The organism is Paraburkholderia guartelaensis, from assembly GCF_004353905.1.
GTDB classification, from domain to species: domain Bacteria; phylum Pseudomonadota; class Gammaproteobacteria; order Burkholderiales; family Burkholderiaceae; genus Paraburkholderia; species Paraburkholderia guartelaensis.
In genome coordinates, this window is record NZ_SMOD01000010.1 from 1 (window position 1) to 57,671 (window position 57,671).

At 65.3% G+C, this 57,671-nt stretch carries 43 protein-coding genes and 2 pseudogenes (1 of these 45 running past the window's edge); 10 read left to right on the plus strand and 35 right to left on the minus strand.

Annotated elements, in window-relative coordinates:
* Together E1N52_RS14655 and E1N52_RS14660 are read left to right on the plus strand one after the other, a co-directional pair.
* A partial coding sequence (locus tag E1N52_RS14655) for a PRC-barrel domain-containing protein (protein ID WP_133183486.1) occupies positions 1-743 on the plus strand: 743 nt, incomplete at its 5' end.
* An 11-nt stretch (positions 744-754) separates the two neighbouring features.
* Positions 755-2,005, plus strand: coding sequence for an MFS transporter (locus E1N52_RS14660; protein WP_133183487.1), 1,251 nt, complete (start codon positions 755-757; stop codon positions 2,003-2,005).
* 214 nt (positions 2,006-2,219) lie between these two features.
* Here the strand turns inward: E1N52_RS14660 and E1N52_RS14665 are convergent, their stop codons facing one another.
* The gene (locus E1N52_RS14665) at positions 2,220-2,693 is read right to left on the minus strand and encodes a DUF3331 domain-containing protein (protein ID WP_051482004.1); all 474 of its coding nucleotides are present in this window, start codon (positions 2,691-2,693) and stop codon (positions 2,220-2,222) included.
* A 792-nt stretch (positions 2,694-3,485) separates the two neighbouring features.
* Entirely contained in the window at positions 3,486-4,394 is a 909-nt protein-coding gene (locus tag E1N52_RS14670) for a LysR family transcriptional regulator ArgP (RefSeq protein WP_133183488.1), read from the minus strand.
* A 143-nt stretch (positions 4,395-4,537) separates the two neighbouring features.
* Between E1N52_RS14670 and E1N52_RS14675 the strand changes: the two genes are divergently transcribed.
* Entirely contained in the window at positions 4,538-5,155 is a 618-nt protein-coding gene (locus E1N52_RS14675; RefSeq protein WP_133183489.1) for a LysE/ArgO family amino acid transporter, read from the plus strand.
* Positions 5,156-5,248: 93 nt separating this feature from the next.
* On the opposite strand, the gene E1N52_RS14680 is transcribed toward E1N52_RS14675, so the two are convergent.
* From E1N52_RS14680 to wecB, 5 genes are all read right to left on the minus strand, one after another.
* The gene (locus E1N52_RS14680; RefSeq protein ID WP_246089070.1) at positions 5,249-6,181 is read right to left on the minus strand and encodes an alpha-amylase family protein; all 933 of its coding nucleotides are present in this window, start codon (positions 6,179-6,181) and stop codon (positions 5,249-5,251) included.
* A 9-nt stretch (positions 6,182-6,190) separates the two neighbouring features.
* Entirely contained in the window at positions 6,191-8,749 is a 2,559-nt protein-coding gene (locus E1N52_RS14685; RefSeq protein WP_133183490.1) for an NfrA family protein, read from the minus strand.
* The gene (locus tag E1N52_RS14690; RefSeq protein ID WP_281282667.1) at positions 8,746-10,926 is read right to left on the minus strand and encodes a glycosyl transferase family protein; all 2,181 of its coding nucleotides are present in this window, start codon (positions 10,924-10,926) and stop codon (positions 8,746-8,748) included. Before E1N52_RS14690 ends, E1N52_RS14685 begins: the two co-directional genes overlap by 4 nt.
* Positions 10,923-13,226 (minus strand): cellulose biosynthesis cyclic di-GMP-binding regulatory protein BcsB, encoded by a 2,304-nt coding sequence (locus E1N52_RS14695; RefSeq protein ID WP_246089071.1) that lies wholly within the window; start codon positions 13,224-13,226, stop codon positions 10,923-10,925. Before E1N52_RS14695 ends, E1N52_RS14690 begins: the two co-directional genes overlap by 4 nt.
* Positions 13,227-13,352: 126 nt before the next feature.
* The gene (gene wecB / locus E1N52_RS14700; RefSeq protein ID WP_165979387.1) at positions 13,353-14,576 is read right to left on the minus strand and encodes a non-hydrolyzing UDP-N-acetylglucosamine 2-epimerase; all 1,224 of its coding nucleotides are present in this window, start codon (positions 14,574-14,576) and stop codon (positions 13,353-13,355) included.
* A gap of 456 nt (positions 14,577-15,032) precedes the next feature.
* On the opposite strand from wecB, the gene E1N52_RS14705 reads away from it, so the two are divergent.
* From E1N52_RS14705 to E1N52_RS14715, 3 genes are all read left to right on the plus strand, one after another.
* Positions 15,033-16,025, plus strand: coding sequence for a ferritin-like domain-containing protein (locus tag E1N52_RS14705; RefSeq protein ID WP_133183716.1), 993 nt, complete (start codon positions 15,033-15,035; stop codon positions 16,023-16,025).
* Positions 16,026-16,249: 224 nt separating this feature from the next.
* Entirely contained in the window at positions 16,250-16,999 is a 750-nt protein-coding gene (locus E1N52_RS14710) for an electron transfer flavoprotein subunit beta/FixA family protein (protein ID WP_133183492.1), read from the plus strand.
* 15 nt (positions 17,000-17,014) lie between these two features.
* On the plus strand, positions 17,015-17,950 hold the full coding sequence (locus E1N52_RS14715) for an electron transfer flavoprotein subunit alpha/FixB family protein (RefSeq protein ID WP_133183493.1): 936 nt from the start codon (positions 17,015-17,017) through the stop codon (positions 17,948-17,950).
* An 82-nt stretch (positions 17,951-18,032) separates the two neighbouring features.
* Here E1N52_RS14715 and E1N52_RS14720 read toward each other — a convergent pair whose 3' ends face one another.
* The 13 genes from E1N52_RS14720 to E1N52_RS14780 all read right to left on the minus strand — a co-directional run bounded on the left by E1N52_RS14720 (position 18,033) and on the right by E1N52_RS14780 (position 31,975).
* Positions 18,033-18,836: an HpcH/HpaI aldolase/citrate lyase family protein gene (locus E1N52_RS14720; protein WP_133183494.1), complete on the minus strand. Its 804-nt coding sequence runs from the start codon at positions 18,834-18,836 to the stop codon at positions 18,033-18,035.
* Complete coding sequence (locus tag E1N52_RS14725) at positions 18,833-20,212, minus strand: MmgE/PrpD family protein (RefSeq protein WP_133183495.1); 1,380 nt, start codon at positions 20,210-20,212, stop codon at positions 18,833-18,835. The genes E1N52_RS14720 and E1N52_RS14725 overlap by 4 nt, the downstream gene beginning before the upstream one ends.
* Before the next feature lie 45 nt (positions 20,213-20,257).
* Positions 20,258-21,436, minus strand: a complete 1,179-nt coding sequence (locus E1N52_RS14730; RefSeq protein ID WP_133183496.1) for a CaiB/BaiF CoA transferase family protein — start codon at positions 21,434-21,436, stop codon at positions 20,258-20,260.
* Positions 21,437-21,451: 15 nt separating this feature from the next.
* A complete protein-coding gene (locus E1N52_RS14735) occupies positions 21,452-22,615 on the minus strand; it encodes an acyl-CoA dehydrogenase family protein (RefSeq protein ID WP_028208315.1) in 1,164 nt (387 codons plus the stop codon).
* Positions 22,616-22,653: 38 nt separating this feature from the next.
* Positions 22,654-23,499, minus strand: coding sequence for an HTD2 family dehydratase (locus tag E1N52_RS14740; protein WP_133183497.1), 846 nt, complete (start codon positions 23,497-23,499; stop codon positions 22,654-22,656).
* A 165-nt stretch (positions 23,500-23,664) separates the two neighbouring features.
* Positions 23,665-24,453 (minus strand): citryl-CoA lyase, encoded by a 789-nt coding sequence (locus E1N52_RS14745; protein ID WP_133183498.1) that lies wholly within the window; start codon positions 24,451-24,453, stop codon positions 23,665-23,667.
* A 32-nt stretch (positions 24,454-24,485) separates the two neighbouring features.
* Positions 24,486-25,355: a MaoC/PaaZ C-terminal domain-containing protein gene (locus E1N52_RS14750; RefSeq protein ID WP_133183499.1), complete on the minus strand. Its 870-nt coding sequence runs from the start codon at positions 25,353-25,355 to the stop codon at positions 24,486-24,488.
* Between the two features lie 21 nt (positions 25,356-25,376).
* Entirely contained in the window at positions 25,377-26,168 is a 792-nt protein-coding gene (locus E1N52_RS14755) for an enoyl-CoA hydratase/isomerase family protein (RefSeq protein ID WP_133183500.1), read from the minus strand.
* A complete protein-coding gene (locus E1N52_RS14760) occupies positions 26,165-27,301 on the minus strand; it encodes a lipoate--protein ligase family protein (protein ID WP_133183501.1) in 1,137 nt (378 codons plus the stop codon). The genes E1N52_RS14755 and E1N52_RS14760 overlap by 4 nt, the downstream gene beginning before the upstream one ends.
* Complete coding sequence (locus tag E1N52_RS14765; protein WP_133183502.1) at positions 27,298-28,503, minus strand: phenylacetate--CoA ligase family protein; 1,206 nt, start codon at positions 28,501-28,503, stop codon at positions 27,298-27,300. The genes E1N52_RS14760 and E1N52_RS14765 overlap by 4 nt, the downstream gene beginning before the upstream one ends.
* Positions 28,504-28,518: 15 nt before the next feature.
* Positions 28,519-29,718: an acetyl-CoA C-acetyltransferase gene (locus E1N52_RS14770; RefSeq protein WP_133183503.1), complete on the minus strand. Its 1,200-nt coding sequence runs from the start codon at positions 29,716-29,718 to the stop codon at positions 28,519-28,521.
* A 59-nt stretch (positions 29,719-29,777) separates the two neighbouring features.
* The gene (locus E1N52_RS14775; protein WP_133183504.1) at positions 29,778-31,070 is read right to left on the minus strand and encodes an acetyl-CoA hydrolase/transferase family protein; all 1,293 of its coding nucleotides are present in this window, start codon (positions 31,068-31,070) and stop codon (positions 29,778-29,780) included.
* Positions 31,070-31,975: an SDR family NAD(P)-dependent oxidoreductase gene (locus tag E1N52_RS14780; protein WP_028208307.1), complete on the minus strand. Its 906-nt coding sequence runs from the start codon at positions 31,973-31,975 to the stop codon at positions 31,070-31,072. The genes E1N52_RS14775 and E1N52_RS14780 overlap by 1 nt, the downstream gene beginning before the upstream one ends.
* 293 nt (positions 31,976-32,268) lie before the next feature.
* On the opposite strand from E1N52_RS14780, the gene E1N52_RS14785 reads away from it, so the two are divergent.
* Entirely contained in the window at positions 32,269-33,171 is a 903-nt protein-coding gene (locus tag E1N52_RS14785) for a LysR family transcriptional regulator (protein ID WP_133183505.1), read from the plus strand.
* 42 nt (positions 33,172-33,213) lie between these two features.
* On the opposite strand, the gene E1N52_RS14790 is transcribed toward E1N52_RS14785, so the two are convergent.
* From E1N52_RS14790 to E1N52_RS14810, 4 genes are all read right to left on the minus strand, one after another.
* Positions 33,214-34,371 carry an acyl-CoA dehydrogenase family protein gene (locus tag E1N52_RS14790; RefSeq protein ID WP_133183506.1) on the minus strand — a complete coding sequence of 386 codons (1,158 nt, stop codon included), beginning with the start codon at positions 34,369-34,371 and terminating at the stop codon, positions 33,214-33,216.
* Between the two features lie 69 nt (positions 34,372-34,440).
* On the minus strand, positions 34,441-35,973 hold the full coding sequence (locus E1N52_RS14795; protein ID WP_165979388.1) for a class I adenylate-forming enzyme family protein: 1,533 nt from the start codon (positions 35,971-35,973) through the stop codon (positions 34,441-34,443).
* A 365-nt stretch (positions 35,974-36,338) separates the two neighbouring features.
* A complete protein-coding gene (locus tag E1N52_RS14800; protein WP_133183508.1) occupies positions 36,339-37,712 on the minus strand; it encodes an MFS transporter in 1,374 nt (457 codons plus the stop codon).
* Positions 37,713-38,047: 335 nt separating this feature from the next.
* Positions 38,048-40,387: a cytochrome P450/oxidoreductase gene (locus E1N52_RS14810; RefSeq protein ID WP_133183510.1), complete on the minus strand. Its 2,340-nt coding sequence runs from the start codon at positions 40,385-40,387 to the stop codon at positions 38,048-38,050.
* 164 nt (positions 40,388-40,551) lie between these two features.
* On the opposite strand from E1N52_RS14810, the gene E1N52_RS14815 reads away from it, so the two are divergent.
* Positions 40,552-41,436 (plus strand): IclR family transcriptional regulator, encoded by an 885-nt coding sequence (locus tag E1N52_RS14815; protein ID WP_133183511.1) that lies wholly within the window; start codon positions 40,552-40,554, stop codon positions 41,434-41,436.
* A gap of 66 nt (positions 41,437-41,502) precedes the next feature.
* On the opposite strand, the gene E1N52_RS14820 is transcribed toward E1N52_RS14815, so the two are convergent.
* Positions 41,503-42,744, minus strand: a complete 1,242-nt coding sequence (locus tag E1N52_RS14820) for a cytochrome-c peroxidase (protein WP_165979389.1) — start codon at positions 42,742-42,744, stop codon at positions 41,503-41,505.
* A gap of 76 nt (positions 42,745-42,820) precedes the next feature.
* The gene (locus E1N52_RS14825) at positions 42,821-44,698 is read right to left on the minus strand and encodes an alkaline phosphatase family protein (protein ID WP_133183512.1); all 1,878 of its coding nucleotides are present in this window, start codon (positions 44,696-44,698) and stop codon (positions 42,821-42,823) included.
* Positions 44,699-44,971: 273 nt separating this feature from the next.
* Here E1N52_RS14825 and E1N52_RS14830 point away from each other — a divergent pair, with 273 nt between their 5' ends.
* Positions 44,972-46,330, plus strand: a complete 1,359-nt coding sequence (locus E1N52_RS14830; protein WP_133183513.1) for an NYN domain-containing protein — start codon at positions 44,972-44,974, stop codon at positions 46,328-46,330.
* Between the two features lie 284 nt (positions 46,331-46,614).
* Here E1N52_RS14830 and E1N52_RS14835 read toward each other — a convergent pair.
* The 9 genes and pseudogenes from E1N52_RS14835 to E1N52_RS14875 all read right to left on the minus strand — a co-directional run.
* A pseudogene (locus E1N52_RS14835) lies at positions 46,615-46,860 on the minus strand (hypothetical protein); the annotation flags it as partial.
* A gap of 64 nt (positions 46,861-46,924) precedes the next feature.
* A pseudogene (locus tag E1N52_RS14840) lies at positions 46,925-47,730 on the minus strand (bestrophin-like domain).
* Positions 47,727-49,967: a cation:proton antiporter gene (locus E1N52_RS14845; protein WP_133183514.1), complete on the minus strand. Its 2,241-nt coding sequence runs from the start codon at positions 49,965-49,967 to the stop codon at positions 47,727-47,729. Before E1N52_RS14845 ends, E1N52_RS14840 begins: the two are co-directional and overlap by 4 nt.
* A 12-nt stretch (positions 49,968-49,979) precedes the next feature.
* Entirely contained in the window at positions 49,980-50,567 is a 588-nt protein-coding gene (locus tag E1N52_RS14850) for a LutC/YkgG family protein (RefSeq protein WP_133183515.1), read from the minus strand.
* On the minus strand, positions 50,554-51,948 hold the full coding sequence (locus E1N52_RS14855) for a lactate utilization protein B (RefSeq protein WP_133183516.1): 1,395 nt from the start codon (positions 51,946-51,948) through the stop codon (positions 50,554-50,556). The genes E1N52_RS14850 and E1N52_RS14855 overlap by 14 nt, the downstream gene beginning before the upstream one ends.
* On the minus strand, positions 51,945-52,688 hold the full coding sequence (locus E1N52_RS14860; RefSeq protein WP_133183517.1) for a (Fe-S)-binding protein: 744 nt from the start codon (positions 52,686-52,688) through the stop codon (positions 51,945-51,947). The genes E1N52_RS14855 and E1N52_RS14860 overlap by 4 nt, the downstream gene beginning before the upstream one ends.
* A 121-nt stretch (positions 52,689-52,809) precedes the next feature.
* Positions 52,810-54,021, minus strand: coding sequence for a porin (locus E1N52_RS14865; RefSeq protein ID WP_133183518.1), 1,212 nt, complete (start codon positions 54,019-54,021; stop codon positions 52,810-52,812).
* A 140-nt stretch (positions 54,022-54,161) separates the two neighbouring features.
* Entirely contained in the window at positions 54,162-55,616 is a 1,455-nt protein-coding gene (locus E1N52_RS14870) for an APC family permease (protein WP_133183519.1), read from the minus strand.
* Positions 55,617-55,930: 314 nt separating this feature from the next.
* Complete coding sequence (locus E1N52_RS14875) at positions 55,931-56,947, minus strand: AraC family transcriptional regulator (protein WP_133183520.1); 1,017 nt, start codon at positions 56,945-56,947, stop codon at positions 55,931-55,933.
* A gap of 207 nt (positions 56,948-57,154) precedes the next feature.
* Between E1N52_RS14875 and E1N52_RS14880 the strand changes: the two genes are divergently transcribed.
* A protein-coding gene (locus E1N52_RS14880) for a primary-amine oxidase (RefSeq protein WP_133183521.1) crosses the window boundary here: on the plus strand, positions 57,155-57,671 show its beginning. 1,466 nt of this gene lie beyond the right edge of the window; 517 of the gene's 1,983 nt are visible here — the first part of the coding sequence; the start codon lies at positions 57,155-57,157; its stop codon lies off the right edge, out of view.

Consider the following 57,671-nt stretch of genomic DNA (forward strand, 5'->3'; position numbering starts at 1 on the left):
GTGCCGCGCCCGCAAGCGCTCCGCCGGCGCCGCCCCCCGCGCCCATCGTGCAGGTGCGCACGCTCGAGCGCGGCACCTTCCGCACGCTGCTCGACAGCGAAGTGCAAAAGACGGACGGCAAGGTCGTGGGCCGCGCCGTCGACATGGTCACCGGCCCCGGCGGGAAACCCGTCGACGTCGTGGTGAACCTGCAAGGCTTCATGGGCATTGGCGACCGCAAGGCCAACTTCCCGTGGAGCGGCGTGCGCGTGAATACCCAGCCGAAGACGCCGGCCATCACGCTCGCGCTGCCGGCAAGCCAGCTGCAGGTGCCCGACCGGCCCAAGGCCGGTGCGCCGCAGCCCGGCAACCCCGAGGCGAGCGCGACGCGCCTGCCCATGCTTGACGCGGACGTGGAACGCGCCAACGGCGGCAAGGTGGGCCGCGTGGTGGACGTGCTGCTCGACGGCAGCGCCGCCCCGCAGGCCGTTGTGCTCGACGTGAGCGGCACGCTCGAGAAACGTCATACGATCGCGGCCGACTGGTCGGCGCTGCGCTTCGTCACGAAGAACAATACGCTCGAAGCGCAGCTCGAAATGAGCGATCAGCAGGTGGATGCCTCGCCGCCCTACACGCCCGACCAGCCGGTGCGCGCCGTGACACCCGCCGCCCCGCCGCCTCCGGCCCCGGCCGCTTCGGCTGCGCAAGCAGCGCCCGCTGCATCGCCCGTCGCCTCGGCGGCCAATGCCCACGGTGCCAAATGACGGACGGCACCATGCAACAACCCAATCCAGGCCAGCGCAGCGTGCGCGCGCTCGACTGGCTGAACTTCTTCGTGGCGAACGTGCAGACGGGCTTCGGGCCGTTCATTGCCTCGTATCTGGCGTCGCACAAATGGACCCAGGGCGAGATCGGCCTGGCGCTTTCGGTGGGCACGATCAGCGCGATGGTGAGCCAGGTGCCGGGCGGCGCGGCTGTGGACGCCCTGCGCAACAAGAAGGCCGCCGCCGCGTGGGCGATCATCGCGATCATCATCTCGGCCGTCCTGCTCGCCGCGAGCCCGACCGTCGTGGCGGTGATGGCCGCCGAGGTCTTCCACGGCTTCGCCAGCTGCATGCTCGTGCCGGCCATGGCAGCGCTCGCGCTCGCGCTGGTGGGCCGCCAGAACCTGGGCGACCGGCTCGGCCGCAACGCGCGCTGGGCCTCGATCGGCAGCGCCGTGGCCGCCGGGCTGATGGGCTTGTGTGGCGAGTACTGGTCGCCGCGCTCCGTGTTCTGGTTGACGGCCGCGCTCGCGTTGCCCGCGCTCGTCGCACTCGCGATGATCGAGTACGACCAGAACGCGGCCTACGCCAAACCCGCGGCCAAGCCCGGCAAGGCCAGCGCGGCAGTCGCCGGCGAGCCTCGCGAAACGATCTTCGACCTGCTGCGCGACCGGCGCATGCTGACCTTCGCGGCCTGTGTGGTGCTGTTCCACCTCTCGAACGCCGCGATGCTCAACCTCGCCGCCGGCGAAGTGACGGCAGGCATGGGCGACAACGTTCAGCTCGTGATTGCGGCATGCATCATCGTGCCTCAAGCCATCGTCGCGCTGATGTCGCCCTGGGTCGGCCGCACCGCGCAGGCCTGGGGGCGCCGCCCCGTGCTGATTCTGGGCTTTTGCGCGCTGCCGCTGCGGGCGCTGCTGTTCGCCGCCGTCGGCAACCCGTACTTCCTCGTGCCGGTGCAGATGCTCGACGGCCTTTCGGCCGCCGTGTTCGGCGTGATGCTGCCGCTCATCGCCGCCGACGTGGCGGGCGGCAAGGGCCGCTACAACCTCTGTATCGGGCTCTTCGGACTCTCGGCGGGGATTGGGGCGACGCTTTCGACGGCGCTTGCCGGCTTTATCGCCGATCACCTGGGCAATACGGTGAGCTTCCTCGCGCTCGCGAGTGCAGGCGCCGCCGCGGTGCTGCTGGTTTGGCTTGCGATGCCCGAGACGCGCGACGCGCTCGAAGAGGAAAACGCCCGCGACGCCACCGTTTGAGGGCTGCACTGCCGGAGCGGGCGCCGGTTGCGCCTGTTCCGGCGGGCGGTGGCGACCCGCCTTTCTCGCTCCATAAAAAAGCCGGCGCCCCTCGGGGCGCCGGCTTTTTTACGCAGCTTCATGACGTTGGCATGACGAGGTATGACGAGCCTCGTGGCACGAGAGCGCCGGGTGGCATACCCGCGCGGGCGACCGGTACGCCCGGGCAAGCCGCTCAGGCGGCCAGCGCCTCGTCCAGACGCGCCGCGACCACGGCGTTGGGAAGGTTGTCGAGCTTGCTCGCGAGGATCATCGCGTCGGCATTGGCCGGGCGGTGACGGCGATTGGGGCTCGGGCGGAACACCGCGTCGCCGCGGCGGATCTTCTCGCCGGTCAGCGCACAAACGGCGCTGCGGCGCGCCGTGCAGACCCGCCATAACTGGTCGGAGTAGCGGCCATACGTGGCATCGCTCCAGCAAACCGTGATGCTGTCCGGATCGTGCCGCCGGATCAAGGTGATGCCCTGCGCATCCCACGACCGGACGGTGGCGCGCCGCCGGTTGGCCGCCTCCGACGCGCCGCGTGTGATGGGTACCGGTTTGCAGCTTCTGCCGCCTTCGAATTCGCTGTCCAGGCTTAGCGGCTCGGAAGCCGCGGACAGAAGGTCAATGGTTTGTTGCCAAACGCTGCCGGTATCTAATTTCGTCATAATGCACCTCGTGCACGTGGAAACGATTCAAATATGCCGGTCGAATAAGCACTCTGCCACGTCCGGATTATAGCGTGTCCAACTCGCAATCCACAGGAAAAACGCAATTTTCACACGATAATGCCAAACGCAAAAACCGGGATGGCGGAGCTTTCAGTTCCGACTGTAAGCCTCCAATGTTGGTTTCTTTACATCCGTGAACTTTTTTGCCGATTTGATGATACTTAACAATCTCAGTGTGGAAAAAATAACCGGTTTCAGGCTGGATGTCACTACTGGCGTGAGATTTCAACATAACTGAATTGTTACAGCGCCCGCTGCGTCCGGTGGACGCACAATGCCCGGAATGCCCGTCCATAGCCAGTCTTACGGCCTTGACCGGCATCACGCCGACTCCACTCTTACACACGTGACGTGACCGATCAATGAAACGCAATACACCTATTCGACATAGGTGCATCAGACATATCACATACTAAACGTCAGTCTATTGGCAGCGAGATTCTCGCACGAAGCTTGCGTTCTCCACATGTCTAGAATATCGAGACATTCCACTATTCGAAAAGCAATTAATGGATTTTGGATATTGCTTTAGGCGCATTGCCGGCCGTCAATGCGGACATTGTGCAACTCGCAGGAGACGAATAGCAACAATACGGTGATGTTACAAGCGCCATCATACGCACCGAAAGTATGCACACTAAACCACTATTGAATCCGCGGATAAAGACAAACGAATGAAGATATCGCGCGGCTCGCCTGTTCTCGCCTCTTCTCGCGGCTTCCCGTCTGTTACGCGCCGCGGCCCTGATCGAGAAATTCGCCGGCGCGCACCTTGAGCATCGCGCCGAAGTCGTCGAGCCAGCCAATGGAAAGCCGCCAGCTCTGCCAGTAGAGTTCGACGTCGAGCGCGCGGCCGGGCGTAAGTTCGACGAGTTCGCCGCGCGCGAGGTGCGGCGCGATCATGCGCTCGGGGCACATGCCCCAGCCTAGTCCATTCAGGCAGCAGCGCAGAAACCCAGCCACGTGCGGAATCCAGTGCAGCGGCGCGTCGATCTGCGCGCGCGTGATGCGGCGAATAAAGCGCTTTTGCAGTTGATCCTTGGGATTGAACTCGACGCATGGCGCGTGGCGCAGCGTGTCGCGCGTCACGCCCTGCGCGAAATGCCGCTCGAAGAACGCCGGCGAGCACACCGCGAGATAGCGCATGCGGCCGAGGCGTGTCGAGCGGCAGCCCTGCACGGGCTCGGCCTGCGTCGTGACGGCGCCCTGCACGCTGCCGTCGCGCATGCGTTGCGCGGTGTGATCCTGGTCGTCGATCACGAGATCGAGCAGAATGCCGCGCTCGACGCAGAACGCCGCCACGGCGTCGATGAACCAGGTGCCCACGCTGTCGTCGTTGACGGCCACCCGCAGCGTCGGCCGCGCTGCCCCCAGCGCGCTCGTGAAGGTCGGCATCGCCCCACCGAGCTCCGCCTCGAGCAATTGCACGCGCTCCGTGTGACGGCATAGCAGCGCGCCGGAAGCCGTCGCGACACAAGGCTGGCCGCGCTTCACGAGCACGGTGCCCACGCGCTCCTCCAGCAGCTTCACGCGCTGCGAAACCGCCGACGGCGTGACGTTGAGCGCGCCCGCGGCGCGATCGAACGAGCCATGCCGCACGACGGCGGCGAGCGCATCGAGCAAGGCATAGTCGAGCATTAGCGTTCCTTAATCCAGTTAATGAAAATGAGCTTTTCTTATGCGGCTCCTGGCGGCAGACTAGCGCCATTCCCTGTCGATGTCCATTGACCGCAGGCGCCGCGCATCGCGCCGCCCGCGCTCCTACTTTGTCCGCAACCATCATGAACTGGCTCGCTTTTACTCACGGCGCGGCGCTGTGCGCCTCGCTCATCGTCACGATCGGCGCACAGAATGCGTTCGTGCTGCGTCAGGGCATCCTGCGCTCGCACGTCGGCAAGATCGTCCTGCTCTGCGCACTGTCCGACTTCATTCTGATCGGCGCGGGGGTGGGCGGCGCCTCGGCGCTCGTCGAGCGCTATCCGACCTTCGTGCACATCGTGCTGTACGTGGGTCTCGCCTGGCTCGTGTGGTTCGGCATCGGCGCGCTGCGCCGAGCGGTGCGCCCTTCGCATGCGGTACTGGAGAGCAATGCCGCCGTGGATGCGCCCGAGCAGCGCGCCTGGCCGATCATCCTCATGACGCTCGCGTTCACGTGGCTCAATCCGCACGTGTATCTCGACACCTTCCTGCTGATCGGCACGGCCGGCGCGCGAGAACCGCTAGGCAGCCGCCTCGCCTTCGCGATCGGCGCGATGTCCGTGAGCGCAGTGTGGTTCGTCGCGCTGGGCTACGGCGCGCGCGTGCTCGCGCCGCTGTTCCGGCGTGCGGGTGCGTGGCGCGTGCTCGACGGCGCCATCGGCGGCATGGTGCTGTTGATCGCCTTCGCGCAATTGCGCTGAAGTCCGCGAGAATGCTGCGCGCGGGCCGCGCGTTTGCCGCGTTTGCCGCGTTTGCCGCGTTTGCCGCGTTTGCCGCGTTTGCCGAATGCGCCGCTACTGCGCGGCGTTCTTCGCTTTGCGCTGCAGCAGCAGGCCCTCGACGAGTTCCGGTGACATATAGTGAGGCCCGTCGAAGAGATACACGCGATAGCCGTGATACGCCTCGAGCTGCGGGGCCAGCTCGGCGGCCGTGGCCGCGCGAAAGCCCCCGCCCTGTTTGGGACGGAACGCCTCCGCGATGATGCGCACGCGCTTGTGGCCCAAATGCGCAGATAACGCATCCGCATATTCGCGCGCCGCGGCCGGACCGCGCGCATAGACTCCGCAACCGTCCTGCAGCAACACGCCGACATCGCGCGGGAGCCACGAGTCGAGCCATTTCGCGAGCGCCTCGCCGCCGATGTTGCTGGTGTCGTACACGCTGATCCACAGCGGATGCGGCAGCTTCTCCAGCAGCGGCGCCATGCGGGGCGCGTCGGCCCAGGTGGGATCGACTTCGACCGGAAAATACCAGCCCGTGATGTGCACCGGTGGGCGCACAGCGGCGAGCTTGAGCGAACGATCGACGAGCGTTTCGACGTTCTCGCGTGCTTTCTTCTCGTCCGAATAGCCCGCAAGCCCGACGATCACGCCGCGCGCCCAGGGCTCGTTGGCGATGCGAACCCAGTCGGGCACGCGCGGCGCGGGAATACCGGCGCCCGCCATGAACGCGACGTCGTCGACGGCGATCCATTGCACCAGCAGCTCGTTGACGCCCAGCCTGTCCCAGTCGCCGCGCAAGTCGAGATGGTCGTTATCGGGCTGCCAGACGATGCCTTGCGCGAGCGCATCCGCGTGTGCAGGCACCTGCAGCGTGCAACCGGCGGCAGCGAGCACGCACAGCACGGCGCACGCGAGGCGCGCGCAGCGCGGCAAACCGCGCAAACGCGTTCGCCCGGCCGCATCTTGCTGGTCCGCGACGCCCTGAGCAATTCTCCGCACGATCATCAGGTTTCCTCAATAAGAGAGCACGGCGCCGAAGAACACACCGCCCGCCCGGTCGTCGCCCGTGACGTGCCAGCGGTACTGCACCGTCACGTCGACATAGGAGCGCGGCGCATCGTAGAAGCTGTCGCGGAACCAGTAGCGCGTCGAGACGCCCACGCCTATCCCGACCGGCACACTGCGGTTGATGCTCGAATCGTAATCCACGCCGGCCACCGCGTACGGAAAGACCGTGAGCTTCGGGCTGATGGTGTCGAGCCGCCACGTACGGCCCGCCTCGATATAGCCCGTGCCGTAGTTCCAGCCGTTACTCACGTAATGGCCGACTTCGCCATAGTCCTGCACCGTCCACCACGAAGGCACGTCGAGGCGCCGCTCGGTGCCGATGCCGCCCGAGTAGGCAAGGCGCAGCAGCCAGTCGGAAGGCGCGCGCGAGCCGATGGGGATGAGCCGCTCGAACGCCACCACGGCGTTGATCGATTCGAACGGCTTCGCGCGCGCGCCGATGGCCCCGAGCGCCGTGGAGATGCCGCTCGGCGCGTCGCCCTTCGCGCCGACGTCCTGATAGACGCGCGCGTAGACCTCGAAGTTGCGGTCGCCGAGCGTGCCGAACGGCCGCCAGTATCCCTCGACGCCCATCTGCCAGTTGTTGTACGAGCCGGGCACCTCGCCTGTCGACACGCCGGGCTGCAAACCTGAGCCGCGATAGTTGACAGAGGCGATCGCGCCCCAGTCGCGCGTGACGTCGGCGTGTGCGTTGCGCAGGTCTTGCAGTTGCAGCAGCGTGGCAGGCGCGACGCCTGGCGGCGGCGAGGTGCCGTAATCGATCGCGCGTTTGAAATAGCCTGCGGCCAGCGCGTCGAAGGTTGCGCGGTAAGCGCTATAGCCCGCATCGCCAGTGGCTTGTGGCGGCAACTGGCCCGCTTCGTCCGCCTGCGCGAAGTACATCGAAGCGCGGCGGTCGTCTCCCGCACGCTGCGCGATGTACGCGGCGGAAAGCGGCGGCAGCGCGTCGAGCAGGCCCGCCTCAAGCATGGCGCGCGCTTCGCGTTTCGCGCCTTCGGTGTCGCCCGCCGCGGTGAGCGCGTCGATCAGTTCGAGCCGATGCTGCGGATTGCGCGGGTCCGCGGCTACGGCCCGGCGCTGTGCGTCGAGCGCGGCCGCCCGATCGCCGCGCTGCGCAGCGACGATCGCGGCGCGCCGGTCCGCGAAGCCGGGATCAGCCGCGTAGACGTCGCAGGCGCTCCCGTACTGGTCCACCGTGCAGTCGAGTACCGGGCGCGCCGTCGTGGCCACGCGCTCGCCGGACGCAGCAGCCGTGATCGGCGCGGCGGTCTGCGCGAGCGCCGCGCGCGCATAGTAGCGGCGCATGGCGATCAGCGCGTCGGTATCGTCGCCAACGGGCGGCAGCGTGGCAAGCAGGTCGAGCGCGCGCTGCGGCTGGCCTTGGGCCGTCCAGACATCGGCGATGATCGCGTGCGCCACCCGCTCGTCGCGCACCGAGGCGCCTTCGCTCAGCAGCGCCTGTGCGAAGTCTTCGTTCGCCTGCGCCGACCTGCTCTGCGCCGCGCGTGCATAGCCGCGCAACACGTACGGCATGAGCGTCGGCGTGGCGCCCGACGCAATCGCATCGCCTGCCGCGGCTTCGAGGCCCGCCATGTCGTTCTGTTCGAGCAGCATCTCGCAAAGCAGCAGCCGATTGCCGAGTTGCAACGGCGCGTAGCCGATCGCCTCGTGCAAAAGCGCGATCGCCTGCGCGGTGTCGCCGCGCGTGCGCGCCGCCTCAGCCGCTTGCACCGCTGCGGGCGCGAGCCGCGCGCCGATCTGCGTGCGGCGCTCGCGCAGCGCCTGGCTGTCGCCGAAACGCCGCTGCGCCTCCTGCGCAGCCTGCCAGGCTTCGCGATCGTGGCCGCCCGCCGCGGCGGCGTCGATGGCGAGCAGCCGCAGACGCAAGATGTCGGGTCGCAACGCGATTACGGCGTTCGCCTCGCGCCAGGCGGCGTCGTATTGCTTCGCGCCATAGGATTTGTAGGCATCCTGAGCAAGCTGCCACGCCCTCCCGGTCAGGTAGTCGGGCGGACCGGAACCCGGCGGCGGCACGGCGCGCGCCGTGCGCCCGCCACCGGTTGGCGCGCCCGGCCGCGCCAGCGCCGCCACCTGCACATCGATCTCGCGCCGCCGTGCGGTGAGCGCCGCGTCGGGACCGATCTGCGCGATCGCGTCGGAGAGCGTGCGGCTCGCCTCACGCCATTGCCCGCGCGCCGCCTGGGAGTTCGCGAGCAGCAAGCGTAGCGAGGCAAGATCGGGCCGCTGCCGGATCGCCTCGCGCGCATAGCGCTCGGCCGCCGCGTAGTCGCGGTGCGCATAAGCGTCGTAGCCTTGCTGGGCGACGCGATAGGCCGCACCGCTCAACGGCAACGGCTGCGCGCCCTGCGGCAGCGCCTGGGCCTGGACGCGCCCCGCGCCCGCGAGCGCAGTCCACAACGCGGCGAGCAGGAGCGCACGCGGCGCGCCTCCACTCCAACCGGATGAAGATCGGATCGTCGGAAAACGCTTCGGAGTCCGTCTCATGTCGCGGATGCACCTTCGGCGCGCAGACGATCCTGCTCCGCGATCGCCGCGGCCAGCGCGTCGCGTGTGATCACGCCCTGCTCCACCATGAAATCGCCGATCCGTCCGTGCTCGGCGGGCCGATAGCGTTGCAATGCGCCTTCGAACGCGGCGCGCTTCACCGCGCCGCGTTCGATCAGCAGATCGCCCAGCAGCGGTATGCCAGACGTGGCGGCGCCCTGCGCTTCGGCGTTTGCCTTCGCTTCATGCGCTTCGCGCACTTGCACCGGCGGCACGCCGCGCAACAGACGCAGGCCGTCCGCAACCTCGCCCTCGCGTACGATGCGCAGCACGATCGGCAACGCGCATTGCGCCTGCAACTCCGCGATCGCCGCATCCGCGAGCGGGCTCGCGCAAAGCACCACTTCATGCCCCTTGCCGTCGTTGCCTTGCGGCAGCACGCGATAACGCACCGTGAGTTCGATCGGCAGATCGCTCGCGTAACGCGTGAGCCGTTCGCGATCGAGCCGGCCGCGCGGCAGGTCCGCCTGGAACGCGATGGCCTCCGCGAGCGTTTCCTCGTCGAGCCAGCCGTGCGCCATCAGCACACGTCCGAGCGGCGCCTCTTGCGCGTGCTCCTCGGCCAGCGCCTGCTCCAGTTCCTTCGGTCCGATCGCCTGCCACGAAAGCAGCAGTTCGCCGAGGCGCTGCCGGCGGTCCGTGAAGCCGTCCGACGAGGGGAAGTCGTGCATGGTCTTGTCCCACACGAGCCGCTTGCCGGTGACCAGATACGCGAGATACATCTTCCACGCGCGCGAGACCGCCATGAAGTTCACGAAGTTGCCGATCACCATGCGCGGCACCGAAAGCACGCCATGCTCCCAGCCGTAAAGCCGGGAGACGAAGTAGACGCGCTGGACCACGCGCAGCAGCAACGCGATACCGTTGGCCCATAGCACGATGGTGAGAAAGCGGGAACCCGCGAACGGCGAGGCGACCAGTTCAGGCCGAATGCCGAGAAACTCGGCGTACGCAAAGAGCAGGAACTGTGCAAGCAGCACATAAGCAATGATGCCGACGAACGCCGTGACGATGCCCTTGCGGTCGCGCGCAAGCAGATACCGGTTGGCGATCGTGCCGGCCCAGCCCGTCTGCTCCCATCCTTGCAGGCCAATGCCGAGCGTCCAGCGCGCGCGCTGACGATAAGCGGTCCGAAACGTATCGGGAAAGAACTCGCGCACGCACAGCGGCATCGTCAGCGTGACGTCGCGCTCGGGCCCGAAGCCGAACCATGACTTGCGCCGCGTGGCGAACTCCACAGGAAAGCGCGCAAAAATCGAATGCATGCCCATGCGACCGAGGCGTTCGCCCACGTCGTAGTCTTCGGTCAGCGTTTCCGTGTTGAAAGGCTGGTTCTGCGTCTGCTCCGCGAGCCCGGCAAGCGCGCGGCGCGAAAAGCACGTGCCTACGCCGGCAGACGGCACCGTGCCGGCAAGGCTCTCGCGCACCACGAGATCCTTCGCATGCCATTCGGCGAACTCGTCCATATAGGTGCCCGCAACGAGTTCGTACCATTCGCGCTCGAGCGACGCCACCGGCAACTGGATCATGTCCTTGCGCGGCAACAGGTAGTTGAAGAAGCGCAACTCGAGCGGATGCAGCACGTCCTCGCTGTCGTGCAGGATCACGCCCGCGAATTCGATGCCGGTTTCCTTCTCCATGCGAAAGATCGCCTGCACGATCCAGTTCAGGCAATCGGCCTTGCAGGTGGGGCCGTCGTGCGGCACCTCCACGCGGTGGAGCTGCTTGTAGCGCCGCCGCATACGCTCGACTTCGGCAATGGTCGCCGCATCGTTCTGGTAGGTGCCGGCGAACACGACATAGTTCTTGTAGTCGAGCACGCGCACGAGGTCGGTGACCATCGAGGCGATCACATCTTCCTCGCGCCACGCGGGCACCATGATCGCCAGCGGCTGCTGTTCGCGCGTGTAGAGCTGCTCGGCACGCAACGGCTCGTAGCGGCGCTCGATCGTGAAGTAGCGGATGATCCGGCGGACCCAGTACCAGGCGTCGATAAAGAGATCGTCGATGCTCGATAGCAGGATCACCACCGCCACCACCGCCGCGAGATACTCCATGCCCTCGTAGTAGCGGCCGGCGTAGTAGTTGAGCCACCAGTCGATGGCGTGCGTGCTCACGATCCGCTCTGCTTGTTATCCGGGTTTTCGGCGCTCTCCTGCGCCGCGCGCGCCGCGGCGGCGGCCGCCGTTCTCGCCCGGGCCCGCTTGCGCGCAAAGCCCGCTGCGAGCAGCAGCAACACCATCACCGCGATGGCGATGCTCGGAACGCCCCAGCCCGCCCAATGACGCGTGAGCCACGCACGCTGATCGTCCATTGGCGGCACGCCGCCGGGATACTGCGTATCGAAGGTCTTGAGCACGCCGCTCGCATCGACGATGGCCACGTCGCCCTGCTGGAACTGCATGCCGGGCGGCAAAACGGGGGCCTCGCCCACGCTGCGGTAGACGATGCCGGGCGTCGTGCCCGAGCGCACCACCTGGATCAGGCCGAGATTCGCGAGACCCGACATGTCGACGAGCATCGAGCCGCCGCGCCCCTTGAGCGTGAGGCGGCCACTCGCGAAGCTCGCGTGGGCCGCCTCGCTGTCGAGCGCGACATCGGCGGCGAGGAACGCGTCTTTCGGCTGCGCGCTCTGGCCGTTCGGCACCACCTGAAGCGTCGCGCGCGTGGGCGCCACGCCCGCCGCGTTGGCGAGCCGCGCCACGCGCGGCAGCGTCGTCACCGGGTCGGCCAGATAGGCATCGGGCACGAGTACGTCCGCCGTGCGCGAGAAACGCGCCACCATGCCCGTGAAGTTTTCGCCGAGCGGTCCCTTGCCGATGACCAGATGGCTGCCCGGCAGCACGGCCGCGGGATAGCCCTGCTCGCGCGGGCGGCAGCCGCCCGCCGGCTGGCGCTGGAACAGCACGCGCAGCGTATTGGTGGTGCCGAGCGCGTAGACGGGGATGTCCGCGCTCACGCGTTGCGTGTGGCCGTCGGTGTCGAGCAGGCGCGAGCCGATCAGCACGCCGTTGAAAAAGACCGACGCGGTCTGGCCATTGCGGTCCGCAGCGGGCGCCGCAGCCAGATCGAGCACCACGCGGCGCGGAATGCGGCCATCGCCCGAAACGGCCGCGAGATCGAAGTTGGCCTCCCATGCCGCACTCGTCAGCACCTCTAATGTTCTCGGCGTGCCACCGATCAATGAAAGTGCGATCCGGTCGCTCGAGCCGCCCGCGCTCAGGTTCGGCGACGCGGCCAGCTCATGCACGACGAGGCGGCGCGACACGTCGATGCCGCTCCACGTGCGCGAAAGCGCGCTCACGCCGGTGTCGTCGCCGACTACCACGGTGGGCAGACCGCCCAGATGCGCGAGGCGCAATTCGCCCTTTTCGAACGGTGCGGCGAGCACGCCGCCGGAATGCGTGCGCCACGCATCGAAGGCGGTCGCGGCATCGGCGGAAACGGCCAGCACTTCGCCGCGCAACGCATCGAGCGCTGCGCCCGCTTGTGCGCGCAACGCGTCGTCGGCGACCACGACGTTGGGTGCGAAGGCGCCTGCCGGCGCGAGTGCGATCAGCGCACCGAGTTCGGCGGGATTCGCGATCTTGTGCGAACCGCCCGCTGCCAGCGCCGCGAAAGCGGGCACCGCCTGCAACGCGGCCGGCACCTGGACGGTGCCGAGATTCACCGTGTCGCCCACCGCGGGCATGCGCGTCGTCACGGGCGTCGCACCGCCGCGCATCAACAGGGCTTCGAGCCGCCAAGCCACATCGTAAGCCGCGGCATCGAGCTTGCCGCCGCTCACGAGGACCACGGGTTTCGCGGGCAGCGCGCTCCACGCGGTGCGCACGTCGTTCACCGCCGAGGTGTCGAACTGATATGTGAGGCGCGTGGTGGGCGCGACCTTCCAGACGTTGCCGATCGCCGTCTGGTCCGTGCACACGTTTTCGTTGAGCACCGACGACCATTGCAGCCCCACGCGCACGAAGCCCGAGGGACGCGGCGCGCCGTCCACGCCGATGCTGAGCGACCCGTCACCCTGCGCGTCAGTGACGTTGCGCGCCTGCACGGGCGACCCGTCGAGCGAGAGCAGGAAGGTCGTGCGCCCGCCGTTGCCGCGCAGGTAGTTCGCGTCGAGCTGCAGCGTGGCGTTGCTGATCGGCAAGCCCGCGGGCACCGGCAGATAGAGCTCCTGAGCCGCGTCGGGCGCGCGCAGCACGATCGGATCGCGCACGCCGAGATCGGCCAGCGACACGGTCCGCGATTCCATGCGCCCAGCGCCGAGCTGCGCGAACGCACCGGCCAGGTCGCCCGGCGCCGCATACGCGCAACGGCTCAGCGCCGCGAGAAGCACTGCGGCCACATACGCGCAATACGGCGCACCCACGCCCTTGCGCCCCGCTGCGCGCACCTGCCCGATCGGATCGAATCTCACGTGTCATGCCTCATGGTGTCGGCGCGGCGGCGCATCCGCCGCGTGGCGGTCCTTGCCATCCCGCCTGTGGAATGCACTGATTGCCTGGCACTGCGATGCAACTGATACGTAGACAACGAGCCGCCGTCAATGCGCCGCGTCGGCCTCGTCCGCCTCGCCGGGCTCCGGCCGCATGGCGACCACCGGATGCCGGTAGCCAGGCAATTCGCGGCTCGGGAACGGCTCGAACGGCTTGCCGGCGAGCGCCGCGACGATGCGCTCCGAAGCGTGCCCGTCGCCATACGGATTGACGCGCCTCGCGTAGGCGCGCCGCTCGTCTTCGTTCTCGACGAGTTCGAGCACGGCGCGCACGATCGCCGTACGGTCGGTGCCGATGAGCTTCACAGTGCCTGCGGCAAGCGCTTCGGGGCGCTCGGTCACGTCGCGCATCACGAGCACCGGCTTGCCGAGCGCGGGCGCCTCCTCCTGCACGCCGCCCGAATCGGTCAGCACGATCGCCGCGCGCTGCATGAGGCGCACGAACTCGGGGTAGTCGAGCGGATCGGTGAGATGAACGTTCGGCGCATTGCCGAGCGTGGCGAGCACGGGGCCGCGCACGTTCGGATTCAGATGCACGGGATAGACGATCTGCATCTTGCCGGAATGCGCGAGCGTGGCGAGCGCCGCGCAGATATGCTGGAAGCCCTCGCCGAAACTCTCGCGCCGATGTCCGGTGACGAGGAGCAACGGGCGGCCGGTGTCCGCGGGTTCGAGAAACGGAAATTGCGCGTCGAGGCGCTCGCGCAGCGCTGCGTCGTTGTCGAGCCGCTCGCACATGAGATGGAGCGCATCGATCACGGTATTGCCCGTCACGACCACGCGCCCGGCGAGCGCCTCCGCTTCGAGATTCGCGCGCGAGCTTGCCGTCGGCGCGAAGAGCAGATCGCTCACGACATCCACCACGCGCCGGTTCATTTCCTCAGGCCACGGCTCGAACAGATTGCCGGTGCGCAGCCCGGCCTCCACGTGCCCAACCGGTATGCGGCGATGAAAGGCGGCGATGGCACCCGCCATGCTCGTCAGGGTGTCGCCATGCACGAGCACGCGCTCGGGCTGCTCGGCGGAGAGCACGTCGTCGAGCCCGGCGAACAGGCGCCCGGCGAGCCCATTGAGCGTCTGGTTCGCGGTCATCGCACCGAGGTTGTGCGCGGGCACGATGCCGAACAGGTCGAGGACCTGCTGCAGCATGGTCTGATGCTGCCCCGTCACGCAGACGACGGACTGCACGCCGGGTTCCGCTTCGAGACGTTTGACGAGCGGCGCCATCTTGATGGCTTCGGGCCGCGTACCGAATATCGACAGGATTCGCACAGGCAGGTTTCCGGTGAGCTGGAGTGTCCAGGCGCCGCGGCGTTGCCCGCGTGCGACGCCCCCCTTTACCGACTGTCTTCATGCCGTTGCCGCCAGCGCCCTGCCGCGCCGCCTGATTCAAGGCGGCGCGGCTGCGCGCCAGTCAGCAGTACTCTACCTGCTTAATTAGACCATTGCGCGCATGGGTGCCGCTCCGCAATGCTCGTGCACGACCGTTCGCGCCGCGATTGTTGCGATTGTTCAGCGCATTGACATGGATCGGATCATTGTTGCGTCGAGCGAGACGGATTGGATCTTGAAGCCGCGTTCGTCGTTGCGCAGCGAATAGACGATAGCTAACGAGATTCGATGAACCATCAGGCTCGTCGCGCGTTGCGCGAGTTCGAAGTAAGCTCTTGCGACGACTGCAATCTCTTCTGCACTGCGTGCCTTGGCCACCAGCAAAAGAACAGCGAGATGGACGACCTCATTCTCGACGCCTTCGATGCGTCGCAACTGATTCCCGGCTTCAGCGCACCGGCGCTGCCCGTCGAGCGCCCGGACCGCGAGACGCTCGACGCAGCCGAGCACAACACGCGCCACTGGACGAGCCGTGTCACCGGTGCGCTCACGCCCGGTTCCGACGTGCATCGCGACGAGATGTGCCGCATGTTCCGCGAGACCTTCAATCCTTACCGGCCCTCGGTACTCGATTGGCCACCGCTCGAAGCCGCGGCGCTCAAACGCATTACCGATCTGCCCATCTGGGACATCGCCGTGCAAACGGAAGGCCGCGCGCGCCTGCGCATGGCCGCCTATGCCGCCTCGCTCGACGACGCCGTGATGCGCGATGCGCTCGCACTCAACGCGTGGGAGGAGAACCGCCACAAGGAAGTGCTCTCGCGCATGGTGGCGGCGTACGGCATCAAGCTCGCGAGCGAGCCGCCCTACGTGTACCCCAAAGACGCAGAATGGGCTTACCTCGTGACGGGCTATAGCGAATGCGTGGACAGCTTCTTCGCGTTCGGGCTCTTCGAAGTAGCGCATCGCTCGGGCCTCTTTCCGCCCGAACTCATCGACACGTTCGAGCCCGTCATGCAGGAAGAATGCCGCCATATCCTGCTGTTCGCGAACTGGGTGGCCTGGCACCGCGTCCGGCTCAACTGGTGGCAACGCATTCGCTTCGAGTTGAAAGTGGCCGGCGTATGGGCCTTTCTGGTGTGGGAGCGCATTGGCCTCGCGCGCGCCATGGATGCTGACGGCAACGAACACAGGCACGACAACAACTTCACGATGAACGGCGCACAGCAGGTGACGGACGTGGACATCAGCGTGCCGGAACTCATGCACCTGTGTCTCGCCGAAAACGAGCGGCGCTTTTCGGGCTACGACAAGCGTCTGCTGCGCCCGGAGACCATGCCGCGGCTCGTGCGCTTCGCACTGCGCTTCGTGCGCGACAAGAAAAACTGACGCCCCTCTCCCGCTTGCACGCGCGCCGCTTCGTTCGAATGGACGATTGCGGCGCGCGCTGCTTTCGTGCGACGCTTCGCGCCCATGCAGATTGCGCGGCGCCGCTTTAGCGCGCTCGAAGCGCGCCTTCCGCAAAGCTGAATTCCGCGCAGCTCACGCGTCTGTCACAGTGACGAAGGTCTTCGTCAGCGACGAAAACATTGCCCCTATCGAGGAGAGAGAGCTTGAAAATTCTGGTGCCCGTCAAGCGCGTGGTCGATTACAACGTGAAGGTTCGTGTGAAGTCGGACGGCACGGGCGTCGACATCGCCAACGTGAAGTTTTCGATGAACCCATTCGATGAAATTGCCGTTGAAGAAGCGGTGCGTCTGAAGGAAGCGGGCGTGGCGACCGAGGTCATTGCTGTTTCCTGCGGTGTTTCGCAGGCCCAGGAAACGCTGCGCACGGCCCTCGCTATCGGTGCGGATCGTGCCGTGCTGGTCGAGTCGAATGACGATCTGCAGCCGCTCGCCGTGGCGAAGCTTTTGAAAGCGCTCGTCGACAAGGAACAACCGTCGCTCGTGATTCTCGGCAAGCAGGCTATCGACGACGATTCGAACCAGACCGGCCAGATGCTCGCCGCGCTGGCGAACCTGCCGCAAGCGACCTTCGCCTCGAAGGTGGTCGTGGCCGACGGCAAGGCGACCGTGTCGCGCGAAGTGGACGGCGGTTCTGAAACGCTGTCGCTGACGCTGCCCGCAGTCGTTACGACGGACCTGCGCCTGAACGAGCCGCGCTACGTCACGCTGCCGAACATCATGAAGGCGAAGAAGAAACCGCTGGAAACGATTCAGCCTTCCGATCTTGGTGTCGACGTCACGCCGCGTCTGAAGACGCTGAAGGTTGCCGAGCCGCCAAAGCGTTCGGCAGGCGTAAAGGTGCCGGACGTTGCGGCGCTGATCGAGAAGCTGAAAACCGAAGCCAAGGTGCTGTAAGGGAGCGATTTGAAAATGACGAATCTGGTTATTGCCGAACACGACAATCAGTCGATCAAGGCCGCGACGCTGAATACGGTCGCAGCAGCACAGAAGATTGGCGGCGACGTGCACGTGCTGGTCGCCGGCCACAATGCACAAGCCGCTGCCGACGCAGCCGCGAAGATCGCAGGCGTTGCGAAGGTGCTGCTGGCCGATGCGCCGCAACTCGAGCAGGGTCTCGCCGAGAACGTCGAAGCGACGGTCCTCGCCATTACGAAGAACTACTCGCACATCCTGGCGCCGGCAACGGCAGCGGGCAAGAACGTCACGCCGCGTATCGCCGCGAAGCTCGACGTCGCCCAGATCAGCGACATCACCGCGGTGCACAGCGCCGATACGTTCGAGCGTCCGATCTACGCGGGCAATGCGATCGCGACGGTGCAATCGGTCGGCCCGATCAAGGTCATCACCGTGCGTACGACGGCATTCGATGCAGTCGCGGCCGAAGGCGGCAGCGCAGCAGTCGAGAAGCTTGAAGCGGCAGCGGATAGCGGTCTCACGCAGTTCGTCGGCCGTGAAGTCACGAAGCTCGACCGCCCGGAACTCACGAGCGCGAAGATCATCGTCTCGGGTGGCCGGGGTCTCGGCAGCGGCGAGAACTACACGAAGGTTCTCGAACCGCTCGCGGACAAGCTCAACGCCGCGCTCGGCGCATCGCGCGCAGCCGTGGACGCGGGCTACGTGCCGAACGACTATCAGGTCGGTCAGACCGGCAAAATCGTCGCGCCGCAACTGTACGTGGCGGTCGGCATCTCGGGTGCAATCCAGCACCTTGCAGGCATGAAGGACTCGAAGGTCATCGTTGCGATCAACAAGGACGAAGAGGCACCGATCTTCAGCGTGGCCGACTATGGCCTCGTGGGCGACCTGTTCACGGTCGTGCCGGAACTCGCTGGCGCAATCGGCTAATACCGTACCTGCTTGCGAAAAGATAAAGGCGCCTTTGTGAAAACAAAGGCGCCTCTTTTATCGACTTCATTGCAGCAAGCGTTCAAACACCCAATATCCGCCGCGCCTTGAGGATCACGGGCATGTCGACCATCTTGCCATCGAGCGCCACTGCCGCCCCGCCACTCGCCTCCACCGCATCGAGCACGCGCTGCGCCCATGCACGCTCCGCCTCGCTCCATGCGTACGCGCGATGCACGGGCGCGATCTGCTTCGGATGAATGCAAAGCTTGCCACCGTAGCCAAAGCGCCGTCCGCGCCGTGCTTCACGCTCGAGGAGATCGGCATCGTCGAATACGGTCGACACACCATCCACGGGCGCGGCAATGCCCGCAAGCCGCGAGGCCAGCACGATCTGTGAACGGAATGCGTCGAGTTCCTCGCCGTCGCCGTCGATGCCCATATCCACCTGAAAATCGAGCGTGCCGAACGCCACGCGCAGCACGCCTTGCGCGCCACACAGCGCATTCAGGCCCGCGATGCCGCGCGCCGTTTCCACGATCGGCAACACCTGTAACGCGCCGTGCGCACCTGAGCGCACCGCCGCGACCTGCTCCGCGCTTTCCGCCTTCGGCAGCATGATGCCCGCCACGCCCACATATCCCGCGAGCGCGGCGACGTCATCGGCGAACCATGGCGTGTCGGTGCCGTTCACGCGCACCCACACAGGACGTGCAGCGTCCAGTGCCGCTAGCACGGCGTCGCGCGCCGCGTTCTTGTGCGCCGGCGCGACCGCATCCTCCAGATCGACGATCACGGCGTCCGCGCCTGCGCCACGCGCCTTCTCGAAGCGCTCGGGCCGGTCGCCCGGTACGAAGAGATACGAGCGGGAAAACGCAGCGCTCATACACTCGCCCCTTCGCTGAACAGCGTGCTGACGCGTGGTGCCTCGGCGATGCCCCACGCCGCGTCGAGCAGGCGCTGCGCATCGCTTTCGCTCGCAGCGCCCGAAAATGCCGCGAGCCGCACGAACTTCGTGCCGATCTCCTCGCGCGAGAGCGTATTGCCCGGGTCGCCCTTCGGCTCGTCCACGCGGCCCTGCAACGTGCGGCCGTCGCGCGTCGTCACGCTCACTTTGCCGATCCAGCGGGCGGGATATGCGCGATCCACTTCCTCGTCCAGCGCCATCGTCACGCGTTCGCGAAACGCAGCGATATCGGCCGCCGAGTAGTCGCGTTCGAACTCGTTCACGCCCGCATAGCCGCGATAGGCGACCAGTCCGAGCACCGTCCCCATGTTGAATTTCGCCTGGTGAACGGTGCTCGGCACGACCACGCTGCCGAGCACGTCGATGGCGCCTTGATGCACATGCGCCGTCACGCTCGCGATATCGTCTGGATTCAGGCGGTGAGCTTCGATCACGGACAGCAGCGCGTCGGCGGCCGGATGCGTGTGACGGCACGCCGCGTGATACTTGAACGACGTCTCGACCGTGGCCCAACGCTCGCCCAGGCGATCGACCAGCTTCGCGGGATCGGCATCGCTCGACATACCCGCCGCCATGCCCTGTGCGCCTTCTAGAATGTGCTGCGCGCCGCGAAACCCGTCCGCCGCGAGCTCGGCAGCCATCAGGCCGTTCGCTGCCGCCATCGCCGTGTGCAGCTGCTTCGAATCGGCCGCGTCGCGCAGGAACTCCCACAAGCCGCTCGCCTGCGTGCCCGCCGATCCGAACGCGTCGAGCATCTGCTCGGTTGAGAGCTTCAGCAGACGGCCCGCCGCGGCAGCAGCCGCGATCGTGCCCACTGTGCCGGTCGTGTGAAATATCTTGTAGTGCGAACGACCCATGAATTCGCCGACACGTATGCCCACTTCGTAGCCCGCCACCGAGGCCGCGATGAACTCCTGGCCTGACGCACCCAGCGCCTGAGCGAGCGCAAGCGTCACCGGAAACACGACGGTAGCCGGATGCAGCACCGAGCCGTTGTGCACGTCGTCCTGCTCGACGAAATGCGAAGCGGCGCCGTTGGTCATGGCGGCGAAATACGCCGTCGTGCGAGTGTGATCGATGATCACGTCGCACGGCCCCTGCGCGTCGGTGGCACCGCGCGCGGCACGTGCAAAGCGCGCAATCGCTTCGACCGGACGCGCGCCCTTGCCGCCCAGCGCGGAGCCGAGCCAGTCCACGTAGAGATTGACGGTGCGCTCGACCACATGAGTCGGGATCGAATCGAAGCGCAGTTGCGAGGCGAAGGCCGCGAGCGTACGGCTGGGATGATCTGTCATGGCAGCGTAGTTCAGTGGAGTCGGTTTGCGAAGCGCGAGGCGCGATCAGATGGCTCCGGCTTCGCGCAGCGCGCCGATGCGCGTCGCGTCATAGCCAAGCTCGCGCAGGATCGATTCGGTATGCTGACCGAGTGCGGGCACCGCATCCATACGGGCATCGAATGCGGAAGGCGCGCCCGGCGGCAACAGCGCCGGAACGGTCCCCGCCGAGGTCTGGACGTCGCGCCAGCGCTCGCGCGCCTGCAGTTGCGGATGGGCCCACACATCGGCCATCGTGTTCATCTGGGCATTGGCAATGCCCGCGCGGTCGAGTCGTTCGATGACCTGCGCGGCGCTCAGCTTCGAAAACGCATCGACGATCAGATCGCGCAGTTCCGCACGGCGCGCGGAACGCCGGGAGTTCGCGGCAAAGCGCTCATCGGTGGCGAGTTCCGGCTGCAACAGCACGTGTTCGCAAAAGAGCTTCCATTCGCGATCGTTCTGCAGGCCGAGCATCACCGACTTGCCGTCGCCGGCGGGAAACGGACCATAAGGATAGATCGTCGCGTGTGAAGCGCCTGCGAGTGGCGGCGGCGTTTGCCCGTCAATCGCGTAGTAGAGCGGATAGCCCATCCACTCCACCATGCTCTCCAGCATCGAAACGTCGATGCGGCAGCCGCGTCCGGTGCGGCCGCGCATCAGCAACGCACTGAGGATGTTCGAGTAGGCATACATGCCTGCGGCGATGTCGGCGATCGAGCAACCGGCCTTTGCGGGTTCGCCCGGCGACCCCGTGATGGAGAGAAACCCCGATTCGCTCTGGATCAGCAGGTCGTAGGCCTTGCGCTCGCGGTAAGGGCCGTCGTCGCCGTAACCAGAGATGTCGCACACGATCAGCTTCGGGTAACGCTCGCTGAGCGCTTCGTAGCTCAGCCCAAGTCGCGCCGCAGCACCCGGCGCGAGATTCTGCACGAGCACGTCGGCGTCGGCGAGCAGCGCGTCAAGGATCGGCGCGGCCTCTTTGTGCTTGACGTCGAGCGAAAGGCTTTCCTTCGAGCGGTTCGTCCACACGAAGTGCGATGCGAGTCCATGCACGCGCTCGTCATAGCCGCGCGCGAAGTCCCCGACGCCAGGCCGCTCGATCTTGATCACGCGCGCGCCGAGATCGGCAAGCTGGCGCGTGCAAAAAGGCGCGGCGATCGCATGTTCGAGCGTGACGACCTTGATACCGTCGAGTGGTCTCATGGCGCGCGCCTCCGGTCAAAACGAACGCGGCAGGCCGAGCACATGCTCCGCCACGTACGAGAGGATCAGGTTGGTCGAGATCGGCGCGACCTGATAGAGGCGCGTCTCGCGGAACTTGCGCTCCACATCGTACTCGCAGGCGAAGCCAAAACCGCCGTGGAATTGCAGGCATGCATTCGCGGCTTCCCACGAAGCGTCGGCGGCGAGCAGCTTCGCCATGTTGGCCTGCGCGCCGCAGGCCTCGTGCGCGTCGAAGCGGCGCGCGGCCTCGAAACGCATCAGGCTCGCCGCTTCGACGTTGACGAACGCGCGCGCGATGGGAAACTGCACGCCCTGGTTCTGGCCGATCGGACGCCCGAACACGATGCGCTCCTTTGCGTAAGCGCTCACCTTGTCGATGAACCAGTAGCCGTCGCCGATACATTCGGCTGCGATCAGCGTGCGCTCGGCGTTCAGGCCGTCGAGGATGTACTTGAAGCCCATCCCCTCCTCGCCGATCAGGTTTTCCGCTGGAATTTCGAGGTTATCGAAGAAGAGTTCGTTGGTCTCGTGATTGACCATGTTGAGAATCGGCTGCACGGTGAGGCCGTTGCCAATCGCTTCGCGCAAGTCCACCACGAAAATCGACATGCCTTCGGACTTCTTCTTGACGTCGGCAAGCGGCGTGGTGCGCGCAAGCAGGATCATGAGGTCCGAATGCTGCACGCGCGAGATCCACACCTTTTGCCCGTTGATCACGTAGCGGTCACCCTTGCGCACCGCCGTCGTCTTGATCTTCGTGGTATCGGTGCCCGTGGTGGGTTCGGTCACGCCCATCGATTGCAGGCGCAGTTCGCCGCTCGCGATTTTCGGCAGGTACTTGCGCTTCTGTTCGGCCGAGCCATGGCGCAGCAGCGTGCCCATGTTGTACATCTGGCCGTGGCAAACACCCGAGTTGCCGCCCGAGCGGTTGATCTCTTCCATGATGACCGACGCCTCGGTCAGGCCCAGACCCGATCCGCCGTACTCCTGAGGAATCAGCGCAGCGAGCCAGCCGGCTTTCGTGAGTGCATCGACGAATTCCTCGGGATAGCCGCGCGCCTCGTCGATCTTGCGAAAGTATTCACCGGAGAACTGCTGGCACAGATCGCGCACGGCTTCGCGGATGTCCTGAAACGAATCTTGTTGCGTGGTTTGCATGATCGATATGAATTCGCTATGAAGTTTCGTGTTGCCGTTCAGGCCAGCGTGGCGGTGGCCTGCATCGTCAGATAGCCGTCGTGGTCTTTCGCCCAGAGTTCGACCGAGCGCGCGTCGTCCGCGAGCTTGCCGCACAGCGTGAACGCGTTGCCCGCGAACGTGGGCCGTACCGCGCGAAATGCGAACGTTACGATCGACGCGTCGGGCCGCTCACGGTGCACGAGGTCGAGCAACAGCGTGGCGATGAGCGGGCCGTGCACGACGAGGCCCGGATAGCCCTCTTCCTGCGTGACGTACGGGAAGTCGTAGTGAATGCGATGGCCGTTGAAGGTCAGCGCGGAATAGCGGAACAGCATGAGCGCACTGGCCGTGAGCGTTCGCGACCAGGTCTCGCCTTCGGGAGCCACGACCGGCTTGGGCGCGCTCGCGCCGGGTTGCGGCGCGTCGCGATAAACGATGTCGTGCTCTTCCTCGATGCACAGCGCCCCGCCGCTCTCGTAGCGATGCTGCACGGTCACGAACACGAGACGGCCGCTACGGCCGGTCTTGTCCTCGATATTCGCGATGGTGGAAGTGCGCGCGGCCTCGCCGCCCGCGCGCAGCGGCGCGTGAAATGTGAGGCGTCCGCCCGCCCACATGCGGCGCGGCAGTTCGACCGGCGGCAGGAAGCCACCACGTTTCGGGTGTCCATCGGGACCCGCTTCCGAGAGCGGCGAGACGGGCAGAAAATAGAGCCAGTGCCACAGCGGCGGCACGGCACTATCGGGCGCTTCGCGATCGAGTGTGGCCGCGAGCGCGCGCAGCGGAAACGCGGTGATGTCGTCGGTGAGCGTTTCGGTCTTGTCGAGCCACGCGCTGAGCGTTGGCGTTTGCGATTCCGGCATGGCGTTTCTCCGTAGCGAGATCAGGGCCTGGTGGCCATACTATGAACGGCCCACGTCGTTTCGCGAAGTTGCCTTTGCCGAATCAGCCCTTTCGCTTTCGTTAATCCCCCGACCATTGCCACCCGATACTTGCACGCGGCTTTCAACCAGGACCGCGCTCCAGCCTCATGCTTCGCCGCGCAAATGTGCGGAGGCTTCGTCTTCCACGCGCTGCCACAACTCGAACGACATGGGGCGCTCGCCTTCTTCGAGCAGATGACCCACGAGGCCAATCGCACGCGCCATCACGCCGAAGCCGCGCACGATACGCCACGGGAAGCCGAATTCACAGCAGATCGCGCCGATCGCACCCGTAGCATTGATCGGCAGCGCTTTGCCCGACGCACGCTCGGCCTCCGCGCCAATGAGTTGCATGAGCGTCACATAGCGCCCCGACATGCCGTTTTGCGCGGCCAGTTCGAAGAGGCGCGGTGTACGGGGATCGATGGGCTTGTGCAGCGGATGACCGAGCCCCGGAATCGGCGTGCCGCGCGCGCGCCATGCCGCGACGGTATCGACTGCGAGTTTCTCCAGGTCGTCGCACTGGCCGTCATAGGGCAGCGTTTCGGACAGCATGCGGCACGCGCCTTCCATGCTGCCGACGAACACCGAGCCAAGCCCGCATAGCCCCGCTGCGACGGCCGCCTGCAGCGACTCCGGCGCACCCGCGTAGGTCATGCGCGCGGCGATGGCGCTGGGCGTCATGCCGTGCTCGACGAGCGTGATGACGATGGCGTTGAACATCGCGGACTGCTGCGGCGTGGCCGCCTTGCCCGTGAGTTGCAGAAACGCGAAGTCGCCGAGATTCATGTGCCCGAGCACTTCGTCGGGCAGGCTCTTGCCGCGCACGACGATACGATCGGGCGTGCTGTACGCGATATCGGAGCGCACGAGCGGTTTCGGTTGACGGGCCATAGTCTTGATTCCTTCGTTATACAGAATAGCGCTCAGCACAATTGCGCGCGCCCATGGTTGAGCACGAGCACGTCGCGTTCCAGCACGCGTGCGCGAAAACTCACCTCGTCGCCGTCTCGCCACATCTCGGTGCGGATCGTCTCGCCCGGATACACAGGTGCCGTAAAGCGCGCGTGAAAGGCCGCGAGGCGTTGCGGGTCGCTTGCGCACAGCGTCTTGAGCACGGCATGCGCGGCGACGCCCCACGTGGCGAGGCCGTGCAGGATAGGCCGCTCGAACCCTGCCGCGCGCGCGACCTGCGGGTCGGCATGCAACGCGTTGTCGTCACCGCACAGGCGATAAATCAGCGCCGTTTCCGGGCGCGTCGGCAGATCGCAATGATGATCGGGCGCGCGCTCGGGCATCGGCGGCGGCGGCGCGGGCGCTTCATCGCTCAAGCCGTTGTCCGCGCTGAAGCCGCCGTCACCACGGCAGAACGTGAGCTGCGTGACGGTGGCATACAGTTCGCCGCTTGCCTTGTCGGTAATGCTACGCTGGATTTCGAGCAGCGCGCCCTTGCCTGCGCCTTTGTCGACCACGCGCGTAATGCGCGAGCGGCCGATCACCGTTGCGGACGGCGGCAACGGCTTGTGCATCACGAGGCTCTGCTCGCCGTGCAAAAGCCGCACCCAGTCGATGCCGGAGCGCGGGTCGCGCGCCCAGAAGCCGGGAAAGCCGAGCACGACGGCAAGCGTCGGCGGCACGCGCAATTCTTTTTCGTAGACGAATGCCAGGTCATCCGAATCAACGGGATTGGCACCGTATCCGATGGCGAGGCTGTAGAGCATGGCGTCGCGCGCGGTATAGGTTTGCTCGACGTCCTTGAACGGCCAGTTGCGCAGGGTGTGATAGTCGATCGTCATGGCGGTGCGTTCAATGAAAGATCAGGCCTCGGCGGCGGGCCACTTGAAGAGCGGGTCGGCCTTCTCGCGAAAGCGCTTCACAGCTTCGCGATGGAATTCGGTCGTGAACGCAATGCCCTGCGCTGCCGACTCGATTTCGAGCATCGCCCGCAGGTCGCTACCAAGCGACTGATTCAACGCGCGCTTGGCCAGACCGAACGCAATGGGCGAAGCCGTCGCAAGACTGGCCGCGACCTGCGTCGCGCGCGCATGAAGCTGTTCCGGCTCGACCACTTCGAGCACCGCACCGATCTCCTTCGCTTCCGCCGCGCGTACTTCGCGCGCCGTAAAGACGAGATCCTTCGCGCGCGCGAGTCCCACCACGCGCGGCAGCGTATAGAACGCCCCGCAATCGGGCACGAGACCGACTTTCATGAAAGGCATGCAAAAGCGCGCACGCGTGCTGGCAATCACGAAATCGGCGGCGAGTGCGAAGCTGAAACCCGCGCCGTAGCACACGCCATCCACGGCCGCGATCACCGGGCGGTCGAGGTCGATCAGCATGCTCACCCAGCCATGCAGGTCGTCGATCCGGTCGCGCCCGGCTTCGGCGCTCGTCACGTTCATGCCGCGCACGTCACCGCCCGAGCAGAAGTCACTGCCCGCGCCGCGCAAAATGACCGCACGCACGCTGCGGTCGGCACGTATGCGCTGCACGGCTTCCAGCAATTCCACTCGCATCTCGCCATTGAGCGCGTTCTTCGCCTCCGGACGATTGAACGTGAGCGTCGCGACACCCGCGTCCTGTTCAACCAGCAAGGTTTTTTCGCTCATGCGCTCACCCCGGCGCCTGCGAGTTCGGCGAGCGCCTTGTCGAGCGCCGTGATGAGATGCACCGGCTCGACGCCTGCGAACTCCACGTCGGAGCGCGCGAGAAACGCCTCGATATGCGCTGCGCAAGCCTCGCGCGTAGCGGCTAGTCCGGTGAAACCGTCTTCGAGCCAGGCAACCGAAGCCAACGGACGCGGGTGCCAGTCGCCATTGACGATCGCCTTGACCACCTTACCCTCACGCACGAGCAGGCTCAGCCAGATCAGCCCGGCCGGCGCCTTTTCGCGTCCGCGCACGATACGGTCTCCCGTCGCGGTGATCGGGTGGTAACGCGTGGCCTCGCTCTTCTCGTGGAACCAGCTTTCTTCGTGCAGTTCGCGCTCGTATTGCTGGGCGAAAACGAGTTCCTCGCTGCCGAGCGCGCCAGACTCGAGCGCCATTTCGCCGAAGGTGCGGCGAACGCAGGCCGTGACCCAGGCGGTCAACTCGTCGGCGCTCACCTCGCGGCCGAGTTCCTGCTCCAGAAACGTGTAGCGCGAGCCGAGATCCTTGTGTTTCTTGTCCTTGACCTTCTCGGGCGCCATGGGCATGGCGCGCGCCGCGATTGCCGTGTCGATCGCCTTCACATTCAGCAAAATGCGGAACGTCAGCACGCCGCCTTCGATCTTGAGCGACGTGGCCACGAGTTTGCGGCCGTCGATCTCGACATCGTTCAGCGGTCGATAAGCGGCCTGCAGACCGAACACATCGTGCAGCGCTTCGGCGACGTGGCCCAGTATCGTCGGAAACGCTTGCGCTGCCGTTTGGGGCACGCCGGGCAGACCGATGGGCAGATAAAACGCGAGAAATGCCGAGCCGCGCCCCGCGTAGATCGCGCCGCCACCGCTCACGCGCCGCCGCGCGAGCACGTTGTTGTCGCGGCAGAACGGCAGATCGAGCACCTGGTTCGGATCTTCGTTCACGCCTACTGTGATGCTGTCTTCGTTGAAGACGTTCAGATAGACCGTGGGCGGCGCGAGATTTTCGGCCACGGCGCGCTCGACGGCGGGCGACACCGAAATCGAAAAGTCCGCGTAGCTGTGGCCGCCTACGACGAGGCGCCACGGGGTTGGGGTGTGCGTTGCGCTTGCATTCATGTCGTCTCTCTCCGTTGATCTTCTACGAGCGCCGCGCCTTCGATCTTCGCGACCGTCTCGATGGCGTCTGCGTGTATGAGCGTCTGGCGCTTGAAGCGCTCGGCTATGGCCTCGATCGCGCCGCCCTGCGGCGTCCCTTCCACCTGCAGCGTGAGATGGTCGCCGCCATGCGCCTTTGTGCCGACCACAAGCCGATACGCGCCGCTCGCGCCCTCCACGCCCAGCAGCACTGTCTTCAACTCGGATGGGTAAACCTTCACGCCCTTGATTTTCACCATCGAATCGGCGCGGCCGAACACCACGCGCGGCAGCGACACCGTGCGCCCATGCACGGGCGCGGTGCGCTCGAGCACGGTGAGGTCGCCGGTGCGATAGCGCACGAGCGGCTGCAGTTCCTTCTTTAGATGGGTGAGCACGAGTTCGCCGCGTTCGCCCTCGGCAACCGGCTTTCCAGCGTCCGGGTCGATGACTTCCGCGTACAGAAGCTCGTCGAACACATGCACGCCCCTACCGCCGGGAAACGTGCGCGCCACGGGCAGGCATTCGGAAAGCGAGTAACTGTCGATCAGCAACGTGCCCGGCATCGCTGCGCGCACGCGGTCGTAAAGCGCCGCATTGCCCGTGAACGCTTCGCCGCCGGCAAAAAACACACGCGGCACGGGGCACCCCGCTTCGATGAGCTTGAGCGCGTGCGACGGGTTGCCGGCGAGCACCGTCACGCCGCATTGCTGCGCAACGCGCGCCGCGCGCTCGGTCTCGCCGGGACCATGCGGAATGCACGCCACGCCGCGCGCTTCCATCTGGGCCTGATAGAAAAGTCCCGCAACGAAGAGGTGATAGCCGAACGTCACCATGCACACGTCGCCAGGACCGATGCCGCACGCGTCGAGATGCTGCCCGCACGCGGCTTCGATCGCACGCAGATCGGCTGCGCTCTGCAGGATCGGCACCAGCGTTGCGCCCATCGGCGTGAGGTGCACGCGCACCGGCGGAACGGCCGGCGCAAACGCGCCGTAGCCCGGGCGATTCATCTCGGCCACCAGGTCGGCGCGCGTCATGAGCGGCACGCGCTCGGCGAACTCCGCCGCGCTCGCGACGCTGCGCGGCAGACGTCCCGCATAGAACGGATGCGTTTGCAGCCGCGCGAGTTGCGCGTTGAGTGCATCGAGCATCGTCTCCTCCTCTTTATGTTCAGTAGGCATGCGAAGCGTTCGTGCTCAAGCCGCTCGCTCGAAAATGGCCGCGATGCCCTGCCCACCGCCAACACACATCGTTTCGAGGCCATAGCGGCCCTTGCGGCGCTGCAGTTCGTAGAGCAAGGTCGTGAGCATGCGCACGCCCGTCGCGCCGATCGGGTGACCGAGCGAGATACCCGAACCGTTCACGTTCAGCCGCGATTCGTCGTGCCAGCCCCAGCCCTTAAGCACGGCGAGCACCTGGCACGCGAAGGCCTCGTTCAGTTCGACGAGATCGAGTTGATCGAAGGTGAGCCCGGTCTTTTGCAGCAGCTTTTGCACTGCCGGCACCGGGCCGATGCCCATCGTCGCGGGCTCGCATCCCGAAGCGGCCCAACCCGTGAGATAACCAAGCGGCGTGAGGCCCAGTTTGTCGAGCTGATCTTCGGCGACGATCAGGCACGCTGCTGCGGCATCGTTTTGCTGGCTTGCGTTGCCCGCCGTCACCGTGCCGCCTTTCATGAGCGGCTTGAGCTTCGCGAGCGACGCCTCGCTTGCGTCGGCGCGCACGCCTTCGTCGCGTGCGAACAGCACCGGGTCGCCCTTGCGTTGCGGCACCGAAACCGCCACCACCTCCTCGGCGAAGCGGCCCGACTCCCATGCTGCCGCGGCGCGCTGGTGGCTGCGCACGGCGTAAGCATCCGCTTCCTCGCGCGTGATGCCGTACTCCTTCGCGAGGTTCTCCGCCGTTTCGATCATTCCGGAGATGTAGCCGAAGCGCGCTTCGGGCTGCGAGCGTTCGCGGCCACGCTCGAGACGATCGTGCATCTTCACTGAGCCCGCGCGTGCGCCCCAACGCATGTCAGTCGTGTAGTACTCGATATTGCTCATGCTTTCCACGCCGCCGGCCACGACCACGTCCGCTGCGCCGCTCTGCACCATCATCGCGGCGGTCACGACCGCCTGCAGCCCGCCGCCGCAACGGCGATCTAGCTGCATGCCGGGCACCTGCACGGGCAGCCCCGCTTCGAGCGCGGCCCAGCGGCCGATGCAAGGCGTTTCGCTGTTCGCATACGATTGCGCGAAGACCACGTCTTCGATCCGCGCCGGGTCCACGCCGCTGCGCGCGATGGTTTCGCGCAGCACCGTGGCCGCCAGCGTCTCGACGGAAACAGGGCGCAGACTGCCGCCGAACGTGCCGACCGGCGTGCGTACCGGTGCGACTATCGCTGCTCTTCTCATTTCGGATTCCTTTGCATGGTGTCTGGTTGTTGTTCGCCGCGTCATGCGCCTGCGTACCGTCAAACCGCTATCGCATCGCGCCGTGCATGGTGTTGCGCGGCCAGCTGTTCGCGCCACTCCGGCGGCGCGACGGCGAGCATGCGCTCAGTGCGCTGCGCGAGCGTAAGCCCTCGCAGATCCGCCACGCCGTGCTCGGTGACGATCACCGCCGCATCGCTGCGCGGTGTGCTGACCGGCCCCGAAAGACGCGCGACGATGCGGCTGCCATGCCGCGTGCTGGCTGCGAGCGCGACGATCGCGACGCCTCCGTGCGAGCGCGCCGCGCCGCGCATGAAATCGAGCGCACCACCCACGGCGCCCACATAGCGGCCGCCGGCAGCTTCCGCATTGATCTGACCCGTCAAATCGACTTCTAGCGCCGAGTTGATCGCCGCGAACCGATCGAGGCTGCCGAGCACGTCGATGTCGTGCGTGTAGGCCGTGGCGCGAAACTGAATCTGTGCATTGCGGTGCGCATGCGCATAGACCTTGCGCGTGCCCATCATCGTGCCGGCTACGCTCACGCCTCGATCGCGCGACTTGCGAGCATTCGTCACCACACCGGCCTCGATCAGATCGACTACGGCGTCGCCGATGGTGCCGCTATGCACGCCAAGGTCGCGGCGATCGCGCAACTGCGCGACGATGGCCTCGGGGAGCGCGCCTAGGCCGAACTGGATCGTCGAGCCGTCTTCGATCAGCGACGCGGCGTGCTGTGCGATACGCCGCTCGATGTCGCCGGCCTGCGTGGCCGGCGCTTCCAGCGGCGCGCGGTCGGTATGGACCAGCACGTCGAAATCGTCGGCGCGCAACATTCGCTCGCCGTAGGTCCAGGGCGCCGCCGCATTCACCTCCGCAATGACCACACGCGCGCTGTCGATCAGCGGCACGAGATACTCATGCGCGATCGAGAGGCTGTAGCGGCCCGCCTCGTCCGCGGGGGCGACTTGCAACAGCAACACGTCGATGCGATTCGGACCGCTGGTCAACGCGCTGCGAAACTGCGAGTAGTGACACGGCAGGATGTCGAGCACGCCCTCGCGTTCGAGCCGCCGGTTCGTACCCGAGGCACCATAGGCCATGAAGTCCACGCAGTCGGCATAAGCGGGCTCGAGCGTGTCGGACCACGACGCGCCCACGAACACGCGAAAGCGCCCGCCGATCGCCTTGCGCTGCAACATCAGCAGCGCGGTGAGCGTGCACGGCTCGGCTCCGCACTGGCCCCACGCGAGCGTGTCGCCGGGGCGCACATATTGGGCGAAGTCGAGCTGCGCGGCGTCAACGATGCGCGCCGCGCGCGGGCCGCGCGTCATCAGACGGGGTCCCAGCTGAAGACATCGGCGGAAACATCGAGCGTATGGAACGACTTGCGCAGCGCCGGCATGGCATGCTCGGCAATCGTCTCCGGCGTCCAGCCCTCGCCGCGATGCACCGAACGCACGGGGCGCGGCTGGCTCATCAGGAAGATTTCGTTATTGCGCACCGCAAAAATCTGGCCCGTCACGTCGGCGGCCTGTTCGCTCGCGAGGTAGACGGCGAGCGGTGCGATCTTCGCGGGCGTCATCTGCTTGATCTTGGCGACGCGCGCTTCCTGCTCCGGCGAATCGATCTTGATCGAGTTGATCATGCGGCTCCAGGCGAACGGCGCGATGCAGTTCGAACGGACACCGAACTTTTCCAGATCGAGCGCGATGGATTTCGACAGGCCCGCAATGCCGAGCTTCGCCGCGCTGTAGTTGGCCTGCGCGAGATTGCCGATCAGCCCGGACGTGGACGTCATATGCACGAACGCCCCGCTACGCTGCTCCTTGAAGTGGTCGGCGGCGGCGCGCGAAACGTAGTAAGAGCCGTAGAGGTGAACCTTCAGCACGGCGTCCCACTCTTCTTCGCTCATCTTGTGGAAGAAGCGGTCGCGCAGGATGCCGGCGTTATTCACCACGCAATCGATACGGCCAAACACGTCCAGCGCGTTCTGCACGATGCGGGCGGCGCCAGCGGCGTCGGCCACGCTGTCGGTGTTCGCAGTGGCCTGACCGTCGAACGCCTTGATCTCGTTCACCACGGCTTGCGCGGGACCGTCGTTATGGCCCTCGCCGGTGAGCGACGCGCCCACGTCGTTCACCACGACTTTCGCGCCGTGGCGCGCCATCATGAGCGCGATATCGCGGCCAATGCCCCCGCCCGATCCCGTCACCACCACGACCTTGCCGTCCAGCATTCGTTGCGTCGTCATCGTTTTCGCTCCTCCAGCCCGCGTTGCGCCGGGCATTCATTCGATTTGAATCGTTATGCGGCAAGCTGTGCCGTTCGTGTTGCAGCTTGACGCATCGGCCAAAGCTGCACAATTTGGATATGCCGAACGCCTGTTTCGGCCAGGATTAACCCGTACTATCGCTAATGGCGCGCATTGCGCTGCGGCGCAATAATGGCTGGAGTCTGCTCGCCCCTCATGTTTTTTGCATCCCTCGAACGAACGAGCTGACGGACATTGGAGTCACGGCAAGTCAACCCATGCATTTCGATCTCGTCGACCTGAAACTCTTTACCCACGTAGCCGAGGCAAGCAGCCTCACGCGCGGCGCGGAACGCGCGCACCTGTCGCTGCCCGCGGCGAGCACGCGTATCAAGAATCTCGAAGAACAGGTGGGCGTGAAGCTCTTGAGCCGCACGAGCCAGGGGGTCACGCTAACGGGCCCCGGCGAGACGCTGCTCGCGCACGCGCGCCGCGTGCTCAAGCAACTCGAGCAACTCACGGGAGACCTGCAGGAATACTCGCAGGGTGTGAAGGGCCATGTGCGCGTGTTTGCGAACACCACGGCAATGAGCGAGTTCCTGCCTGCTGTGCTGCGCACCTACCTCATCAATCATCCCGACGTGTACGTGGACATTCACGAGCGCCTGTCGCCCGATATCGTGCGTGCCGTGCAGGACGGCACGATCGATATCGGCATCGTGGCCGGCAATGTGCGCACCGAGGGACTGCAGGTGCTGCCCTACCGGCGCGACCGGCTCGTGCTCGTCACCGCACTGAGCCACCCGCTTTCGCAGGCAAGCGAGATGGCGTTTGCCGATACGCTCGACTACGACTTCATCGGGCCGCCCGACGAAAGCGCGATCTTCTCGTTTCTCAAGCGCGCCTCGTCGGATTTGCAGCGCACGATACGCTGGCGCATCCAGATCGGCAATTTCGAATCCGCGTGCCGCATGATCGAGGCGAACATCGGCATTGGCGTGCTGCCCGAGGGCACGGCGCGCCGCCACGCGCAAACCATGTCGCTCAAGATCGTGCCGCTCACCGACGAGTGGGCCGTGCGCAAACTGCAGATCTGCATGACCGACCGCGACGCGCTGCCGCTGTTCGCGCGCAAGCTCGTCGATCTGCTGGTGGCCGACGGCATCGGGCGCCTCGAATAGACCGCATGACGCGGCGCGAGTGCTGCGCGCCGCGCCTCTTACTTATCGCCCACCGGCCGCGCGAATCATGTTGCGCGCAATAACGATCTGCTGGATCTGGCTCGTGCCTTCGTAGATGCGGAAAATGCGCACATCGCGGTAGAAGCGCTCGATTCCATAGTCGGACATATAGCCCGCGCCGCCGAAGATCTGCACCGCGCGGTCGGCCACACGCCCGCACATTTCGGATGCGAACAGCTTCGCACACGCGGCCTCCGTGCTCACGTTCTGGCCGGCGTCGCGCCGACGCGCCGCGTCCAGCACCATGCAGCGCGCCGCGTAGAGTTCGGTCTGGCTATCAGCGAGCATGGCCTGCACGAGCTGAAACTCGGCAATCTTCTCGCCGAACTGCTCACGCTCCATCGCGTAGCGCAGCGCGTCGTCGAGCATGCGCTGCGCCACGCCCACACAGATCGCCGCGATATGAATACGCCCCTTGTCGAGCACCTTCATCGCGGTCTTGAACCCCACGCCTTCTTTGCCGCCGATGATGTTTTCCGCGGGCACCTTCACGTCCTCGAAGATGACGTCGCAAGTATGGGCGCCGCGCTGCCCCATCTTCTTGTCGCGCTTGCCGAAGCTGATGCCGGGCGTTTTCGCGTCGACGATAAATGAGGTGATGCCGCCCGCGCGCGGTTCATCGGGATTGGTGCGCGCCATCAGCGTAAACATGCCGGCCTGCGGCGCGTTCGTGATAAAGCGCTTGGTGCCGTTCACCACGTAGTGGTCGCCGCGCCGCTCGGCGCGCGTCTTGATCGAGGCGGCGTCCGAACCCGCGCCCGGCTCCGTGAGCGCGAAGCTCGCGATGATCTCGCCGCTCGCAAGCTTCGGCAGCCATGTTGCCTTTTGCTCATCGGTGCCGTCGATCACAATGCCCTGCGAGCCAATGCCTACCGTCGTGCCGATGATCGAGCGAAACGCGGGCGAGGTCTTGCCGAGTTCGAACATCACGAGGACCTCTTCTTCCATCGTGAGATCGAGGCCGCCGTACTGCTCCGGAATGGTCAGACCGAAGAGACCCATGGCCTTCATGTCGTCGACGATATCGGCCGGAATTTCATCGGTTTCGGCCACGCGCTCTTCGTTCGGCACGAGACGCTCGCGCACGAAGCGCGCGACGTTGTCGAGCAGAACGTTCATCGTTTCCTGGTCGCGAATCATGGTGTATGCCCTGCAATCGTTGATCGGGCGGCACGACGCCGCCCGTGATGATGAGAAAATCAGGAATGCTCAGTGAGCGCGCACGGCGCGTTTGGCCATTTCGCGCAGCGGCTGCTTTTGCAGCTTGCCGCTGGCCGTTGTCGGAATCATGTCGATGGTCACGATTTCCGACGGCCGCTTGTAGGCCGAAAGCCGCTCACTCAGATAATGGGCGAGATCGTCCGTGTCGATCGTCGCGCCCTCCTTCGCCTCCACGAAAGCCACGACTTCCTCGTTGCCTTCCGCGTCGCGCCGCCCCACCACGGCGCTCTGGCGCACCGCCGCGTAAGTGTTGATGACCGACTCGACCTCGATGGGATACACGTTGAAACCCGAACGGATGATGAGATCCTTCGAGCGTCCCACGATGAAGAGCGCACCGTCCGCGTCCAGCCGGCCCAGGTCGCCGGTCTTGAGCCAACCTTCTGCGTCGAGCACTTCGGCGGTCAGGCCCGGCTCGCGATAGTAGCCGTGCATGACGCCGGGACCGCGCACCCACAACTCGCCCGCTTCGCCGCGCGGCACATCGTGGCCATCGGGCCCGACCACGCGCAACTCGGCGCCTTCGACGATCTCGCCCGAGGACACGTCCTTGCGCGGACGGTCCATGCGCGTGATGAAGAGCGAGCCCGCATACTCGGTCATGCCGTAGCCGTGATGCAGCGGCATGCCGAAGAGCGCTTCGACCTGCTGCTTGAGCGTGGGATCGAGCGGACCGCCGCCCGTATAGAGGTAGCGCAGACGCGGCGCATGCACTTTGCCGCCGTGCTCGCGCACATAGGCGACGATGCGCGTGAAGAGCGTCGGCACGCCCTGCAGAATGGAGATTTCGGAGGCGCCGAGCGCTTTCACGACTTCTTCCGCCGAAAAGCGCGCCGCGAGATGCAGGCTCGCGCCCGCCTCGAACGTGGCGAGCAGCAGCGTGGCAAGGCCGAAAATATGCGACATCGGCATGACCGCGTACGCGCAGTCCGCTTGTGTCATGTCGCGCGACGTCGCGGAGACATGCGCGAAATGCAGCAGGCCGCGATGCGTCGCCATCACGCCCTTGGGCTGGCCCGTCGTGCCCGACGTGTAGATGAGCACAGCGACCTCGTGCGCGAGCGCTTCGGCCTCACGCACGGCGTTGAGATCGGGCGCGGCCATCATCAGCGGACCGAGGCCGGCGGGCGCGATTTCGCGCGCGCGATAGCGCACGCCGTGGCGCAGCGCGTCAGGCGAAGCACCATGCGTAAACAGCATGAGACGCGGCCCGCAATGCGCGCGGATCGTCTCGATCTCGCGCTCGGAGAGCCGCGCATTGACCACGGCTGGCCACGCGCCGATTTCCGAAAGCGCGAACAGCAGCGTCACCACGGCCGAGCAGTTTTCGGCCACGATGAGCACGCGGTCGCCCACGTCCACGCCCTGCTCGCGCAAAAACCGCTGCGCTTGCCCAACGTCGCTCCAGAGCTGCCCGAAGCTCGTCACCTTTGCTTCTTCGCGTATCGCCACGGCTTCGGGCGACGCCTCCGCCCAATGCCGCGCGATATCGCTGATCTTGCGCGCCGCTCGCCTCACCACTGTCACCTCCCGTCGTTGCTCTTTGACTGCGTACGGCGCGCCGTGGCACGCCGCATCGCGACAGGTATCAGTGTGGTTCAGGCGCGGCCTGCCAACAATTCGTTTTCGATAAAGCCGGCATTCGTCTGCCGAGAAGTCGGAGTTCACCCCGATGGCCGGGGCTTCGAGACGATTATCGTCCCACTGCGCTCGCGGGTTCGCGAGGCACTCAGCGCTCGCTGATTACGCGTGCGAGGCGCCGACGCGCGGTCGCTGCGGCCCGATCCGCGCACAGGCTCGCCGAGCCAGCCCACGCGCCGCAGCCGCCATGCCCGTGCGGGCGTCTCGCCTGCGCCTGCGCGGCCATGCGCAGGCGTTGCCGCCAGTCACTCCATCTGCGCCGCCGCACGCTCGCCTCCCATCGTGCCCTTAGAAGCGTTATTCGCCCGATGAATCGCCACGATGCCCGCGAGCGACACACAGGCCGGCGCGGCCGCCGCAAGAAAGAGCGACGAGGACGACCATTGCAGGTGCAGGAGCGCGCCGCCCAGCACCGGGCCGACGACCGAGCCGATACGCCCCACGCCGAGGCTCCAGCCGATGCCGGTCGAGCGCAGCGAGGTCGGATAGTAGGTCGCGGCGAGCGCGTTGAGCGCGGGCTGGCCGCCGATGATCGTAAAGCCCGTGACGAAGATCGCCACGAACATCGCGGCCACGGAGACCATCACGGCCGGATTGCCGATGGCAGCCGTCGAGACGATGGCGATCAGGAACGTCGTGGCGAGCACGCGCGTAAAACCCGCGAGGTCGATGATGCGCCCGAGCAGCAGCGTGCCGATCACGCCGCCGCCCCACAACGCCGTGCCGGCGAACACGGCGGTCTGGGTCGAATAGCCGGCGTCGCGGATCACGGTCGGCAGCCAGTTCGAGAGGAAATACATGGCGAGCAGGTTCGCGAAGTTCACGACCCACAGCAGCACGGTCACCCGCGCGCGCCCTTCCTTGAACAGCTCGACGAACGGCACGCCGCGCGAGCGCGTTTCCGCTGTCGTGAACTGCACGCCGGTTGGCAACGCTAGCGCAGGCGCCACTCGGGACAGATTGCGGCGCACGCGCGCCTGAGTGTTTTCACCGCGGCCGCGAAACAGGAGGAACTGGATCGACTCGGGCAACGCGAGCCACATCAGCACGCCGAGCACGAGCGGAATCGCGCCGCCCACGAAGAACACGGCGCGCCATCCGAACGCGGGGATCAACGCCGCGGTGATCAGGCCGCCCACCACGCCGCCGAGCGTAAAGCCGCACGAGACGATCATCATGAGCGTGACGCGCATGCGGCGCGGGCTGTACTCGCCCGCGAGTGCCATCGCGTTCGGCATGATGCAGCCCAGACCCAGCCCCGCAACGAAGCGCCAGGCCACCAGTTCCGCGATCGAATGCGCGAAGCCCGTCGCGACCATACACGCGGAAAAGAACAGCGTCGCGCCGATCAGCACCGGGCGGCGGCCGATCTTGTCGGCGAGCGTGCTGAACGTGAGCGAGCCCACCAGCATGCCAAACAGGCCCGCACCGAACACCGGCGAGAGCGTTTCCTTCGCAATGCCCCATTCGCGGATCACGACCGGTGCCACGTAGCCCATCGCCTGCACGTCGAAGCCGTCCATCACGAGGCACAACGCGCACAGCGTGACCACGAGTAGCTGATACGGCCCGAACCGGCTTTCGTCGATGATGCCGGTAACCTCCACCGCCTTATTCATGCAATGTCTCCAAATTTGTTTTGTCTTCTCGATCGCTCTGCGGCGATTAGAGCCTGTTCACACTAATAACGAGCTTGCGCTGGCCGCCAGAAGGGCCGAGCGCAAGGATTGCGACGAAGCGAATACTCGACGTATTCGTGAGGAGCATGACGCAGCGATCGGCCCTTCTGGCGGCCAGCCCTTGGCATGAAATTGTCTAGTTTGGGGAACGTGCCTTGCCGGCCGCATTGCGGCGTCGCGCGTCGCTTGTTTGGCGTGGCCAAACGGCGCTCCTTGCTCCTTGCACTGCGACCGGCAAGGTACGTTCGCAAGCCCGTTATTAGTGTGAACAGGCCCTAAAGTTCGAGGACCAATCGCCCGCTTTTCGCGCGCGAGCAGCAGGTCATCATGCGGGTTTGCGTGTCCCGCTCGGCGCGCCTGAGCACCACGTCGCGATGGTCGATCTCGCCCGCCAGCACCCGCACTTCGCAAGAGCCGCACAAGCCTTCTTCGCAATCGCTTTGCACGTCGATGTTCGCGCGGCGCAGCGCGTCGAGCACGGTCTGGTCCGCGCCTACGTTGAGCACGAGCCCCGAGTCCTTCAACTCGACTTCGAACGCCTGCTCCTGCGAGGGGTCGAGCTTGCCGCCGGTCGCAGCGAAATGCTCCACGCGCAGCGCGTCCTCGGGCCACGCCTCGCTGCAGGCTTCGAGCGCTTCGAGCATGCGCGCCGGGCCACACGCGTAGACGCGCGTATGCTCGTCGACATGCAGCGCGGCAAAATCGTTGCGCGTGCCTTCGTCGGAGACGTGCATATGCAGGCGCTCTCCGTGCAGCTGCGCGAGTTCGTCGACGAGCGCCATCGTCTTGCGCGAGCGCCCGCTATAGTGCAATTCGTAGTCGATGCCCAGCTCGCGCGCGCGGCGCGCCATGGCGCTCACCGGCGTGATGCCGATGCCGCCCGCAATGAAGATCGCGCGGCGCCCTTCTTCGTCGAGCCGGAAGTGATTGCGCGGGCCGCGAATCTTCAGGTGCATGCCTGCGCACAGCGTGTCGTGCATCCACGCCGAACCACCGCGGCTTTGCGTTTCGCGCAGCACGGCGATCTCGAAGGCGCCCGTGTCGGCGGGGTCCGAGCACAGCGAGTACTGGCGCGAGATGCCCGTGTCGCCGCACTCCACGTCGATATGCGCGCCCGGTGCCCAGCGCGGCAGTGCGCCGCCGTCCGGCGCGACGAGTCGCAAGCGGACGATGCCTTCGGCCACGGCATCCACACGCTCGACCACCACAGGCCGCGAAAGCGCGTGCGCCGATGGCTCGCCGATTCGCACCGCCACCTGCGCGCCGAGCAGCGCCGGATTCGCGCGCTCCGGGTTTCGCGCGGGGTCCCATTCCACGAACACATGCTCAGGACCCCGGAACGACGTGTTGGGCACGTACGTAAACGTCTGCTCGGCCAAACGCATGTGCGGCATCCGGCGCGTGAACTCTTCGAGGAAGATCTGCATCTCCATGCGCGCGAGGTTCTTGCCCATGCACTGGTGCGAGCCATAGCCGAACGTGACATGGTCGCTCGCGTTGTCGCGGCGAATGTCGAACAGGTCGGCATCGGCGAAATGGCGCTCGTCGTGATTCGCCGAGGACGTCACGATAAGCAGCTTCGAACCCGCGGGAATGTCGATGCCGCCGATTTGCACGTCCTTCGTCGCGAGGCGCCGCCAGGCCGCCACCGAGCCGTTGTGGCGCAGGCACTCCTCCACCGCGTTCGGAATGAGGCTCGGGTCCTCGCAGATCTCGCGCCACGCGTGCGGGTGCTGCAGCAGCAGCTTCATCGCGTTCGCCGTGGCGTTGGCCGTGGTCTCGTGCGCGGCCACGATGCCGGCCATCATCATCGAATGCAGATAGGAGTCCGTGACGACTTCCGGATGCGTCTTCTGCTTGCGAATGCCATATTGCATCCAGCCCGGGCCGTCCGGGTTCTGGCGCATCTTGTCGAGCACCTTGCCCGCGAACTGCCAGAAGTTGCCCACCGCGTGTGCGACTTCGACCTGCTCTTCAGGGCGCGGCCGGCCCCACGTATTGACTGTGTGCGCGATCGAATACTTGCGCAGCAGGTCCATATCTTCCTCGGGCACGCCCAGAAAATGCAGCGCCACGGTGAGCGGCACTTCCCAGAGCATCTGGTCCACGAGATCGGCGCGGCCTGCGTCGATGAAACGGTCCACGTATTCGCGCGTGAGGCGCCGCACCATCGGTTCGTGGTGCTTGAGATGTTCGGGCGTGAACGGCTCCATCAACACGCGACGGCGCGGCATGTGGGCAGGCTCGTCCTCGTTCACCAGCGTACGGTTCATGGCATAGCCGTACGACTCCAGCACCGCGTTCGCCTCGGGGCCGGTGGGCGTGATCTTTTCGAGCGCGATGGAGGGTGAGAACGTGAGGTTGTCGCGGAAGATCGCCTTGATGTCGTCGTAGCGCGTGACCACCCAGTAGCCAAGCTGCGGGCTATAGAACACGGGCTCCTGCTCGCGCGCCCAGCGCACATAGTCGGGCGGGTCCTGCTGGTAGCCGTCGCTGAAAGGGTCGAATGCCGCGGCATTGGCGCTGACCGGGCAGCGCGGCGCGGCGTTTGCGCCGCTGTTCGCTGCGTGGGGGAACGGGCAGCCGCCCGTCGACTGGGAAGGTGTCTCGCTCATCTGCCTCTCCTGCATCCTGCGTGCATTACGTTTTGCGTAACTCTAGTACGCATTGCGTAATTACGAGATAGGGGTTAACGTGCAAGCACAGCAGGCACTATGCCGCCGCTACGCGCCCTAAAATCCGCGTGAACCCAACCGATATCCCAGCGTCCCCGTCCAGCATGGAAAGCAGGAAAACCACTCCCCGCCGCCCCGCGGCCAAAGTTGCCGAAGCCACAACGTCCGCCAAAGTCGCGAAAGAGACGAAGGCCGCAGCCGCGCCGCGCGAGCGCCGCCAGCGCGTGCAATCCGCGCAAACGGGCATGGCCGTGCTGAAGGGTCTCGCGCGCCTGGGCGGCCGCGCGAGCCTCTCCGGTCTCGCCGCGTGCGTGGGCGAGAGTCCTGCGAAAGTGCATCGCTACCTGGTGAGTTTGATCGAGGAAGGCCTCGTCGCGCAGGACACCGCCACCCAGCAGTATCTGCTCGGCGCCGAGGCGATGATGATCGGCGTGGCCGCCATGCGCCAGGCCGATCCGGTGCGCATTGCAGAGCCCGCGCTCGTGCGCCTGCGCGAGGCACTCGAAGTGACGACCTTCGTCGCGGTGATGGGCAACAAGGGGCCGACGATCATCCGTTTCGAGGAGCCGGGGCTGCCCGTGACCGTCAACGTGCGGGTAGGTTCGGTGATGTCGCTGCTATGGTCGTCCACGGGCCGCGTGTTTCTCGGCCTGCTCGACGACACGCGCGTGCTCACACAAGCGGAGGAAGAACTCGCGCACGCCGACGCTTCGTTGCGTGCGCAACTTGATGCCAGCGATCCGATCGGCACGCTGCGGCGCGACGTGCAGGCGGCGCGCTGCGCGAGCGTGCGCGACACGAATCTCAAAGGCATCAGCGCCGTTTCGGCGCCGCTCTTCGATCACACCGGCAAGCTCTGCGGCGTGCTCACGGCGCTGGGCGCCACGGGCGGCTTCGACGCCACGCCCGAGGGCCCGAACGGGCGCGCCTTACGCCGCGAGGCGGACGCCGTGAGCGCCCTCCTCGGCTACGTGGCGCGCGGCGCTTAACGCTTCGTCGGCGCATAAAAAAACCCGGTTCAAAAACTGACCGGGTTTTTCCTTTTCTGAGCGACGTTAGCGAGGCACCGTCTTTGCGTCCGCGTCGGTCAGGGTATCCAGGAACGCCATCACGTCGCGGATATCCGAGTCTGACCAGACCGGTTTGGCGCCCAGGTGATTCGTCAGCGGCTCCGTCTTGGTATCCACATTACTGCGCAGATTCTTCGGCAGGTCGTCAAACTTCACGACGTGGCCGTGAGCGTCTTTCGAATACCACTTCTCCGGGTTCGTGTCGCGCTCGACATAGAAGCGTAACGAATCTTCAAGCGTGTGGTACATGCCATTGTGAAAGAAGACACGTCGCGTGGCGACGTTGCGAAGCGTGGGCGTGCGGAACATCCCGCAGAACCACTTCTGCTGCTTCGCCTCGTCTTGACGCAGCGGCCCACATAACCCCATGTCGAAGAAATTCGGATCGCGGTTGGCCGGAATTTCCATGTTGCGTGGCACACCCAGCGTCTGAAAGTTGTAATCCGTCAATGTCGGATGCGCGCCGTGAGCGCCTTTGTTGATCAGGTGACAGCTTGCACAGTTGCCCTTGTCCGGGTCGCTGAACAGCGCCAATCCGTGCGCTTCCTGTGGCGTGAAATGATCCTTGCCGTCGAGCACCCGGTCGAACTTGCTGGAGTACGGCGCGAACGACGGATCGTTGAACTGGAATGCCTGCAATACCTTTCCAAGGTCTGCCAGCGCCTGCGTCGGTCGCGAGAAAATGTCCTGACCGAATGCTTCCCGGAACTGCTGTGCGTAGGCGCTTTTGCTCAGCTTCTGCGCCACGTCATCCGCACTGCTGTTTGCCATTTCATCCGGATTGAGCAGCGGAAATGCAGCCTGATCCGCGGGGGAGTTGTAGCGTCCATCCCAGGTGTATCCGCCGCTGGGCTGATTATCTCCGTCTTCGAGACGCTCTTTCAGGCTATTTGCCTGCGTGAACGTCCAGTAAGGCACAGCACGCAGATAGCGCAGCGACGGCACCGAGCGCAGTCCGGCTCGATCGAGGTTTGGACCGCCCAACTGGACAGCCAGACCGTTCGGCGGCCCATAGGCATTCGCAGGGCTGTGACAGGAGGCGCATGACTGCTTCCCGGAAGCCGAAAGCGACGGATCGAAGAACGCTGCCTTGCCGATAGCTGCCAGATCAGGCGCAGGTGCTTTGACCGTGGCTGCTTGAGCGTCCGGTGCTTGTTTGTCGCATGCGGACAGAAGGAAAACGCAAAGAGCCGTTGCGAGAACAGCCCTTGAAGAAAAATGGCGCATAACGGATCAAGAAAATAGCCCGGTTCGAACCAAGAACCGGGCCAGGACAACAAAGTTCTTGTGAGACCGCCAGGGATTAGCGGTTATCGATGTTGGCCGATGTGAAGATCGGCTTGAGCGATGCATCATCTGCGTAGCCGAGATACGAGCCCATGCCGAAGTTGTCTTCGAGCGAACGCAGCAGCGCGTAGTGGTTGTAGCCCGTACCATCCACGTGACCGCCTTTGATGAACGGCGACAGCAGAAGCGTACCAATCTGATCGCCGCCGACTCCGAGGTAGTTCAACGCAATCGAGACGTACTGCACGGTTGCAGGCAGCGACGCCGTGCTAATTCCGAGCAGGCCTGCTTGAGCCACCGGCAGCGTGGACATCGTGACCTGTTCCGGACGCGTCACGTTCGGACCCGTTTGCTGGTTGCAGCCAGGGCACTGGTTGCCCATCTCCGGCTCCAGCACAGAAAATGTCGTGCCATCAGTACTGAGTTGCGTTGACGGCGTAAGTCCGGTCACGACACCTTCGTCCGTGGTGATGATGATCAGGCCGTCCTGCTTGTAGGCGGGAGACGCCTGGATCAACGGGATCGTCTGCTTCAGGAACGCGTCGATCGAAGTCAAGCCGCCGGGCTGACCATTCTTGCAGCCCTTGCCCGCAGCACCCGTACCGTCTCCATCATGACCATCGTCACACAGGTTCGGCGTGATGAAGGAGAAGTTCGGCGTGGTGGCAATCGACTGAAGATCCGTTGCCAGGTTGTCTTGCAGATTGACCACGTGCGCGTCGCAGTTCGCCAGATCATCGATGGTCGAATGGAAATACGGGAACGGATTGTGGCGCGTTGCGTACTCATCGCCCGCCACGTCACCCGAAGCAGAAGGAGCCTGCGCAGCCTGCGTGCCGTCCACGGCCTTCGTCGGGTCGGAGCCCGCAAGCTGCGCGGTACGACGCGGGAACGAACAGGTTCTCGTGCCGTCACGGTTCAGGTCGTTGCCCATGTCCTCGTTGTAGCTGCGCCACGTGAGCCTGGCCTGTTCCATCTGGTTGCCAATATGCTGCACGCGCGCCGGGAACACGCAGCCGCCGCTCGCGTGGCCGTTTGCGTCCGTACCTGCCTTGAGAACTTTGGGGTTCGCCGAGTCGTTGCCGGCATCCACGATATCGGACCACAGCTGGAAGCAGTCCGTTTCGGTGTCGTGCGTCGACGGCTGACCCGACACCATCGATATGTAATTGTCCAGCGAAACGTGGCCGGTGCCGTAGTAGTTCGAAAGGAACGTGCCCTGCGGCATCAGCGATTTCAGGTACGGGTCCTGGTTCGAATCCGAGGCCGTCGTGCCGTACGTCGATTCCGCGCTCTTGTTTTCGAGCACGATAACCCAGACGTGCTTGATCGCCTTGCTCGAAACAACGGTTGCAATGTACTGGTCGCTCGCGGCCTTCACCACGGTGTTGCCGTTGGTGTTGAAGTCGCCCAGCAGGGCGTCCGGCGTCGTGCCGATCTTGTTCGCCAGTTGCGTTTGAGCATCCGACTGCGACAGGCCGCTGTCCATCAGTTGCGAAAGCTGCGTCGTAATCGCGCTAACGGAACTGACGCCACGCGGCGAACGGAACATAGCCGTGCTGTTGAACGCCGTGCCCATGTTCTTGCCCGATGCGTCGTTCTCCGTGGCGCCGCTCAGGTCGGCAACGATGTACTTCCACGACCCATTGCTCGTATCGGAGATCGTGAACTTGCCCTGGGCATCCGAGCGCGCGACCGGCTCGCCCGGGTCGCACTTGCCATTGTTGTTCACATCCAGGCAGACCGCCGCGTTCTGGATATAGCTGCCGAGCACCTGACCGGTGACCTTCGGTCCGCCGTCTGAACCGTTGCTTCCGCAACCAGATAACCCCGCCAATACGCCGATGCTCGCCAGCATCGCGAGCGCACCCCTGCGCGACTGTATTTTCTTCACAACTGTCCCTCGTTATAAGTCGGACACACCCGACGGATTTTGACTCGCGGAAAGTTTATGAAAGTTGTGTTACACGCTTGTTAAGGAGCTGTTGGGTAAACATAAAATGACCGCGTTTTACGAGTGCGCATTCGAAAATCGTTCAAAAGAACCATGCTTGCGCACACAACTAACAAGAGCACCTGGCGGCTCACGGCCATCGCGATTCCCGGCCCGGCGCGGTGCAACCGGCTATCATGTGAATTCACACCGTAGATGGAACGAATCAATCACATGGCTTCCCCCCAGGAAAACGTCAGCATGGCGGTGTTCTGCGACTTCGAGAACGTCGCGCTCGGCGTGCGCGACGCGAAGATCGACCGCTTCGATATCCAGCCCGTGCTGGAGCGGCTCTTGCTCAAGGGCAGCATCGTCGTGAAGAAGGCCTATTGCGACTGGGAGCGCTACAAGGGCTTCAAGGCCGCGATGCACGAGGCAAGCTTCGAGCTGATCGAAATTCCCCACGTGCGCCAGTCAGGCAAGAATTCGGCCGATATCCGCCTCGTCGTGGACGCGCTCGACCTCTGCTATACGAAGTCGCACGTCGACACGTTCGTGATCGTCAGCGGCGACTCCGACTTTTCGCCGCTCGTCTCGAAGCTGCGCGAAAACGCCAAGAAGGTGATCGGCGTGGGTGTGAAGCACTCCACCTCCGACCTCCTCGTCGCCAATTGCGACGAGTTCATCTTCTATGACGACCTGGTGCGCGAGCTCGTGCGCGACCAGCACGCGCACGGCAAGGGCAAGAACAAGGACGGCGGCGCGAAACGCCAGGGCGGCGACGAACGGCAGCCGAAGCAGGACGGCGACGAGCGCAAGTCGAAGGCCGTGGCCTTCGCGATCGAAACGCTCGACGCGCTTGTGCTCGAGCGTGGCGAAAGCGGCAAGATCTGGGCGTCGGTGCTCAAGAGCGCCATCAAGCGCCGCCGGCCCGACTTCAACGAAACGCGCTACGGCTTTCGCGCATTCGGCAATCTGCTCGAAGAAGCGCAGTCGCGCGGCCTGCTCGAAGTGGGCCGCGACGACAAGTCGGGTACGTGGGTGTCGCGACTGAACCCGCCCCCGCTCGCGGCAGCCGCCACCAGCGTCTCGGCGCCGGAAAACGCGCCGGCGCGTGCCGAGGAGCCGCGCGGCCGGCGCAAGGGCCGTCGCAATGGCCGCGGAAGCGGCGCGGCGGACGCGCGCGAAACCGCCGTCGAGCAACCGGCCGAGACGCAAGGCGAAATTCCGTTCGAGCCGGTCGAGGCGCTTGCGCAAGCAGCGCACCGGCACGAAGCCGAGCCACCCTTCCCCGCCCTGCCTTTCGACGCGAACGAGGGCACCCACGCTCCGCACGAGGCCCACGAGGCACATGCGGCGTCCGAGCCGGCTGGCGATGTCGAGCCTGCCGCGCCCGCCCCTGCGCGAGCGCGCAAGACGGCGGCTCGCAAGAGCCCCGCGCGCAAGAAGGCATCGAAGAAGGCAGCCGATACGCCGCCCGACGCCGGGGCCGAGCCGGAGATTGCGGCCGTTACGCCGGCCGAGCCTGCTGCCAAGAAAGCGCCGTCGCGTGCGCGCCGCGCGCGCAGCAAGGCCGCTGCGGAAGAAAGCTGATCATGGCGCCACGCGCGCCGCTCGAAATGGGCGGCGCGCGAGCGCATCGATCAATCGCCGAACGGATTCGCGGGCCGCTTGCCCTTGGCCGGCGGCGCTTCCTCGCTCGCGGGCGTGGTATCGCCGAAAGGATCCTGCTTGCCCGACGGCCCCGCCTCGCCAAACGGATTCGCGGCCCGCGTGGGTTTCGATCCGCCAAACGGATTCTGCACGGCGGCGCGCTTCGCTCCCCCGAATGGATCGTGGGCGTCGGCCGCCTGGCCGGCATCGTCATCCACGTCTTCGTCCTTTGTCTGCGCGAGGTTGTATTCGGCCCGCACCTGCTCCAGCACGCGCGCCACGCTCGCTTCGAAGCCAGCCGCGTTATGAAAGTGCTGCATCGTCCAGTTGCAGCCGCTGCGGTCGGGCTCCTGCAATTGCGGGCGCGGTACACCGATCTTCACGCCGTCTTCGACCACCTCCTGCAGCTTGTGGATGCGCCGGTGCACTTCCTCCTGCAGCCGCGAAGCATTGAGCGTCTTGCGCAACATTGCGAACCTCCTTTCCTGTACGCGTCACGTCGCGCGAGTCTAGCGCAATGGCTCGCTCGCGTCGCTACGTGGCCGGCGCATTCATGTGAGCGAGCGCGTCGCGCATCGAATCGCTCGGCACCACGAGTTGTCCCGTGAACGGCGTATCGAGGCGGCGATTACGTAGACCGCCGAAGAAATCGACACCGCACCAAGGAAGATCAGCACCATCGCCAGCGCGTTATGCGGCGCGACGAGCCCGAAGCTCAGGAAGATCAAAATCAGCCAGAGCGCGAGCATCGTGAAGAACGGCCGCGAAATCGTGCCATGCGCCTCTTCGATCAGACGCCAGCGCGTATCGGTCACGCGGTCGAACATCTGCGAGAGCGGGCTCACGAGCGCCTGGTGGTAGGCGTCGCGTGGCGCGAGCGTTTCGATTTCGTGCCCGACTGAGTTGAGCAGCGCGCCGAGCGGCTGACTTTCGAGTTCGTCGTTGCCGACGCCGGGATCATGCGGATAGTAATTGCCTGGCGGCGGCTTTTCCTGCTCCCAGGTCGAGGCGATGGCGCTTGCCGTATAGGCGCGCAGCAAGGTCCGCGCCGAGGCCGCGTCGGGGCCGTATTCGCGCAGGCGTTGATCGAGCTGGATCAGGTCGGCGGCGTAAGCGCGCATGTCATTGGTCGCCGTATCGAAGCTCGATTTCGCCGACGCGGTGAGCAGGCTCAGCACGAGCGCCGCGAACGTCACCAGCATGCCGATCACGAGTTGCACGAGCTGCACGGTTTCATGCTTGCGATGCTCCTCGGGCAATAACGGCCGCAACAGCACGCCGAGCCCCGTGCCGCCGAGAAGCAGCGCGAACACGAGCAAGGCCTGCTGAATCTCGGTCATGGTGACGGCCTGCGTTCTTCGGCGGCGACGTTTGCCACCTGCGCGGCGGGATCGGCGTGCGCCGCGATGGGCGCTGAGGGCTCTGCGTACGCTTTTGCACCATCCACGCCCAATGCATCGATGCGCGTATGAATTGCCTTCGCCTGCGCCTCGCCCGGCACGAGATCGGGATGCACACGCGGCACCGCGAGTTTCCAGGCGGCGTCCAGCTCGCGCCGGATCGAATCGTAGATCTCCTTCGATATGGAGCGGTCCTCGTACATGGCCTGCACGCGTTCGCGCCCTTCACGCAGCGCGTACAGCAGCAGCATGCGCCGCTCGAGCACGTCCGAAGCGTGGCCGAAGCAACGGCGCACGTCCGCGAGACCACCTTCGGCCGTGCCGATGCGCGCCTTGAGTATCGTCTTGAGCAGCGCCGCGAGACGCTCGCCTAGCAGCGGCGTCAGGCTTCGGTCGTTGAAGACGATCAGCTGATGCAGCACCACGCGGCGACACATCAGGAGTTCGAATCGATCGGCGAGTGCGTCGCCGTACGGCTGCCGCACGCGTAGCCAGCGATAGAGCCATCGCGCGACGCGCATCTCGATCGTATCCGCCAGTATCTTTGCGGCGGCGCGCTGATAACCGAGGCGCCCGCCCACGCGCGCCTCTTCGATCATGGCGTCGGTGTTGCGCATCATGGCGTCGAGATTGCGGATCGTAATGATGCCGCTGCCGTACTGTGGAATGAGGTCGCGCTCCTTCGCCGCGAGCGTGACGAGGCCGATGACGAGACGCTCGCGGTCGGAGAGCGCCGCTTCGAAATCGAATGCCGTCGCGCTCATGTCCACGCTGCGCCGGAACGTATGGCAGGCCTGGTCGGCGATCGCATCGGGAATGTGAAAGGTGCGCGCCGCCATATGAACGCGCTCGGATACGCCGATGGACGAGAGCTGCACCGCCTTCTGCTGCAGCGCCTGCGCCTGGGGCGAAAGCAGATCGAGGCGCAGCCGCCGGATCAGCAGCTTGAGCGACGTGCCGTTCACGATCAGGCTCACGAGCACAAAGCCCGTGGCGAGAATCGCGACGAAGCGGCGCGTGGAATCGGGCAGCGCCGTGTCCTGCGCGAGGCCGAGCGCGAGCACGAGCGTCACCGCCCCACGCAGCCCGCCCCAAGCGATCACGAGCTTGTAGGCGGCGCTCACGGGCTCTGTGAGCCGCAGGCGGCTCAATAGCGGCAGCATGCCGAACACCACGACGACCCGCGCCGCGAACGCCGCCACCACCACGACGGCGAGCGCGACGATATCGATCCACCGCGCGTTACGCAGCGTGGCGGGAATCTGCATGGCCGCGAGCAGAAAGATCGCCGCGCCCGCCATGGCCGCGATCTGTTCCCAGATCAGTTGCAGATGCTTCCAGTTGACGGGCGACAGGCGCGTGCTCCCCAGACCACTGATGACGAGCCCGGCCGCGACCACGGCCACCACACCCGAGACGTGCAACGTCTGGTCGGCGAAGAGATAGAGCGGATACGGCAGCGCGAAGCTAAGCGAGATCTCGGCTTTGCCCTCACCGCCCAGCGCCGGCAGGAGCCACGCGAACGCGCGCCCGGCCAGCGCCCCAACGAGCAGCCCGCCGCCGAGCGCGATGCCGAGCGCACGCAGCGCGGCCGTTGCCGAGACATTGGCGGCATCGCCCGTGATCGCGGCGATCAGCACGCCGGCAATGGCAATGGCGGCCGCGTCGTTGAGCAGGCTCTCGCCCTCCACGAGGCGCACGAGCCGCTCGGGCGCGCCCACCTGGCGGAACACGGCGAGCACGGCGGAAGGGTCGGTCGTCGCGATCATCGCGCCGAGCAGGAGACCGTCGACGAGCGGACCGAGGCCCGTAAGCCGGATCGCGCCACCCACCACGCCGGTCGTCACGAACACGGCCACCACGGCAAGCAGCAGAATGGGCGCTGCGTCGCCGAGCATTTCGCGCACGTTCACGCTGAGCGCCGCCTGGAACAGCAACGGCGGCAGAAAGATCCACAGGTAAGCCTCGGGCGGTAGCCGAGGCGCAAGCGCGGGCATCACGAAGTTCGCGGCTAGTGTGGGCCAGGCCTCACCGCTCACGAGATAGAAACCGCCCAGCGTGAAACCCCACGCAGCGAGCAAGACCGATTCGGAAAGCGACCAGCGCAGGCTCACCGCCTGCACGAGCGCGATACTCGCCAGCAGAAAACCGCTCAGAAGAAGGACGTGGATGACCATGGCGTGCAACCGTCACGGCGCCGGCAGCCACACCACCGTCAACGACCTCACTCCTTGCGCCCCCTGGATCAGCACACCTTCGATATCGGCCGTCGCGGACGGCCCTGTGACGAGCGCCGCGTAGCGCGCGCCGCGGAAGTCGTCGCGGCGGTACGCGTCCTGCAGCCCCGACACCAGTTGCGTGGGATCGAGCAGCACCACGAGATGCTGCACGAGATAGCCGAGCGCGTTCACCACGTACTCGCGCTCGCTCAGCCACAGCGATCCCGTTTCCGCCACGCCGAAGCGCGCGCGCACCACGCCCACGTCGACGTCTTCGAGCGAGGCCGGCTTCGTGCCGGCGCTGATCTCGCGCGTGCCCTGCACCTCTGGCGTGGCTGACGCGATGCGCGCCTCGCTGCCAAACCGGCGCAGGATCATTGCGCGCACTTCGGCCGCACTTTGCACCTGCGTCTCGCTGCCGCCCATCAGTTTGAGCGCGGCGCCAAAGCGCTCGCGCAGGTCGCCCGCTGGCGCTTCGAACAGCGGCACCTCGGGCAACGGCTCGTGCGCGGGTTGCGCGGCACGCACGCGCGCGAGAAACGCCTCACGATCCGCCATCGCCGCCTCCCTTGCGGTTTTTCCGGTACCAGGCATGAAACGTGGTGTGCGGCACGTGCGGCAGATCGCGCTGCTTGCCCCAGATATTGAGCGGGTTGTAGAGCATGAAGTTCGGCAAACGCCGCAACGCGCCCTCGAGCGACTTCACCGCGCCGCGATAAAGCGTCGGACTGCCGAGCAATCGGCCAGCCATCTTCAGTACTTCCTGCTTCACGAACGGCACTTCGTGCTGTGCCGCGATGACCTGCCGCCACTGGTAGATCTGCTCGTGAATATTGATCTTCACCGGGCACACGTTCGTGCAACTGCCGTTGAGCGTCGAAGCAAACGGCAACGCGCTGAAGCGTTTGAGGTCGAAGGTCGGATTGATGATCGCGCCGATCGGCCCCGCATAGGTGCTGCCGTAAGAGAGGCCGCCGCTGCGCCGGTACACCGGACACGTATTCATGCACGCGCCGCACCGAATGCACTTGAGCGAATACCAGAACTCCGGCATGGCGAGCCGCTCGGACCGGCCGTTGTCGACGAGCACGAAATGCATTTCCGCGCCGGGCCGCGGCGCGCGGAAATGCGAGGTGTATTGCGTGATCGGCGAACCGAGCGCGCTGCGCGAGAGCATGCGCACGAATACGCCGAGATCGGAAAGACGCGGGATCAGCTTCTCGATGCCCATGGAGACGATGTGCAGCGGCGGCACGTTGGCGGAAAGGTCCGCGTTGCCCTCGTTGGTGCATACAACGACCGTGCCCGTCTCGGCCACCGCGAAATTGCAGCCAGTCATGCCCGCCGTTTTCTCGCGCACGAACCACGGCCGCGTATTCATGCGCTGGCTTTCCGCCAGATAGTGAATGTCGTTGTTGTGCGGGTCCGTGCCGATGGTGCGGCCGAACACTTCGGCCACGTCGTCGCGCAGCTTGTGCACGGCGGGCACGACGATATGGCTGGGCGGCTGCTTGTCGAGCTGCTGGATGCGCTCGCCAAGGTCGGTCTCCATCACCGAAATGCCGCGCGACTCCAGGTACGGACGCATCTCGCACTCGTCGGTGAGCATCGACTTGCTCTTCACGAGCGCCGTCATGCCGCGCTCGCTCAGGATGCGATAAACGATTTCGTTGTGTTCCTCGGCCGTATCCGCGAAATGGACCTGCACGCCATTGGCTTGCGCCGTGCGCGTGAAATGGTCGAGGTAGTCGGCCAAATGCGAAAGCGTATGCGCCTTGATTTGCGAGGCGAGCGTACGCAGCATTTCCCATTCGGGAATGGCGTGCGCCTGGGCGTCGCGCTTCGAGCGCAAGTCCCACAGCCGCTTGTCGTGGAAGGCGACATGCTCCGGCCGCGAGAGAAATGCGCCGGCGAGCTTCGCGTGTTCGACTCGCTTCATTCGCGCGCTCCGTTGAGCACCTGGGCAATATGGATGAAGCGGATGTCCGCGCTCATGCGCTCGGCGCAGCCCTGCTGGTGCATGAGGCAGGACATGTCGGCGGAAACGATGTATTGCGCGCCCGCGCTCACGTGATCGACCACCTTATCCTGACCCATGCGCACCGACACCGCTTCTTCGGTCACGGCAAACGTGCCGCCAAAACCGCAGCATTCGTCGGGGCGCGCAGGCTTCACGAACTCGATGCCCTTCACACGTTCGAGTAGCGCAAGCGGCTTCGAGAACGTCGGACCCGCGATTTCCGAAACGGAAGCTTCCTTCAAATGACGCAGCGCGCTGCAGCTATTGTGCAAACCCACACGCCAGGGAAACTCGGCCCAGGGGAATTCGCGCGCGCCCAGCACGTCGTGCAGGAACTCGACGAGTTCATACGTGCTCTCGCGCACCTTGCGCACGGCGTCGGTCTGTTCGATCGCGGTGAAGTGGTCGCGCACGTGATTCACGCAGCTCGCCGAGGGGCCGACGATATAGTCGTAGCCCGCAAACGCGCGCGCAAACACCCGCTCCGCGCCGGCTGCCTCGGCCTGCGCGCCGCTGTTGGCCATGGGCTGGCCGCAGCAGGTTTGGTCGAGCGGATAGTCGACCTCGCAGCCTAAGCGCTCCAGCAGTTCCAGTGTCGCGATTGCGACTTCGGGGTAGAACGCGTCGATGAAGCAAGGGACGAACAAGGCAACTTTCATGCGCGGGCTCACACGAAAAGCGGACCCGAACATTCTACTGCCGAACGGCGCGGGGCGTCGCGCGAAGCGTGTATGCGCTGCGCGTTGCCGCGGTGCATCATGCTGCGCCGCGGCTTTTCACTCAGAAGTTGTGGCGAATGCCCGCGATCACGGCAAGCTGCTTGTCGGTGTTCGAATTCACGAGGTTCGGAATCTGCGCCAGATTCTGCGTCGCCCCGCTCGCGGCGTCGATCCCAAGACCCGCCCCCGACGACTTCTGGCCGATCGCCACGGCATAGACCGCCGTGCGCTTGGAGAGGCTATAGACCGTGCCCAGATTGATCTGGTGAAGGCGTGTGGACGAGCCGCCGTCCGGGTGAGCGTCGTTGAAGATATAGGCGAAGCCGAATTGCAGCGCGGGCGAGTATTGCCACGACGTGTTCAGCTCGGCAATATCGAACGAGATGTCCGCGCCCTGGGGCCGCGCCGCATCCGCGAAATAAAGGCTCTGCGAGAGACGCGTATGCGTATAGCTAAGCGCCACGCTGACCTTGTCGAACGCGTACGAGCCGCCCGCACCGAAAATGCTGATGCGCTGCGCGTTTTGTAATTCGCAGTACGATGCATCCGGGTTGCTGCAACTGAAGTCGCCGATATAGCCGCTCTCCCCGCCCAGCGCCGCCTGCAGCGGATTGCGCAACTCGAGGTAACCGGCAGAAAGCGAAAGCGGCCCGTTGGCGTAATTCGCCGCAACCGACCAGCCGCGGTTCTGCGAGAAATTCCCCGCCACGCCGCCGAAACTGAACAGACCGCCTATCGTGAAGCCGCCGAAACTCGGGCTCACATATTTGATCGAGTTATTGAAGTTGAACGCTTCGTTGAGATTGTCCACGTCGCCGAAGTGCGAGCCATACAGCGTCGCCCAGTTGTTGCTCGACACGTAGGCGCCCAGATCGTCGGAAAACGGATCGTACTGGCGTCCCAGCGTGAGCGTGCCGTAGTGGCTGTTCGCCACGCCCACCCAGGCGTTGCGGTTAAAGAGCGTGCCGCCCTGCAGCAGCGCGCCATTCTGCGAGAAGAAGCTGTTTTCGAGCGTGAAATTCACGCTCGTGCCGCCGCCGATGTCTTCGCTCCCCGTGAGTCCCCAGCGCGACGGCACGAGGTTGCCGCCGCCCAGTTGCCAGTTCGCGTGGCCGCTCGTGCTGCCGTCTGCGTGCGTGGTCTGCTGATTGGTCGAATAGATGAGGCCTGCGTCCACCGTGCCGTAAAGCGTGACTGAAGATTGCGCGTGTGCGCTAGCCGCGAGGGCGCACGAAGCCAGCGCCAGCGCCGTGCGCTTGACGAGATTTGCCATGTCGTTGTCTTTTCGAAGAGAGATGGGCCGCTGCGCTGCATGCGCGTGCGCGGCCGAAGTGCGGCGCCGGGGAGCGCGCCGCACTGGTCAGGTACTGCGTGAATCGAGGGCTTGGCGCGTAGCGCGTCCCGGGCGCGTTGTTATTGGCCGAACCGCGCGTAGATGTCCGGGCGCGAACGCTTGAGCGCGAAGGCAATCGCCACGCCGATCAGCGCCACCGCGAGCACGATCCACGGGAATGCGCGCACGACAGGGCTATCGGAGCCGGCGAGCGCGTCGAGATTGCCGATCAGCACGATGCCGATGGAGAGCAGACCGCAGCCGCCCAGCACCGGCGCGAGGAAAGCGTGCCACAGACGCGTATCCTTCTTCGTGGCGCGGAAAAACGCCGCCACCGAAAAGCTCGTGACCGCCTGCAGCATGACGATGCCGATGGTGCCGAGCGCCGAGCCCCAGCTGAACACGATGTTGAACGGATCGCTGCCCGCGAGAACGAAAAGGCCGACCGGCACAGCGACCGAAAGCGTCTGCAGATAGCTCGCGAGATACGGTGACCCATACTTAGGATGCAGGCGATCGAGCACCGCGGGAAGAATCCCCTCACCCGAAAGCGCGTGGATGTAACGCACGATCGTGTTGTGGAACGACAGCAGGCTCGCGAAGATGCTGGAGAGCAGCAGGAAGCTCATCGTCGTGGTCATCGCGCCGCCCAGGTACTTCGTCGACTGGATGAACCAGAAGTCGCCCGGCTGTTTCGTCGCGACGTCCGTGACGTTGCTGATGCCATAGGCACAAACGATGGCCCATGTGACGAACGCAAAGAACACGAGAATCAGCGTGACGGATACATAGGTGGCGCGCGGCACCGTGACCTTCGGGTCGCGGCACTCCTTGCCGTAGATCGCCGTGGCCTCGAAGCCGATGAACGACGCGAGCGCGAACATCACCGCGATGCCGAGGTGGCCGCTGAAAACGTGACGCGGCGAGAACGGCGCGAGCGTGAGGCCATCCGGTCCGCCGTGATGAATGACGATCGCGAGGCTCAGCAGCAGCAGGATGCCGAGTTCGAGACACATGAGCACGCCGAGCAGGCGGCTGTTCAGGTCGATGCCGCGAATGCCGGTGAATTGCACGACGACGAGGCACGCGAATGAATACGCGTACCACGGCAGCGAACTATGCAGCAATGGCCCGAGCACCACCGTGCAGAAGAACCCGAACAGGCCGTAGAGCGCGATCTGGATGCTCGTGTACGAGAGCAGCGCGACGAGTGCGCCGGCCATGCCAACGGGGCGGCCGAAGCCCGCCGTGATGTATGCGTAGAATGCGCCGGCGCGCACGATGTGTCGGCTCATCGAAGCGAAGCCCACGCTGAACACGAGCAGCACGACGCCCGCGATCACGAATGCGCCGGGAATGCCCGCGCCATTGCCAAGGCTGATGGCGGGCGGCACCGCGCCGAGCATGCCGGTGAGCGGCGCCGCTGCGGAAATGACGAGAAAGACGATCTGCCAAAGCCCGAGCAGGCTGCGCTGTGAGTCCACTGCCGCGTTGTCTCCAACGAGGTGAGCGGGAGAAGAATACGGTTCGTTCATCGTTGCCTCTGCTGGTGTCTGTTCTGGGTTCGCCATACGACACGATGAAGAACCGCGTGCCTCCGGCGCTCGACGAATCGAATTTCCCGATTCGGATTGAGCGCATGGTAGGCAGCTAATAAACTCGCCGACTTGGCGCAACGCGCCAATTACTCGATAAAGTGCGCCAGGGCTGGAGCGGGTTTTCACTTAACCGCGCTAAAGCGGTCGATATTACCTTCGGCATCCTGATTAATACCCAAGGCTGGGAATTCGTACTTTATTCAGCCCACCAACTTACTGAAAGCCATCAGTTCGCTTTCACGAGTTAGGCGCTAGCGGGTTCGCTTGGCGCCGGCACGCCCCCAGTTGCGCGTCGCACGCCAGAGCACGGTGGCGTCCGCATAACCGACTGCACGGGCCACAGCCGCGTTGGTCATGCCCTCCTGCTCGCGCAGCACCGCCACGCTGCGCTCGCGCTCTTCGCGAATGATCTGGCGCACGGAGGTACCCGCGTCTGCGAGATGCCGCTGCAAGGAGCGGTCCGAAAGCCCGAGGTCCTTCGCGATGTCACCGACCACGAGCTTTTCGCGCGCGAGCCGGCGCGTCACGAGATCGCGCACCTGATCGACGAGCGTATGCGGGATCGTGTCGCGCGAAATGAGGTCGGTGGCGTGGCGCTCCATCATGCGCGCCATCTGCACGTCGGCGCTCTTGAGCGGCGTGTCGAGATCGTGCGGGTGCACGACCACGCCATTTGCCGGCTGCTGGAAGCGCACCGGCACGCGAAAGAGGCGCATATAGGGCTTGAGGTCTTCGGGCGCTGCGTGCTCGAAATGAATCTCGCACGGCGTCCACGCCGCGCCCCGCACCTGGCGAATCATGTGGCACATGGCGGATACGCTGTACTCCGCGTCCTGTCGGCGCGGCCAGATCTGCGTATGCGCAATGCGATAGCTCCACATAGGCCACGCGTTGTCGCTCACGAGATCGACGGCCGTCGCGCTTTGCCACGAGCCAAGTGTATCGGTGAACTTACGGATTGCGGCGCCGAGCGTGGGCGACGACATGAACACGAGACCAGCCGGCCCCAGTTCCGTGAGCTGCAATTCCGCGCCTAAACGCAGGCCGAGAAAGGGCTCGTCGAGCACTTCCGCCGCGCGTTCGAACGCGCCCACGTACCGCCCCAGCGCCACGATTTCATAGGGATTGGAAAGCTGCCGGCGACTCAGGCCGAACTCGGCCAGCAATGCATCGCAGTCCGCACCAGCGGCGTCGAGCGCACGCACGATGGGACCCATCACGGCACCGCGAATCATCGGGAAACCGCTATTGACAGGCACTCTTTTCATGTCTCACTCCATTAGGGCCTGTATGTGCCGACGGTTTTAACCATCGATCGTCTCTGGCGCACTCTATCGCCCCTTTGGCGCGTTTTGCAAGCGCGAAAAAAATACGGCGTTTCTACGATTGACCCATCGATATGGCGTGAAAGCAATGCGGATTCTTCATACCGTCCCACGCCATGTTGCGGCCAACGTCTTCCTTACGAAATGCTTATGAACACGAATCCGAATGCGCATCCGCTCGACCCGTTGAGCCTCGCCGAAATGCAGCTTGCCTGTGACATCGTGAAAGCCGCAGAGCAGCTCGATGAATATGGGCGCTTTCCCGTCACCGAACTGCGAGAGCCACCCAAGGCAGAAGTGCTCGCGTACAAGCACGGCGATTACTACTCGCGCCGCGCCTTCGTCATCGCGATCGATCGCACCCGCAGCCAGACGCTCGAATTCGTCGTGGATCTGCGCGAGAAGAAAGTGGAATCGCGCAAGGCGCTCGCATTGCAAAGCGCGCCCTATGGTCAGCCGCCCGTGATGATCGAAGACTTCATGAATGCGGAGCGCATCGTCAAGGAGGACGCAGCATGGCGCGAGGCCGTGAAAAAGCGCGGACTCACCGAAGACGAACTCGAGCGCGTGCAGGTCGATCCGTTCTCCGCCGGCGCGTTCGACCGCCCGAATGAAAACGGCCGCCGCCTCGTGCGCTGCGTGAGCTACTACCGCGAGTCGCTGACCG

Bases quoted from the DNA above. Each gene is read 5' to 3' on its own strand.
- E1N52_RS14685 (WP_133183490.1), bottom strand. From the start codon at position 8,749: ATGAGACGGACTCCGAAGCGTTTTCCGACGATCCGATCTTCATCCGGT.
- E1N52_RS14765 (WP_133183502.1), bottom strand. From the start codon at position 28,503: ATGCCTACTGAACATAAAGAGGAGGAGACGATGCTCGATGCACTCAAC.
- E1N52_RS14815 (WP_133183511.1), top strand. From the start codon at position 40,552: ATGGAAAGCAGGAAAACCACTCCCCGCCGCCCCGCGGCCAAAGTTGCC.
- E1N52_RS14740 (WP_133183497.1), bottom strand. From the start codon at position 23,499: ATGCCGGAATCGCAAACGCCAACGCTCAGCGCGTGGCTCGACAAGACC.
- E1N52_RS14680 (WP_246089070.1), bottom strand. From the start codon at position 6,181: ATGATCGTGCGGAGAATTGCTCAGGGCGTCGCGGACCAGCAAGATGCG.
- E1N52_RS14845 (WP_133183514.1), bottom strand. From the start codon at position 49,967: ATGGTCATCCACGTCCTTCTTCTGAGCGGTTTTCTGCTGGCGAGTATC.
- E1N52_RS14715 (WP_133183493.1), top strand. From the start codon at position 17,015: ATGACGAATCTGGTTATTGCCGAACACGACAATCAGTCGATCAAGGCC.
- E1N52_RS14730 (WP_133183496.1), bottom strand. From the start codon at position 21,436: ATGAGACCACTCGACGGTATCAAGGTCGTCACGCTCGAACATGCGATC.
- E1N52_RS14720 (WP_133183494.1), bottom strand. From the start codon at position 18,836: ATGAGCGCTGCGTTTTCCCGCTCGTATCTCTTCGTACCGGGCGACCGG.
- E1N52_RS14775 (WP_133183504.1), bottom strand. From the start codon at position 31,070: ATGACGCGCGGCCCGCGCGCGGCGCGCATCGTTGACGCCGCGCAGCTC.
- E1N52_RS14870 (WP_133183519.1), bottom strand. From the start codon at position 55,616: ATGAACGAACCGTATTCTTCTCCCGCTCACCTCGTTGGAGACAACGCG.
- E1N52_RS14675 (WP_133183489.1), top strand. From the start codon at position 4,538: ATGAACTGGCTCGCTTTTACTCACGGCGCGGCGCTGTGCGCCTCGCTC.
- E1N52_RS14705 (WP_133183716.1), top strand. From the start codon at position 15,033: ATGGACGACCTCATTCTCGACGCCTTCGATGCGTCGCAACTGATTCCC.
- E1N52_RS14855 (WP_133183516.1), bottom strand. From the start codon at position 51,948: ATGAAGCGAGTCGAACACGCGAAGCTCGCCGGCGCATTTCTCTCGCGG.
- E1N52_RS14760 (WP_133183501.1), bottom strand. From the start codon at position 27,301: ATGAATGCAAGCGCAACGCACACCCCAACCCCGTGGCGCCTCGTCGTA.
- E1N52_RS14725 (WP_133183495.1), bottom strand. From the start codon at position 20,212: ATGACAGATCATCCCAGCCGTACGCTCGCGGCCTTCGCCTCGCAACTG.
- E1N52_RS14785 (WP_133183505.1), top strand. From the start codon at position 32,269: ATGCATTTCGATCTCGTCGACCTGAAACTCTTTACCCACGTAGCCGAG.
- E1N52_RS14800 (WP_133183508.1), bottom strand. From the start codon at position 37,712: ATGAATAAGGCGGTGGAGGTTACCGGCATCATCGACGAAAGCCGGTTC.
- E1N52_RS14770 (WP_133183503.1), bottom strand. From the start codon at position 29,718: ATGAGAAGAGCAGCGATAGTCGCACCGGTACGCACGCCGGTCGGCACG.
- E1N52_RS14780 (WP_028208307.1), bottom strand. From the start codon at position 31,975: ATGCTGGACGGCAAGGTCGTGGTGGTGACGGGATCGGGCGGGGGCATT.
- E1N52_RS14750 (WP_133183499.1), bottom strand. From the start codon at position 25,355: ATGACGATCGACTATCACACCCTGCGCAACTGGCCGTTCAAGGACGTC.
- E1N52_RS14665 (WP_051482004.1), bottom strand. From the start codon at position 2,693: ATGACGAAATTAGATACCGGCAGCGTTTGGCAACAAACCATTGACCTT.
- E1N52_RS14865 (WP_133183518.1), bottom strand. From the start codon at position 54,021: ATGGCAAATCTCGTCAAGCGCACGGCGCTGGCGCTGGCTTCGTGCGCC.
- E1N52_RS14670 (WP_133183488.1), bottom strand. From the start codon at position 4,394: ATGCTCGACTATGCCTTGCTCGATGCGCTCGCCGCCGTCGTGCGGCAT.
- E1N52_RS14850 (WP_133183515.1), bottom strand. From the start codon at position 50,567: ATGGCGGATCGTGAGGCGTTTCTCGCGCGCGTGCGTGCCGCGCAACCC.
- E1N52_RS14820 (WP_165979389.1), bottom strand. From the start codon at position 42,744: ATGCGCCATTTTTCTTCAAGGGCTGTTCTCGCAACGGCTCTTTGCGTT.
- E1N52_RS14745 (WP_133183498.1), bottom strand. From the start codon at position 24,453: ATGGCCCGTCAACCGAAACCGCTCGTGCGCTCCGATATCGCGTACAGC.
- E1N52_RS14790 (WP_133183506.1), bottom strand. From the start codon at position 34,371: ATGATTCGCGACCAGGAAACGATGAACGTTCTGCTCGACAACGTCGCG.
- E1N52_RS14830 (WP_133183513.1), top strand. From the start codon at position 44,972: ATGGCTTCCCCCCAGGAAAACGTCAGCATGGCGGTGTTCTGCGACTTC.
- E1N52_RS14735 (WP_028208315.1), bottom strand. From the start codon at position 22,615: ATGCAAACCACGCAACAAGATTCGTTTCAGGACATCCGCGAAGCCGTG.
- E1N52_RS14860 (WP_133183517.1), bottom strand. From the start codon at position 52,688: ATGAAAGTTGCCTTGTTCGTCCCTTGCTTCATCGACGCGTTCTACCCC.
- E1N52_RS14660 (WP_133183487.1), top strand. From the start codon at position 755: ATGCAACAACCCAATCCAGGCCAGCGCAGCGTGCGCGCGCTCGACTGG.
- E1N52_RS14755 (WP_133183500.1), bottom strand. From the start codon at position 26,168: ATGAGCGAAAAAACCTTGCTGGTTGAACAGGACGCGGGTGTCGCGACG.
- E1N52_RS14810 (WP_133183510.1), bottom strand. From the start codon at position 40,387: ATGAGCGAGACACCTTCCCAGTCGACGGGCGGCTGCCCGTTCCCCCAC.
- E1N52_RS14875 (WP_133183520.1), bottom strand. From the start codon at position 56,947: ATGAAAAGAGTGCCTGTCAATAGCGGTTTCCCGATGATTCGCGGTGCC.